This window comes from Streptococcus sp. SGI.013, from assembly GCF_050315295.1.
Taxonomy (GTDB): domain Bacteria; phylum Bacillota; class Bacilli; order Lactobacillales; family Streptococcaceae; genus Streptococcus; species Streptococcus porcorum.
Window position 1 is genome coordinate 1 of record NZ_JBNPOS010000007.1, and the last position, 57671, is coordinate 57671.

General features: G+C 37.0%; 54 protein-coding genes, 3 tRNA genes, 1 pseudogene and 1 other annotated feature (1 of these 59 running past the window's edge). Of the genes and pseudogenes, 30 read left to right on the top strand and 28 right to left on the bottom strand.

What is annotated here, in order from left to right; genetic code table 11:
* Positions 1 to 266: 266 nt before the first annotated feature.
* From ACQRDX_RS02915 to ACQRDX_RS02995, 17 genes are all read right to left on the bottom strand, one after another.
* Positions 267 to 1661, bottom strand: a complete 1395-nt coding sequence (locus ACQRDX_RS02915; protein WP_427894112.1) for an amino acid permease — start codon at positions 1659 to 1661, stop codon at positions 267 to 269.
* 135 nt (positions 1662 to 1796) lie between these two features.
* Positions 1797 to 3776, bottom strand: a complete 1980-nt coding sequence (gene ftsH / locus ACQRDX_RS02920) for an ATP-dependent zinc metalloprotease FtsH (RefSeq protein WP_427894114.1) — start codon at positions 3774 to 3776, stop codon at positions 1797 to 1799.
* 24 nt (positions 3777 to 3800) lie between these two features.
* On the bottom strand, positions 3801 to 4343 hold the full coding sequence (hpt, locus tag ACQRDX_RS02925) for a hypoxanthine phosphoribosyltransferase (protein ID WP_427894116.1): 543 nt from the start codon (positions 4341 to 4343) through the stop codon (positions 3801 to 3803).
* 5 nt (positions 4344 to 4348) lie between these two features.
* Positions 4349 to 5626, bottom strand: coding sequence for a tRNA lysidine(34) synthetase TilS (tilS, locus tag ACQRDX_RS02930; RefSeq protein ID WP_427894118.1), 1278 nt, complete (start codon positions 5624 to 5626; stop codon positions 4349 to 4351).
* Complete coding sequence (locus tag ACQRDX_RS02935) at positions 5623 to 6810, bottom strand: serine hydrolase (RefSeq protein ID WP_427894120.1); 1188 nt, start codon at positions 6808 to 6810, stop codon at positions 5623 to 5625. The genes tilS and ACQRDX_RS02935 overlap by 4 nt, the downstream gene beginning before the upstream one ends.
* 95 nt (positions 6811 to 6905) lie before the next feature.
* Positions 6906 to 7028, bottom strand: a complete 123-nt coding sequence (locus ACQRDX_RS02940) for an SP_0009 family protein (RefSeq protein WP_354367088.1) — start codon at positions 7026 to 7028, stop codon at positions 6906 to 6908.
* Position 7029: 1 nt separating this feature from the next.
* On the bottom strand, positions 7030 to 7401 hold the full coding sequence (locus ACQRDX_RS02945; protein WP_354367089.1) for an FtsB family cell division protein: 372 nt from the start codon (positions 7399 to 7401) through the stop codon (positions 7030 to 7032).
* Positions 7388 to 7660: an RNA-binding S4 domain-containing protein gene (locus ACQRDX_RS02950; RefSeq protein WP_427894123.1), complete on the bottom strand. Its 273-nt coding sequence runs from the start codon at positions 7658 to 7660 to the stop codon at positions 7388 to 7390. Before ACQRDX_RS02950 ends, ACQRDX_RS02945 begins: the two co-directional genes overlap by 14 nt.
* A gap of 31 nt (positions 7661 to 7691) precedes the next feature.
* Positions 7692 to 9206 carry an oligosaccharide flippase family protein gene (locus ACQRDX_RS02955; RefSeq protein WP_427894125.1) on the bottom strand — a complete coding sequence of 505 codons (1515 nt, stop codon included), beginning with the start codon at positions 9204 to 9206 and terminating at the stop codon, positions 7692 to 7694.
* Positions 9157 to 12663: a transcription-repair coupling factor gene (gene mfd, locus ACQRDX_RS02960; RefSeq protein ID WP_427894127.1), complete on the bottom strand. Its 3507-nt coding sequence runs from the start codon at positions 12661 to 12663 to the stop codon at positions 9157 to 9159. Before mfd ends, ACQRDX_RS02955 begins: the two co-directional genes overlap by 50 nt.
* 2 nt (positions 12664 to 12665) lie before the next feature.
* Positions 12666 to 13235 carry an aminoacyl-tRNA hydrolase gene (gene pth, locus ACQRDX_RS02965; protein WP_354367097.1) on the bottom strand — a complete coding sequence of 190 codons (570 nt, stop codon included), beginning with the start codon at positions 13233 to 13235 and terminating at the stop codon, positions 12666 to 12668.
* An 80-nt stretch (positions 13236 to 13315) separates the two neighbouring features.
* Positions 13316 to 14431, bottom strand: coding sequence for a redox-regulated ATPase YchF (gene ychF, locus ACQRDX_RS02970; RefSeq protein WP_354367099.1), 1116 nt, complete (start codon positions 14429 to 14431; stop codon positions 13316 to 13318).
* A 329-nt stretch (positions 14432 to 14760) separates the two neighbouring features.
* Positions 14761 to 14964, bottom strand: coding sequence for a DUF951 domain-containing protein (locus ACQRDX_RS02975; protein WP_354367101.1), 204 nt, complete (start codon positions 14962 to 14964; stop codon positions 14761 to 14763).
* A gap of 132 nt (positions 14965 to 15096) precedes the next feature.
* Positions 15097 to 16233 carry a DNA polymerase III subunit beta gene (gene dnaN / locus ACQRDX_RS02980; protein WP_354367103.1) on the bottom strand — a complete coding sequence of 379 codons (1137 nt, stop codon included), beginning with the start codon at positions 16231 to 16233 and terminating at the stop codon, positions 15097 to 15099.
* A gap of 141 nt (positions 16234 to 16374) precedes the next feature.
* On the bottom strand, positions 16375 to 17727 hold the full coding sequence (dnaA, locus tag ACQRDX_RS02985; protein ID WP_427894131.1) for a chromosomal replication initiator protein DnaA: 1353 nt from the start codon (positions 17725 to 17727) through the stop codon (positions 16375 to 16377).
* 199 nt (positions 17728 to 17926) lie between these two features.
* Positions 17927 to 18691, bottom strand: coding sequence for a ParB/RepB/Spo0J family partition protein (locus ACQRDX_RS02990; RefSeq protein WP_427894133.1), 765 nt, complete (start codon positions 18689 to 18691; stop codon positions 17927 to 17929).
* 142 nt (positions 18692 to 18833) lie between these two features.
* Positions 18834 to 20066, bottom strand: coding sequence for a S1C family serine protease (locus tag ACQRDX_RS02995; RefSeq protein ID WP_427894135.1), 1233 nt, complete (start codon positions 20064 to 20066; stop codon positions 18834 to 18836).
* A gap of 204 nt (positions 20067 to 20270) precedes the next feature.
* On the opposite strand from ACQRDX_RS02995, the gene rlmH reads away from it, so the two are divergent.
* Entirely contained in the window at positions 20271 to 20750 is a 480-nt protein-coding gene (gene rlmH, locus ACQRDX_RS03000; RefSeq protein ID WP_427894137.1) for a 23S rRNA (pseudouridine(1915)-N(3))-methyltransferase RlmH, read from the top strand.
* A gap of 27 nt (positions 20751 to 20777) precedes the next feature.
* Positions 20778 to 21452: a YoaK family protein gene (locus ACQRDX_RS03005; RefSeq protein ID WP_427894139.1), complete on the top strand. Its 675-nt coding sequence runs from the start codon at positions 20778 to 20780 to the stop codon at positions 21450 to 21452.
* A gap of 11 nt (positions 21453 to 21463) precedes the next feature.
* Here the strand turns inward: ACQRDX_RS03005 and ACQRDX_RS03010 are convergent.
* Positions 21464 to 21537 (bottom strand) — tRNA-Arg (locus ACQRDX_RS03010).
* A 171-nt stretch (positions 21538 to 21708) separates the two neighbouring features.
* Here ACQRDX_RS03010 and ACQRDX_RS03015 point away from each other — a divergent pair.
* The 3 genes from ACQRDX_RS03015 (at position 21709) to ACQRDX_RS03025 (ending at position 22969) form a co-directional block, all read left to right on the top strand.
* Positions 21709 to 22662 (top strand): DDE-type integrase/transposase/recombinase, encoded by a 954-nt coding sequence (locus tag ACQRDX_RS03015; RefSeq protein ID WP_427894141.1) that lies wholly within the window; start codon positions 21709 to 21711, stop codon positions 22660 to 22662.
* A gap of 156 nt (positions 22663 to 22818) precedes the next feature.
* Positions 22819 to 22890: transfer RNA gene (locus ACQRDX_RS03020), tRNA-Glu, on the top strand.
* Between the two features lie 5 nt (positions 22891 to 22895).
* A tRNA-Asn gene (locus tag ACQRDX_RS03025) sits at positions 22896 to 22969 on the top strand.
* A gap of 163 nt (positions 22970 to 23132) precedes the next feature.
* Here ACQRDX_RS03025 and ACQRDX_RS03030 read toward each other — a convergent pair.
* The 3 genes from ACQRDX_RS03030 to ACQRDX_RS03040 all read right to left on the bottom strand — a co-directional run bounded on the left by ACQRDX_RS03030 (position 23133) and on the right by ACQRDX_RS03040 (position 28319).
* Complete coding sequence (locus tag ACQRDX_RS03030; protein ID WP_427894143.1) at positions 23133 to 25706, bottom strand: YfhO family protein; 2574 nt, start codon at positions 25704 to 25706, stop codon at positions 23133 to 23135.
* Between the two features lie 50 nt (positions 25707 to 25756).
* Positions 25757 to 27376, bottom strand: coding sequence for an ATP-binding cassette domain-containing protein (locus tag ACQRDX_RS03035; RefSeq protein WP_276761379.1), 1620 nt, complete (start codon positions 27374 to 27376; stop codon positions 25757 to 25759).
* Positions 27377 to 27449: 73 nt separating this feature from the next.
* Positions 27450 to 28319, bottom strand: a complete 870-nt coding sequence (locus tag ACQRDX_RS03040; protein ID WP_354367118.1) for a YitT family protein — start codon at positions 28317 to 28319, stop codon at positions 27450 to 27452.
* Between the two features lie 114 nt (positions 28320 to 28433).
* Positions 28434 to 28658: a binding site (T-box leader), on the top strand.
* 49 nt (positions 28659 to 28707) lie between these two features.
* Here ACQRDX_RS03040 and trpS point away from each other — a divergent pair.
* The 4 genes from trpS to ACQRDX_RS03060 all read left to right on the top strand — a co-directional run bounded on the left by trpS (position 28708) and on the right by ACQRDX_RS03060 (position 33116).
* Complete coding sequence (trpS, locus tag ACQRDX_RS03045) at positions 28708 to 29730, top strand: tryptophan--tRNA ligase (protein WP_354367120.1); 1023 nt, start codon at positions 28708 to 28710, stop codon at positions 29728 to 29730.
* 114 nt (positions 29731 to 29844) lie between these two features.
* A complete protein-coding gene (gene guaB, locus ACQRDX_RS03050; protein WP_276761371.1) occupies positions 29845 to 31326 on the top strand; it encodes an IMP dehydrogenase in 1482 nt (493 codons plus the stop codon).
* A gap of 89 nt (positions 31327 to 31415) precedes the next feature.
* Positions 31416 to 32102 (top strand): helix-turn-helix domain-containing protein, encoded by a 687-nt coding sequence (locus ACQRDX_RS03055; protein WP_427894147.1) that lies wholly within the window; start codon positions 31416 to 31418, stop codon positions 32100 to 32102.
* 144 nt (positions 32103 to 32246) lie between these two features.
* Entirely contained in the window at positions 32247 to 33116 is an 870-nt protein-coding gene (locus ACQRDX_RS03060; RefSeq protein ID WP_427894149.1) for a GRP family sugar transporter, read from the top strand.
* Positions 33117 to 33132: 16 nt separating this feature from the next.
* On the opposite strand, the gene recF is transcribed toward ACQRDX_RS03060, so the two are convergent.
* The gene (gene recF / locus ACQRDX_RS03065; protein ID WP_427894151.1) at positions 33133 to 34230 is read right to left on the bottom strand and encodes a DNA replication/repair protein RecF; all 1098 of its coding nucleotides are present in this window, start codon (positions 34228 to 34230) and stop codon (positions 33133 to 33135) included.
* A 2-nt stretch (positions 34231 to 34232) separates the two neighbouring features.
* Positions 34233 to 34625 (bottom strand): S4 domain-containing protein YaaA, encoded by a 393-nt coding sequence (yaaA, locus tag ACQRDX_RS03070; protein ID WP_427894153.1) that lies wholly within the window; start codon positions 34623 to 34625, stop codon positions 34233 to 34235.
* Between the two features lie 84 nt (positions 34626 to 34709).
* On the opposite strand from yaaA, the gene yfmF reads away from it, so the two are divergent.
* The 9 genes and pseudogenes from yfmF to ACQRDX_RS03115 form a co-directional block, all read left to right on the top strand.
* Positions 34710 to 35957, top strand: a complete 1248-nt coding sequence (yfmF, locus tag ACQRDX_RS03075) for an EF-P 5-aminopentanol modification-associated protein YfmF (protein WP_427894155.1) — start codon at positions 34710 to 34712, stop codon at positions 35955 to 35957.
* Positions 35957 to 37237, top strand: a complete 1281-nt coding sequence (gene yfmH / locus ACQRDX_RS03080; protein ID WP_427894157.1) for an EF-P 5-aminopentanol modification-associated protein YfmH — start codon at positions 35957 to 35959, stop codon at positions 37235 to 37237. Before yfmF ends, yfmH begins: the two co-directional genes overlap by 1 nt.
* 73 nt (positions 37238 to 37310) lie before the next feature.
* Positions 37311 to 38165 (top strand): helix-turn-helix domain-containing protein, encoded by an 855-nt coding sequence (locus ACQRDX_RS03085; RefSeq protein ID WP_427894159.1) that lies wholly within the window; start codon positions 37311 to 37313, stop codon positions 38163 to 38165.
* Positions 38166 to 38180: 15 nt separating this feature from the next.
* Positions 38181 to 38723 (top strand): CDP-diacylglycerol--glycerol-3-phosphate 3-phosphatidyltransferase, encoded by a 543-nt coding sequence (gene pgsA / locus ACQRDX_RS03090; RefSeq protein WP_276761349.1) that lies wholly within the window; start codon positions 38181 to 38183, stop codon positions 38721 to 38723.
* A gap of 5 nt (positions 38724 to 38728) precedes the next feature.
* Positions 38729 to 39568 (top strand): energy-coupling factor ABC transporter ATP-binding protein, encoded by an 840-nt coding sequence (locus ACQRDX_RS03095; protein ID WP_427894162.1) that lies wholly within the window; start codon positions 38729 to 38731, stop codon positions 39566 to 39568.
* The gene (locus tag ACQRDX_RS03100; protein ID WP_427894164.1) at positions 39544 to 40386 is read left to right on the top strand and encodes an energy-coupling factor transporter ATPase; all 843 of its coding nucleotides are present in this window, start codon (positions 39544 to 39546) and stop codon (positions 40384 to 40386) included. Before ACQRDX_RS03095 ends, ACQRDX_RS03100 begins: the two co-directional genes overlap by 25 nt.
* Positions 40379 to 41176, top strand: coding sequence for an energy-coupling factor transporter transmembrane component T family protein (locus tag ACQRDX_RS03105; protein ID WP_427894166.1), 798 nt, complete (start codon positions 40379 to 40381; stop codon positions 41174 to 41176). Before ACQRDX_RS03100 ends, ACQRDX_RS03105 begins: the two co-directional genes overlap by 8 nt.
* A 131-nt stretch (positions 41177 to 41307) precedes the next feature.
* Positions 41308 to 41853 carry a LysM peptidoglycan-binding domain-containing protein gene (locus ACQRDX_RS03110; protein WP_427894168.1) on the top strand — a complete coding sequence of 182 codons (546 nt, stop codon included), beginning with the start codon at positions 41308 to 41310 and terminating at the stop codon, positions 41851 to 41853.
* Between the two features lie 628 nt (positions 41854 to 42481).
* Positions 42482 to 42754: pseudogene (locus ACQRDX_RS03115) on the top strand (transglycosylase SLT domain-containing protein); the annotation flags it as partial.
* Positions 42755 to 42769: 15 nt separating this feature from the next.
* On the opposite strand, the gene ACQRDX_RS03120 reads toward ACQRDX_RS03115, so the two are convergent.
* The 3 genes from ACQRDX_RS03120 to sdaAB all read right to left on the bottom strand — a co-directional run bounded on the left by ACQRDX_RS03120 (position 42770) and on the right by sdaAB (position 45113).
* Entirely contained in the window at positions 42770 to 43399 is a 630-nt protein-coding gene (locus ACQRDX_RS03120) for an HAD-IA family hydrolase (protein ID WP_427894170.1), read from the bottom strand.
* 158 nt (positions 43400 to 43557) lie between these two features.
* Entirely contained in the window at positions 43558 to 44430 is an 873-nt protein-coding gene (sdaAA, locus tag ACQRDX_RS03125) for an L-serine ammonia-lyase, iron-sulfur-dependent, subunit alpha (protein ID WP_427894172.1), read from the bottom strand.
* An 11-nt stretch (positions 44431 to 44441) separates the two neighbouring features.
* Positions 44442 to 45113: an L-serine ammonia-lyase, iron-sulfur-dependent subunit beta gene (gene sdaAB / locus ACQRDX_RS03130; protein WP_427894233.1), complete on the bottom strand. Its 672-nt coding sequence runs from the start codon at positions 45111 to 45113 to the stop codon at positions 44442 to 44444.
* 291 nt (positions 45114 to 45404) lie between these two features.
* On the opposite strand from sdaAB, the gene mnmA reads away from it, so the two are divergent.
* Positions 45405 to 46526, top strand: a complete 1122-nt coding sequence (mnmA, locus tag ACQRDX_RS03135) for a tRNA 2-thiouridine(34) synthase MnmA (RefSeq protein ID WP_427894175.1) — start codon at positions 45405 to 45407, stop codon at positions 46524 to 46526.
* 43 nt (positions 46527 to 46569) lie between these two features.
* Here the strand turns inward: mnmA and ACQRDX_RS03140 are convergent, their stop codons facing one another.
* Complete coding sequence (locus tag ACQRDX_RS03140) at positions 46570 to 46959, bottom strand: nuclear transport factor 2 family protein (RefSeq protein ID WP_427894177.1); 390 nt, start codon at positions 46957 to 46959, stop codon at positions 46570 to 46572.
* Between the two features lie 125 nt (positions 46960 to 47084).
* Between ACQRDX_RS03140 and ACQRDX_RS03145 the strand changes: the two genes are divergently transcribed.
* The 10 genes from ACQRDX_RS03145 to ACQRDX_RS03190 all read left to right on the top strand — a co-directional run bounded on the left by ACQRDX_RS03145 (position 47085) and on the right by ACQRDX_RS03190 (position 56408).
* Positions 47085 to 47411, top strand: coding sequence for a winged helix-turn-helix transcriptional regulator (locus ACQRDX_RS03145; RefSeq protein ID WP_002938209.1), 327 nt, complete (start codon positions 47085 to 47087; stop codon positions 47409 to 47411).
* A 141-nt stretch (positions 47412 to 47552) separates the two neighbouring features.
* Positions 47553 to 47984 (top strand): NUDIX hydrolase, encoded by a 432-nt coding sequence (locus ACQRDX_RS03150; RefSeq protein ID WP_427894181.1) that lies wholly within the window; start codon positions 47553 to 47555, stop codon positions 47982 to 47984.
* An 11-nt stretch (positions 47985 to 47995) separates the two neighbouring features.
* Positions 47996 to 48418, top strand: coding sequence for an NUDIX hydrolase (locus ACQRDX_RS03155; RefSeq protein ID WP_427894183.1), 423 nt, complete (start codon positions 47996 to 47998; stop codon positions 48416 to 48418).
* Positions 48415 to 50313: a tRNA uridine-5-carboxymethylaminomethyl(34) synthesis enzyme MnmG gene (mnmG, locus tag ACQRDX_RS03160; RefSeq protein ID WP_427894185.1), complete on the top strand. Its 1899-nt coding sequence runs from the start codon at positions 48415 to 48417 to the stop codon at positions 50311 to 50313. The genes ACQRDX_RS03155 and mnmG overlap by 4 nt, the downstream gene beginning before the upstream one ends.
* Positions 50314 to 50391: 78 nt before the next feature.
* Entirely contained in the window at positions 50392 to 52362 is a 1971-nt protein-coding gene (locus tag ACQRDX_RS03165; protein ID WP_427894187.1) for a DHH family phosphoesterase, read from the top strand.
* A 2-nt stretch (positions 52363 to 52364) separates the two neighbouring features.
* Positions 52365 to 52817, top strand: coding sequence for a 50S ribosomal protein L9 (gene rplI, locus ACQRDX_RS03170; protein ID WP_354367157.1), 453 nt, complete (start codon positions 52365 to 52367; stop codon positions 52815 to 52817).
* A 29-nt stretch (positions 52818 to 52846) separates the two neighbouring features.
* Positions 52847 to 54208, top strand: coding sequence for a replicative DNA helicase (gene dnaB, locus ACQRDX_RS03175; RefSeq protein ID WP_427894190.1), 1362 nt, complete (start codon positions 52847 to 52849; stop codon positions 54206 to 54208).
* A gap of 9 nt (positions 54209 to 54217) precedes the next feature.
* Positions 54218 to 54490, top strand: coding sequence for a Veg family protein (locus tag ACQRDX_RS03180; protein ID WP_427894192.1), 273 nt, complete (start codon positions 54218 to 54220; stop codon positions 54488 to 54490).
* A 313-nt stretch (positions 54491 to 54803) separates the two neighbouring features.
* Positions 54804 to 55415, top strand: coding sequence for a 30S ribosomal protein S4 (rpsD, locus tag ACQRDX_RS03185; RefSeq protein ID WP_354367163.1), 612 nt, complete (start codon positions 54804 to 54806; stop codon positions 55413 to 55415).
* 102 nt (positions 55416 to 55517) lie between these two features.
* Complete coding sequence (locus tag ACQRDX_RS03190) at positions 55518 to 56408, top strand: hypothetical protein (RefSeq protein WP_427894194.1); 891 nt, start codon at positions 55518 to 55520, stop codon at positions 56406 to 56408.
* A gap of 124 nt (positions 56409 to 56532) precedes the next feature.
* Here the strand turns inward: ACQRDX_RS03190 and ACQRDX_RS03195 are convergent, their stop codons facing one another.
* The gene (locus ACQRDX_RS03195) at positions 56533 to 57069 is read right to left on the bottom strand and encodes a TetR/AcrR family transcriptional regulator (RefSeq protein WP_427894196.1); all 537 of its coding nucleotides are present in this window, start codon (positions 57067 to 57069) and stop codon (positions 56533 to 56535) included.
* A 129-nt stretch (positions 57070 to 57198) separates the two neighbouring features.
* On the opposite strand from ACQRDX_RS03195, the gene ACQRDX_RS03200 reads away from it, so the two are divergent.
* Positions 57199 to 57671: the start of a YhgE/Pip family protein gene (locus ACQRDX_RS03200; protein WP_427894198.1), read on the top strand. The gene runs 1945 nt beyond the window's last position; only the first 473 of its 2418 coding nucleotides appear in the window; its start codon is at positions 57199 to 57201; its stop codon lies beyond the right edge, outside the window.

Here is a 57671-nt window from a genome sequence, read left to right on the forward strand (position 1 = left end):
CGTAACCCTGCACGTTTGGTTCGTCTTATTCAGTTTTCAAAGGTCTTTGTCACTCTCTCGCGACAACTATATTAGTATAGCATGGTACTTGATGGATTGTCAACACTTTTTTTCATTTTTTTATACCTCTATTGAATTTAGGAAAAGAAGAAAAAGAAGACGACAACAACTTAAGGGCATTTGATTTAAACATCAAAAAAGAGAAGACCGTCGGATCTTCTCGTGTGTTGTTTTTTTATCTAGCAAACAGTATAGTTGAATTATATCTAGGTATTTTTTACTGCTGAATTCCTATATCCGTAAACAAAGTAGATTACTATACTAATAAGCACTGTAACAATAAAAGCAATCCATGTTAAAGTTTGATACTGACTCATTAATGAAAGACAAATTATAATTGATAGGATCGGTAGAACTGGAACAAAAGGTGTTCTAAATTGTCCTGCTAGAGGCTCCCCTTGATCTTTTCTCAACTTTATAATAGCTATGGCTAACATAATAAGATAGGCTAAAGTACAAATATTTAAAAATTCTGCAATACTGGCTAATGGAAAGACCCCTGCACAAATTAATGTCGCAACTCCAACAAGCAATGTCGCATTTTTAGGAACTTTACTGTGACGAGTAACCTGACTTAGACTTTTTGGAAGTAAGCCATCTCTACTAATAGAGTAAACTGTTCTAGTCAATGCATAAGTCATTGAAATACATACTGTAACTAGAGTAAGAATAGCAACCATAGAAACATAATTAGCTGCCCAATCTAAGCCAGCGTTACGTAAAGCAAAAGCAACAGCGTCTGCAACATTGAGTTTAGTATAATGGACAATCCCTGTTAGGATAAGAGTCACTAAGATATATAAGACCGTAACAATTGACAAGGATAAAACAATACCTCTTGGGACATTTTTTTGTGGTTCCTTCACTTCATCAACTGCCATTGAAATGGATTCAAAACCTAAAAAAGCAAAAAACATCAGTGAAGCCCCAGCCATAATACCTGTTTTTCCTCCATAAATTTGACCGAAACCAAAAGGAGCAAAATCAGACCAATTGTCTGGTTTAATAAAAAATATACCACCTATGATAAATACTGCAAGGGCAGAGAACTTCAGAATAACCAATGCACTATTAAAGCGTAAGACACTCTTTGAGTTCAAAAGGACGAGTCCAGTGACCAAAATAATGACTAAAACCGGAAGCAAGTCAATATACTGTCCTTTACTTGGATTAAAAGTCCCATTTAAAGCTGTGGGTAGAACAATATTATAATTAGCAAGAAGTCCTTTAAAGTAACCTCCCCACCCAGCTGCAACTCCAGAAACAGCTGTCAAAAATTCCATGATAATCAGCCATCCAGCAAGCCAAGCCGGAAATTCACCTAAAGTTGCATAAATATAGCTATATGCTCCTCCATTTGCCGGTATACGTGAGGCAAATTCTGCATAAAACAAAGCAGAAATTCCAACAGCAATCGCAGAAATAATAATAGAAACAGTTAACGCTGGACCAGCATAAGTTGCGGCACCAATACCTGTTATGGTGAAAATCCCTGTTCCTACCATTGAGCCTAAACCAAGAAAAATCAAGTCGTAAACACGAAGATGTCTTATCATCTCTGTCTTATCGCGACCTGGATTTTTTTTTCTAAAAATATTCAATTTTCTTATCTCCTACATTATGGTAACAATCTATTCTATCACAGCTACATAATCTTGTAAATTATATTGAATAAAAATAAAAAGAGACAAACCGCAATGACTACGGTTTGTCTAATATGCCAAATATTTTAAATGTTAATCATTTTCAGAATTGCTTTCTGTCATCTTTTCTTTAATTTCATCATAAGATAAAGCATGTGCTTCTTCTGCATCATCTTCTGTTTGTTCTGGCATTTTTCCTGTTTCATAGATAGATTTGATTTGAGCTGCATCTAGTGTCTCATGCTCAAGAAGGGCTTCTGCAATTAATTTATGAGTCTCGCGATTATTATTAATGATATCTGCTGCTTTATTACGTGCTTCATTTAAAAGATCACGGACTTCCTCATCAATAAGGAGTGCAGTCTGAGCAGAATAAGATTTTTCTGGTGAAACTTGTCCAGTAAAGACTGAATGATTACCTTCATATTGAACTGGTCCCAGTTTCTCACTCATACCATACTCTGTCACCATAGCACGCGCCATCTGCGTTGCTTGCTCAAAGTCATTTGAAGCACCTGTTGTCTGAACATTAAAGATAATCTCCTCAGCAACTCGTCCTCCCATAAGGCCTGCCAATTGCTCTTTCATATCATCTTTTGAAAGAAGATTTTGATCTTCCTTAGGAAGTGCAATCATGTAGCCACCTGCACGACCACGTGGTACAATCGTCACTTTATGAACTTCACGGGCATTAGATAGTACAAGTCCAACAATGGTATGTCCTGCTTCATGATAGGCAACAATTTGACGTTCTCGTTCCGAAATTGTCTTATCTTTCTTAGAAGGGCCAGCAATCACGCGATCTTCTGCCTCATCAATATCACTGGCATCAATAACTTTTTTATTACGACGCGCTGCAACTAATGCCGCTTCGTTTAAGACATTCTCAAGATCAGCTCCAACAAAACCTGGTGTTTGTTGTGCCACAACTTTTAGATTCACATCATCAGCTAACGGTTTATTCTTAGCATGCACGCGTAAAATAGCTTCACGTCCCTTAACATCTGGACGACCAACTAAGACTTTACGGTCAAAACGTCCCGGACGAAGAAGGGCTGGATCTAAAACATCTGAGCGGTTTGTCGCAGCAATAACAATGATACTTTCATTGCCTTCAAAACCGTCCATCTCGATAAGGAGTTGGTTTAGAGTTTGTTCACGCTCATCGTTTCCGCCTCCCATACCGGCACCACGACGACGACCGACAGCATCAATCTCATCGATAAAGATAATAGCACGCTCTGCTTTTTTGGCATCTTCAAAAAGTGAACGCACGCGACTAGCTCCAACCCCTACGAACATCTCAACAAAGTCTGAACCAGAGATACTAAAGAAAGGAACGCCTGCTTCACCTGCAACTGCTTTAGCAAGTAAAGTTTTACCTGTTCCTGGAGGGCCTTCTAAAAGGACACCTGCTGGAATACGTGCACCTAGAGCTTTATATTTTTTAGGATCGCGTAAAAAGTCAACAACCTCTACCAGTTCTTGTTTTTCTTCCTCGGCACCTGCTACATCAGAGAAACGGACCTTAACATCTCCCTTATTGGCTGCGCGAGCTTTATTTCGTCCAAAGCTCATAGCACCACGTGCACCGCCACCCCCTTGATTCATCATCATGATAAGGAGGAACATGACAACAATCATAGGAACAAAACTAGCTAAAAAGGAAATCCAAGCGCGATTAGAACTTTCTTGTTTAACAGTTACCTTAGCACTGCTGCTCTCAGCTAAGTCTTCAATCTTTTTGATGGAAGAATCACTTGGTAAAACAACCGTCGTAAAGTTTTTTACTTTAGTATCGCTTGTACTAAAAAGTTTGATATCACTGGAGCTGGAGACTGTTCTAGCTTCTTTATACTCCCCACTAACTTCTATAATACTGCCATTAGGTTGATAGGTGAGTGATTTGATATCACCTGCTTTCAACTCTTTGACTAGAGTTGAATAACTGATTCTCTGACTTTGTACACTACTTCCTCTAAAATAATACTGAAATGCTGTAATAACAGAAATAATCACAACAATATAGAGGAATGAATTTTTGACAAAGCCATTATTTTTATTATTTTTCATATTAATGACTACGTTTCCTTACTTTTATTTTTTGTAAACCTCTTCTTTAAGTACACCGACATAAGGAAGGTTACGATAGTTTTCTGCATAATCCAAACCGAATCCTACAATAAACTCGTTTGGAACGTCATAACAAACATAATCTGCATCAATTTCTACAACACGACCTTCCGGCTTGTCAAATAAGGTAGCAATTTTCACTGATTTAGCTTGGCGATATTTAAACATATCACGAAGATATTTCAATGTACGTCCGGTATCAATAATATCTTCAATGAAGACAACATCACGTCCTTCAACATTGGTATCAACATCCTTTAAGATCTTAACCTCTCCACTACTTGTTGTCCCTCCGTGATAACTAGATACCACCATAAAGTCAATTTCAACATGCGCATCGATATGTTTCATCAACTCTGCCATAAAAGGTACAGACCCTTTTAAAACCCCTACAAGAAGTGGATTTTTTCCAGCATAATCTTCTGTTAGTTTTTGACCTAATTCTTTGGTCTTTGCAATAATGTCCTCTTCTGAATATAGAACCTTTTTGATATCTTGTTCTAGCATACTGTTCACCAATTTTCTAATTTTTGAATATATAATTTACCCTTCATTATATCATCTTTGCTTGCTTTTCTCAAATAAGTTTTATCGGGTAACAAGATAGCCATCAGCTCATGATCTTGCTCTAAAAAAAGAGCCCTTTGTCTATCTTCCAAAGCAACCTTATCATCAATAAACAATCGTCTGACCTTTTTGGACACTCCTCCTTGCAAAATTTTGTCACCTGCCTTTCTCTCCCTAATAAAAATTGGTGTTGTAGAAGGCAGTAAAATCACACTATCCACTTGCGATAGCGGGAGCCCGTAAGAATAAAGATAAGAACCAATCTGAACACTATTTTTATAGTCTAACAAAACTGGAAGTTTGATGCTATCGGTCTGTGGACTGATTTTTTTTATTTCGAAGTGACTATAATTTTTGATGAAGTAGTAATCTTGCTTGATGGGGAGATAATAATTCTTATCACTTCGTAGCATAGTCAGTAAATCATAAAATTGTGCTTTCGTTAACTGCAAGTCTGGAATAGCCTCTAGATAAGTTTGAAAAAGGTAATACTGGATAGGGTAGGTTTGTTTTTGGAACCATTCTATCTCCTCTATCGTATGACTAGCTAATAAGGAATCTAACGCTTCAGTCAATAAACTAACTTCATGGGAAAGATTGAGTAATTGCTGTTTCAATTTAGGATTTTCTTTCTCAAGTGTTGGTAGATAAAGATTTCGAATGCGATTTCTTAAATAGTCCAAAGTGGCATTACTGCTGTCATAAAAATGAGGTAAGTTAGCTAGTTCTGATTTTGAGATCGATAAAAAGGGTCTGATGAGTTCACCATTTGCAAATGGCTGAACCCGCTTCATACCTTTTAAATGTCTCAGACGACTCCCCCGTAAAATACGCATAAAAACAGTTTCTGCTTGATCATCCTGATGATGAGCCGTCACTAAGGCTGTATAACCTTCAGTTTCCATAATTTGCTTAAAAAATTGATACCGCTGATCTCTAGCCTGACTTTCTGAAAATCTCCCTTCAAAGTGAGCTGTATAAAAGGGTAAACCTAACTCTTTTGCTAGCTGTGACAATTCAATTTCTTCTCTGTCTGATTCTGGTCGTTGTTTATGATTGAAATGTGCCAAGCCTAAACGAATCTCTAAATCATCTCTATAACGATATAAAAAATCCAAGAGATTCATTGAATCTATCCCACCTGATAAGGCAATTAAAACCTTATCATGATGGTTAAATTCTTTTTTCTCTTGAACTTCTTTTAAAACTTTTTTATCTATCATTTTAATATATTATAAATATCATTTGCAATACGTGTTATCTCATCATACGAAGATTCATTCGTAAAAATGGATAAGACAAAGGGAGAATCACTATAAACGACTGCAACATCGTGTTTATAATCATAAGCATCTCCAATCTTATGGGCCACACGATCTGAAATATCCTTTGCAATACGCTGGTTATCAAACTCAGTATGAGACAAATAATCCATAATCTTGCCATCTTGATAATAAAGAGCTTCCATCATCTTACCGGCCATCTTAGCAGATACTTCTCGTTTTGACATATCCCAAGTTTCCCCTGCGACAGCAGCAATTACTTTAGTATAAGTAGAATCAAACTGCTGGGTTACATAATAAGCTAGCATATTACTGGCAACATTATCAGACTCTTGTGCCACAGCTTTTTCCAAATCATCAATACTATAATCTTGATTATTAGCAGTATGAGGGAGGACTGTGCTTCCTTCAGGTTTATAAGCAGATGAAAAAGTATTAACGGCATCAATATACTGATATTGCTGTGTGGGCTGTAACTCCCCATTAGTAATTTGTCTTTGGGTATAGTATAAGATAGGAAGCTTACTGATGCTAGCTGAATACATTTTTTTATCAGCATTTATCTCTGCCACCTCATCTGTCTGAAGTTGCTTGACATAGATCGAAAGATTAGACTGATTGTACTTTTTATTTAAAAGGAGTTGTACTGCCTCCATCCGATGATCAGTTTGGCTTAAATCTGTTATTGGTACCCATACTTTATCACTTATTTTTGCATAAATACCATATTGAGTTTGGACTTTTTCAGTAATGGAAACCTTCTGATAAGCTTTATCAATCCCAGATCGTTTCTTCACACCAGTTGTATAAGGGGCTTCATAATAACTTGCATCTGCTTTAACCCAGTAAACTTCTGGAGTTTCCTCTGCTAGCAACGAAGAGCTATCTACAATATTTAGTTTACTAGCTAGGATATAACTCCCATCTGACAGTTTAAAAATCGGTTGCGCATTTTGATTATAAGTCAACATCACTATATCCAAAACTGTTTTTGAAGGGAGATAGCCTTTTTCCTGTGTCAGGTCCTGATCTTTATAAGTCACTATTAAGTGAGTGCTGATAGGTTTAGCAGGAATTTTGTCAAAAGAAAAAAATGGATTTTCTAAACTTTTCACCAAGGGCATCATTTCTTCTAGGGTAAAAGTATTCTTTTTTGAACTAGTATCCCCTACAAAAGGCCACACACTAAAGTATAGTGATAAAACAATGGCTACCCAACTCATTGTTGTCGCTCAATATCAGACTCTTCTAAATGTAGAGCTTGATTTTTTTGTTTTAACTCTTCTAACTTATCGTCTGAGTAGGATAAAAATAAGGTTACTTTTTCTAGTAAATTTTCCATATTACTTCGGTAATAAATCCGGTTCGGGATAAATTGTTTCTCCTGTCTTTGAAAAATAGTATTTGGCACGCGCATATTTAGCAACATAGTCTTCATCACTAAGTTTTTTAGCAAAATCTTGCTTGACTTTACTTTCGTTTTTCAACTGTTTAAATTCTGTCTGCAATTTTGTGATTTCAGCTTCTTTTTTTTGCAATGCACTATAATTCTGAACCAAATTAAAAATCGGAAGAATGAAAAGTAGGATGACACAAATCAAAACCCACCCCATAAAACGATTTTTTTGTCGTGTTTCCTCTTCCTCAAAACGCTGTCTGGTATTTTCATCGTTAATATAGTCATTATTTAACTGAACAACACTAGGCTTCTTCATCTGCTTCAATCCTTGTTTCACTAATGATATCGTACATTTTTAAAGCATCTTCTTTTTTAGTGCTATCTTTCATTTCTAAGACTCGTACAGTCAAAAGTTTATTGCCAAAACGGATTTCAACTTCATCGTTGACTTTTAAATCTGTAGAGCTTTTTGCTAACACCCCGTTCACCTTAATACGTCCTTTGTCTGCTACTTCTTTAGCGACAGGACGACGTTTTATGATACGCGATACTTTTAAATATTTATCTAATCTCATCTCGTCACCTCAAATTCTTTTTCATATTTTATCACTTTTTTTTTGAAATTGGTAGAAAAGCCCATAAGTCCTCTTCAAAAACCTGCCAAGCTTTACAATAATACAAGAAAAAACTTGCTCCACCCAGCCCTGATATCATAACATTCAATAATAGACCAAAACGATTTTCACTAGGTAATAACTGATTAGACATTTTTACCACAAGTACCATCATGACTAAGCCTAACCAAAATTTGTAGTTATAATGCCAATCCTGACTAAGCTCTGCTTTTTTCAAAAATAAAAATAAAAGAATAATAAACGGTAAAATCGTTGCTAAGGAAGCTCCTACTGGTCCTAATAAGTAGGTGAGAGGATAAGTGAGTCCTATTTTCAATGCTAAGCCCATCACTAAATACCAAATGGCCTGACGGCTTCTCCCCTCAATGAAATACTTCTGGTGGAAAAATTGTAACAAACTGGTCCAGAATATTAAGCTGGTATAGATTGCTAGAGCTTTGTCACCTAAATGATCTTCAAAAAGGACTTGATTTATTGGAGTTAAAAGGCTCAAAAAGCCACAGGTTAGGGTCAAACTCAAGTAAACGATCACATCATAGAATGACTGACTTTCTTTAACGTATCGTTTTTTATCTTTTTGATAAGTCTTTGTCAGACGAGGGAGTTGCGAGGTGAATAAAGCTGTGGCAAAAACCAATCCAAACTGAATTAAAGGCTGTCCACGATCATAAATCCCTTTAACTGTCTCAGCATCTAAAGCTGAGAGACCTGAATTTTTCAATGCACTTTTCACACTAAAAGCATCAACTAATTGAAATAATAAGAGATAAATTGAAAAAAGAAGGAAATTAAAACTTTCCAAGCCTAAAGTTCCTAAAAAGGACCAATCCCAATTCCATTGCCCAAAATAATCCCTTAATTTATACGGACTTACCGCAAGTAAATAACCTAGTACCACCAAGCTAGCTAAACTATTTCCTAAAGAAGCTAGAGTAGCTGTTTGATAGATATCAAGCCCTTTAGTAAGGTAAAAAATAGCCGATAAGATAATCACACAAACTCGAACAAATTGCTCTAATACCTGACTAACAGCTGTTAACCTCATCTCTTGTTGTGCTTGAGCTAAGCCACGGTAAAAAGAAATAAAGGGAAGAAAAAGCCAGTTTATCCCAATCAACTGGAGAGCCAAAGCTAGAGAAGGAGCTTCCATCAGCTTAGCCAAAAAAGGTCCCATACCGAAAAAAAGGAGACTAGCCAGAACAGAAAAGAGAATTTCTACGAAAAAGAAACTAGATAAACTTATTTTTTTTCGACTATGGTATAAACTTGAGACTAAATTCGGAAGCCCAACTAATCCTAAGGTCGAAATAATCGCTAAAATAGGATAAAGTTGTTGATAAGCATAGAAACCACGATCGCCAACTAAATTTTGATAAGGAATACGGTATAAGGCTGCAAGTACCTTAGAGATGAGACCGCTTATAACAATAAATAAACTAGCTTTTATCTTCACTGAACTGTGCTTTTCTTGCTTTAATTTCTCCAAATTTTTCTCCAAACTTGACTAATTCCTCTAAAATCTCATAATCTTTTTGACGTCTGATATCAAAGATTACCTCAATTTTTCCTTGATGTTCACTAATACGAGCTTTCAAATCTGTCGCTGATAAAGCCTCAAAATAGTCTTGAGTTAAAAAGATTGTCTGCGAACGTTTTTCAAATCGAACATATAACTGTCCTTCTTTTTTCTCCACCATCTCAACAAAAACTTGATCCAGATAAGCCTTAACAAGACCGATTTCAATTAAATAGGCCACTTGATCTGGGTACTCTCCAAAGCGATCTATTAACTCATCTTGCAACTCTTCATAATCTTGGCGTGTCTCAATGGAGCGAATACGTTTATAAATTTCAATTTTTTGACGTTCATCATCCACATATTCTCTTGGAATATAAGCATCAATTTGTAATAACAACTCTGCATTCCCTTTTTGGCGAACCTGAGATTTCCCTTGTTTTTTAGCAATAGCCTCTTCTAGCAATTGTGAATACATTTCAAAACCAACGGAATCAATAAAGCCACTTTGAGCACTCCCTAAGATATTACCCGCACCACGAATAGACAAGTCCCTCATAGCAATTTTAAAACCACTGCCAAGCTCTGTAAACCCTTTAATAGCTTCCAAGCGTTTTTCAGAAACTTCTGTTAGTACCTTGTCTGGACGATACATCAAATAAGCATAAGCAATCCGATTGCTCCGTCCAACACGTCCTCTCAGCTGATACAAAGTCGATAAGCCCATGTGATCAGCATCTTCAATAAAGAGAGTATTCACATTGGAAATATCGACTCCCGTCTCAATAATAGTTGTTGCCACCAAGACGTCATACACACCATTGATAAAATCCAATAGGGTATTTTCTAGCTGAATTTCTCCCATTTGGCCATGAACAAAGCCAATCTCTGCCTCAGGTAGCAGATCCTTTAATTCTGCCACCTTTTGCTCAATGGTCTCCACCTTATTATAAACATAAAAGACTTGCCCCCCACGCTCCATCTCACGTAAAACAGCTTCTCTCACCATCCCAAGATTCGTCTCTAGAACATAAGTCTGAACGGGATAACGATTGGTAGGAGGAGTTTCAATAACAGATAAGTCACGAATCCCTAACATCGACATATGTAAGGTACGAGGAATAGGTGTTGCAGTCAATGTCAACACATCAACCTTCGTTTTTAACTCTTTTAGACGCTCCTTATGTTTAACACCAAAGCGCTGCTCCTCGTCAATAATAATTAAACCCAAATCAGCAAAAACAACATCTTTTGACAATAAACGATGTGTCCCAATAAGAATATCTACACGCCCTTTTTTAGTTTTTTCAAGCGTCTCATCTTGTTCCTTTTTTGTCTTAAAACGACTCATGACATCAACTTCAACAGCGTAATCTTCAAATCGTTTTTTAAAGTTTTCATAATGCTGTTGAGCAAGAACTGTTGTAGGGACCAAAACAGCTACCTGCTTACCATCATTAACCGCCTTAAACGCAGCTCGCATCGCCACCTCAGTCTTACCAAACCCAACATCTCCTACCAAGAGACGGTCCATTGGACGAGCTTTTTCCATATCTTTTTTGATTTCTGCTATACTGCGGATTTGGTCATCAGTTTCCACAAAGGCAAAATCCTGATCAAAACGCTCTTGCTCTTCATCGTCTTGTGAAAAAGCAAAACCTTTTTGTTGGTGACGCTCAGCATAAAGTTTAAGCAGATCATCTGCAATATCCTCAACCTGTTTAGCTACTTTTTGCTTTGTTTTTTGGAAACGTCCATCATTTAGCTTATTAACCTTAGGTACTTTACCATCACTTGCTACATAGCGAGAAAGAGTTTCAATCTGCTCAACAGGCAGAGAAATGCGATCAGAGTTTTGATATTGAATGGTTACATAATCACGATGAATTCCTGAAACTTCAAGTGTCTCAATCCCTAAAAATTGCCCAATACCATGCACTTGATGGACTACATAATCCCCTTTAGAAAGCTCATTGTAATCTTTCAAGCGCTCTGCATTACTGATAGATTGGCGACGAAGCTTACGCTTGACTTTACGGTGAAAAATCTCCTTTTCAGTAATCAAGACAAGACGCCCGTCGGCAAAATGAAACCCATTTGACAGGTGACCAACAAAAAGCTGAATTTGACCTTCTTGAAGTTGATCTGCCTGTGTGATCAAAACTTCAAATCCGTACTCTTCAAACAGCTTTTTCAACCGTTCCAAAGACTGCTCAGAATCCACCTGAAACAAAACTGTAGAGCCATTTTTTTTGTATCTCTTCGCTTCATCAACTAACAAAGGGATTTGGTTAAAAAATTCCTGCATGGCATACTGTGTCAGGTGGTGTACCGCATCAAATTTTAAATTCCCCAAGCCCTTATGGAAAGTTGAAAAGAAAGTGGCTGGCTGATAGGAACGCCAATTGTGATAAGGATTTGCAAAATAAGAAAGACGAGAGACTGCTTTTCCTTGTTGTAAATCTTCCGTTAAAAGATTAGCCACTTCAAGCTCAAATTTAGCTTGTTTATCCACCAGTTTTTGAAAATCATCAAAGACTAAACAACTCCCTTTAGGTAAGTAATCCAATAAAGTCCATTCTTTTTCATAAAAAACAGATAAAAACCGTCCTAAATCCTTATGCCGATAACCAGCCTCTAATGTTGAAATAAGCTCCCTTAAATAAAGCTCCTGCTCACTATTTGCCGTCTGAATAGCCTGATTTAAAAACTCTAAACCACGCTGCCAATCAGCCTCCGTTAAGACCTGTGGGTCAATAGGCGAGAGAGAAATGCTGTCTAAACTTTCAAGAGACTTTTGAGAGGAAATATCAAAAGTCCGAATACCGTCAATCTCATCACCAAAAAATTCAATCCGATAAGCTTGATCTTTTGAGAGTTCATAAATATCTAAAATATCCCCTCGTCTGCTAAACTCTCCTGGACTAAGAACTTGTTTGACCGAACTATAGCCATTTCGCAATAAAAATTTAGTCAGTTTCTCTAAATCTTTTTCTTCACCTACTTGTAGTTGTAAATGGTAGGTAGAATAAGTTTCAGGGGAAGGCAGTAATACTCGCATCCCAACAAAACTGGTCACCAAAATTCCATCTTTATCTCCAAGTAAAAAATCCAATGCGCGTAAACGGGACTGACTTTTATCAAATGAAGAAAAAATAAATTCAGCTGCTGCCATATCATCGGCAAAAAAATCATACAAAAAGATGTCATCCAAGACCGCAGATAAATTTGCCAACAACTGCTCTGCTTCATTTTGGCTCGATAAAACAACAACAATCTTACCGCCATTTTTTTGAAAGGCAGAAGCAATCGCTAGAGCACGACTACTTCCTGATAAGCCCATCACTAAGTGGCGCTCGTTTTGTGCAAACCCTTTTTGCCAAGCTTGAATTTTTTTATCCTTGGAAAATAAATCAATAATATTCATAACTACCCATTATACTTCTGCATTGTTGCCGCAAAATCACCTGTTGACAGATAAAAATCAAGGGCCGATTCTACTCGATCCAAAGTCGCCAAAATACTAGCATAATCCTCTTGGTCAAAAGTACTTAAGACATGACTAACCACCGATTGCCCTGATTTGGGACGTCCAATACCAATTTTAATACGGTCAAATTCTTGGGTCCCAAGATGTTTGATAATAGACTTGATGCCATTATGTCCACCTGCTGAACCTTTTTGACGAAAGCGAATTTTACCAACAGCCATATCCAGATCATCATAGATGATAATCATATCTTCAATGGCAATATTAAAATAACTTGATAAAGCTTTCACTGCAATACCACTTTCATTCATAAAAGTGACTGGTTTCACTAGGTAAATCTTCTCACCATTAAAAAAACCACTCGCAACCTCTGCTTTAAAAATTTTATCCAAGCTAAAAGATAAGTTTAAAGTTTTAGCAACTTGATCTACCAGCATAAAGCCAACATTGTGTTTCGTTTCATGATATTTAGCACCTGGGTTTCCCAGACCAACAATCAATTTGACCATTCTTCTCCTCTTTCTATATTGTATCTGTTTTTAACTCTAGACCAAAAAGGCTGGAAAATACTTTCCAACCAATTTTCATCTTACACATTAAAGCGGAATTCCATGATATCTCCATCCTGAACAACGTATTCCTTTCCTTCTTCACGAAGTCGTCCAGCTTCTTTAACCGCTTTTTCACTGCCATACTTGATTAAATCATCATAAGACATCGTTACCGCACGAATAAAGCCACGCTCAAAATCAGAGTGAATAATACCAGCTGCTTGTGGTGCCTTGATACCGCGTTTAAAGGTCCAAGCACGGACTTCTTTTTCTCCTGCTGTAAAGTAGGTACCGAGTCCAAGGAGATGATAGGCTGCACGTGTCAATTTATCTACGCCAGATTCTGCTAAACCGATTGCTTCTAGAAATTCTTGTTTATCTTCTTCATCTAACTCTGAGATTTCTTCTTCAGCACGCGCAGAAATGACCACTACTTCTGCATTTTCTGTTGCTGCAAAGTCACGAATTTGTTGAACATAGTCGATATCATCTGGCGAAGCTACTTTATCTTCATCGACGTTTGCAACATAGAGGACTGGTTTAGTCGTCAAGAGGAAAAGCCCCTTTACAACTTTTTCTTCTTCTGGAGTGAAGTCGATTGTTCGTGCTGACTTCCCATCTTCAAGAACTGGCTTAATTTTTTGAAGAACATTAAACTCTTCAACAGATTCCTTATCTTTTTGCGTACGAGCCATTTTTTCTACACGCGCATAGCGTTTATTGACAGAATCAAGATCGGCTAAAATCAACTCAAGATTGATAGTATCAATATCTGCCAAAGGATCTACAAAAGCATCCTCACGACCTTGCTCTCGCATGACATTTTCATCGTCAAAAGCACGAACTACATGGACAATCGCATCAACCTCGCGGATATTAGCCAAGAATTTATTTCCAAGTCCTTCACCTTTTGAAGCACCTTTTACGATACCAGCAATATCAGTAAATTCAAAAGTCGTTGGCACTGTCTTTTTAGGAGTGATGAGCTCTGTCAATTTCTGCAAACGCTCATCAGGTACTTCTACCATGCCGACGTTTGGATCAATAGTAGCAAATGGATAGTTGGCAGCTTCTGCACCTGCCTTTGTAATTGCATTAAATAGGGTTGACTTACCAACGTTTGGTAAACCTACGATTCCTGCTGTTAAAGCCATATTTTCTTACTCTCCAATTAAAAATTCAATCATGACTATTATAGCAGAAAAGTAGATAAAAATCCTGCCAAATGACAGGACTCTGAAAATTATTTTATCCCCATTGCAAAATCCAAACTCTGAGAAGCTAAATGATCATATAGAGGATAGACAGAAAAATTTCTCTATTTTCAACTGGTTGCTTGTATGCTTCGTTCAAGTATTCAAAAGCATCATTTTCCACTTGGAGACAAGATTATAGAAAATATAAAATTGCTTCTACCAACTCAACTTGGGACAGGTTACTAGCTATGCATAAAGCTCGAATTTGTCGAGCTAACCGCTTACAACTAGACTTCGCTTGGCAGAACCTTCTTCATCTTCCTCTCAAAATCATATCGACTCATCATCACCACATGGTCACAATTGGTACAGCGAATTTTGATATCCGCTCCTAGACGGATAACCTCCCATTTATTAGCCTTCTTACCAGTTGATTTGATCACACAGGCATGGGGCTTTTTCATCTCAACAAAGGATCCCACTTGGTACATACTCCACTCCTTATCTCTTTTTTGTCATTATATCAAAAAAATACCCAGTCAGAAAGCTGGGCATTTAGGAGATTTATGAAAAAGAAAAGTTTTAGGATGCTCATAGTATAAAGTATGAGACTTAAACTTATCTTAATTCGTACGGACTGGTGTAATCAATTGAATAAAGTTTTCGCTATCATCTCCTGGCGTTAAGGTAAAAGGACGAACTGGTGAAACAAATTGGACACGGACCGTATCACTCTTTAAAGCCTTGAGAGCTTCAATCAAGTAAGTTGGATTAAAGCTAATAAAGAGATCTTCTCCAACAAGATGCTCGGTATCAATTTCTTCGTTTACCTTTCCAACTTCTGGTGAGTTAACATGGGCGCTAACAAGCCCTGAGTTAATCTCTAACTTGACGGTACCATTTTGAGTCGCATTTGAAATTAAGTAAGCACGTTCCATCGCTTGACGAAGAGCTTGAGTTTTAAAAATAATCTCTGTTTCAAATTGATTCATCAAAAGACGATCAGTATCTGGATAATTCCCTTCAAGAAGACGAGTGTAAAAACTAATATTTTCACTTCTAAACAACATTTGATTATTTGATAAAAATACCTCGACACTTTCAATATCATCCGTAAAAACAGCAGAAAATTCACGAAGAGATTTACTTGGAATGACAACATCAAAATCATCTGTCATTTTATCTAAAGTTAATTTGCGCTGGCTCATACGATGCGAGTCTGTTGCAACTGCTTTAAATTCTTTATTTTGGCTTAAGACAAGATGAACCCCTGTCAAAATAGGACGACTTTCTTGGGTACTAGCAGCAAAAGCCGTTTCTGAAATTAAACTTTTTAATAATTTTGTTTCTAAAACCAAAGGTTTGGAAGCAGCAACTTCTTGAATACGAGGATAATGTTCAACATCTTTTCCTTTTAGAGTAATTTCTGATTTACCACTTGTTAAAACAATTTGTTGTTGTTCTATTTCTTTAAAATCAATATTAACATCTGGCAAACTTGAAACAATGTTAATGAAAAAACTTGCCTCTAATAAGATACTTCCGACAGAGGTGATTAATAGGCCTGCATTTTGATTAGAGGTAGAAATAAAGTTTTCAATAGAAATTTGTCCATTTGATCCTGTTAAGGTAATCCCATTAGGGTTTACTTCAATTTTGATTGTAGATAAGATAGGAATTGCATTTTTGCTACTAATGGCACGTTTGGTCGCATTTAAGGCTTGAAGAAATAGATTTTTATTGATAGAAAATTGAATCATGTGGAAATCCTTTATAAATTAGTATAGTAATAGTAGTAATAGTAGGTCTTGTGGAAACTGTGGAAAAATAAGAAAAGGAAAGGCCACTTCTAGCTTAGAAGTTGTGCACAGGTTGTGGATAAGTGTGAATAACTGTCCACATCAGAGAATTTTATTTTGCAAATTTTCAATTTCTAAACGCAGACCATCATCTTTTTCAATCATGTTTTTGATTTTATTATAAGCATGAAGAACTGTAGAATGGTCTCTTCCTCCGAAAGCTTTACCGATCTTGGGAAGGCTACTATCTGTTAGTTCTCGAGCTAAAAACATAGCTACTTGTCTAGCTAAAACGATATCTTGATTTCGCTTAGTTGCTTTGATTTCACGGACGGTAACGCTATAAAATTTTCCGACTTCTTCTTGAATAGTTTCGATAGATATGGAGCTGGTCTGAGCTCGATCATTTTTTCGAGCTCGAATCGCTTCTGAAACGGTATCAATGGAGATTAGATCCAACTGTTTCACATTTGCAACTAAATTAATATCTTTGAGCGCGCCTTCCAATTCTCGGACATTGGAGTGAAATTGTGTCGCTAAATATTTAATCGTCTCAATTGGGAATTCGTAAGGGTATTCTTTAACTTTATCAATTAAAATGGCAACCCTTGTTTCAAAATCTGGAGGGGTAATATCAATAGTTAACCCCCAACTAAAGCGCGTGATGATACGATCTTGTAAGTCTTTTAGTTCATCAGGTGTACGATCACTGGTTAGAACAATCTGCTTGTTGGCTTTATGTAGAGCATCAAAAGTATGGAAGAACTCCTCTTGGGTTCCTGAGAGATTGCGCCTTGCCAGGAATTGGATATCATCGATGAGTAAAAGGTCTAATGTTCGAAATTTTTCTTGGAAGCCTTTCCCCTCATTTTGTCGCATATGTCTCGTGAATTCATTCAAAAAGTCTTCAGCAGTGATGTATTTTAAGCGCGTGTTGGGATTATTTTCTAAGATCGTGTTCCCAATAGCATTGAGTAGATGGGTTTTTCCTAAACCAGGTCCACCATAGATAAATAGTGGATTGTAGGTTCCACCTGGGTCTTGTGCGACTGCGATGGAGGCACTTAAAGCCCATTCATTTCCTTTTCCTCGAATAAAATTATCAAAAGTGTATTGGCTTTTGAGATTAGATTCGACATCAGCTACGGCTGGTTTAGCAAGATTTGCAGAAGGAAGCGCCTCATCTTTTTTTGTTTCTGGAAGTTCATTTTTTAGGACATAGTGGTCAGTGATTTTTAAATCGAAAACTTCAAAACCAGCCGTTAATATAATGTCACTTAGATTTTTTTCAAGGAAGAGCCTCCTATCACTATCTGGAATGACAATAATGGCTATTTGATCTTCAATACTATGAAGATTAATATCTGTTAAATAGTACTCAAAAGCACCACGTGTTAATCTGCTTTCGGCTAATTCAAGAACCCTATTCCAAAAAATGCGTTCATTTTCTGTCATAGTAAACTCCTGTGAAGAATTGTTGATAACTTATTGTATCATAAAGCCAGATAGTTTTCCACAAGTATTTCAATAAAATCCACAGTGTTAAAAAAAGTTATCCACAAAATGTGGATAACGTAAAAACATTGTTATTACAGTAAACTTTTGAATGAATACCTGTGTATAAGTTTGTCAGTGATTTTTTCTTACGCACAAGTTATTTTAACTTGTTAATAATTCTGTTGAATTCTTCGAAGTTATGGTAGGATAATATAATTTTTCCCTTCTGATTACTTTTGGCTTTAATCTGTACGGTTAATCCAAGTTCTTTTTTTAATTCTTCTTCCCAGTGATTGAGATGCGGGTCAGTATTTTTATTTTTGGGAGTTGTATTTTTTTGTTTTTTTAGCTGTTTTTCTAAGTCTCTAACACTCCACCCTTGTTTTTGAATTTGTTCAAATAGCTCAGCCTGCTGTTTAGGGTCAAGTTTAATGAGAAGACGTGCATGCCCAGGGCTAATGCTTTTATTTTCCAAAGCTTTTTGGATAGCTGGGGGGAGCTTCATTAAACGTAAGCTATTTGAAATATAAGGACGTGATTTCCCCATTTGTTTAGCAATGTCATCATGGGTTAGACCAGAATTTTTTAGTTGCAAATAGGCTTTCGCCTCTTCGATGGGATTTAAATTAGATCGTTGCAGATTTTCGACGATAGCTTGTTGTTGACTTTCCTGAGCTGTAATATTTTTGATGATAGCTGGAATATAAGTTAAGCCAGCTAATGCAGAAGCTCGTAATCGACGTTCTCCAGCAATTAATTCAAATCCATAAATTTCAGATTTTCTAACAATTATTGGCTGGATAATGCCATTTTCTTTGATTGAGTCAGCAAGTTCTTCAAGTTCAATAGCATCAAATTCTCTTCTTGGTTGATAGGGATTCGGGAGAATATCTGTTATCAGAATAGACTGAAATTCCTCCATATTTAAGTTCTCCTTATAGTCATTTATATCTGCAAAAATAGAGTGGTTTATCCTATTGATCAAATGAGGTAAACCACTCCAGGTCAATATAGTCTGTGCTTGTTAGGCGATAGACTATTGTTAAAATGTACCGGTCTAATGTTTAGTTACTGCTGTTTGTTGTTTGTAAATCTTTTGTTGATTTTTCCAGTTGAATTTTGGCTGTCTTTTTCTCTTGTCCTCTATAGTAAGTAATCTCTAGTTCATCACCAATGTTATGCTTATATAGAATACTTTGAAGATCACTTATACTAGTTACTTCTTCCCCGTCAATAGAAACAATAACATCATTTGCTTCTAATTTCCCACTAGCAGGCATATTGTCTTGAGTATTAACTACTACAACACCAGTAGTAATTTCTCCTGGAAGAGATAATTTTTCAAGATAAGTTGTTGATAGTTGACTGAGATCTAACATGGTAATTCCTAAAGCTGGACGCTCTACACTACCATTTTGCTCCAGTTGATTAATAATAGAGACGACATCGTTAGAAGGAATAGCAAAGCCCATCCCTTCTACAGAAACACTATCTGTTAGGGAACCGCTCGCAGAGATTTTACTAGAGTTTATCCCAATGACCTGTCCCTTAATATTGATGAGAGGGCCACCTGAATTACCAGGGTTGATGGCAGCATCTGTTTGAATGGCATTGGTTGAAATCGTTTCTCCGTCTTCGTTTTGAGAAGTAACAGTACGGCTTAGACTAGAAACAATCCCTTCGGTAACAGAATTGGCATACTCACTTCCTAGAGGACTTCCAATAGCAATAGCTGGTTCTCCAACATTCAGTTTATCAGAGTCAGCAAACTCTGCAGTACTTGTGACCTTATCTGAGCTGATTTTAACAACTGCTAGATCTGAGTAGGTGTCAGCTCCTACTAGTTGGCCCACTACTTTGCTACCGTCAGACAGCATGATTTCGATTTTTTCAGCTCCGCTAATAACATGGTTATTGGTTACAATATAGGCTTCATTGCCTGATTTTTTATAAATGACTCCGGACCCCTCGCTTGAAATATCAGCTTCTTGTTGATCACTATTAGATTTGGAATTTTCCTGTCCAAAAATTTGACTATATAGAGAGTCAAGTTCACTCGTGTTGGTATTTGTTTGATAGCTAATCACTGAGACGACAGCATTCTGTACTTTTTTTACGGCTTTAGTTGTAGAGGTTTCAGTATTATAGGTCACCTTACTAGTTGTGACTTGATTAGCAAGACTACTAGATTGTGTACCATTTAAAATAGCTACCGCTAAGAATGCGCCACATCCCCCAGCAGCAACTAAACTGAGTAAAAATTTTCCTTGTCCTTTTTTTAAAGGGTTCAATTTCATGAGATATCCTCCACTATTTTTAAGTAAGCATACGCCCTAAAACTTAAGGGAAACTTAAATTGTTCACAAAAAGTTATCCACAAGTTGTGGATAAGAAAGATTATCTCAAAAAAACACGGAAATATCAAGGTTTTAGAGGGACAATTTAGATTTTTTTTGTGGATAACCTGTTAAAGTTAATGTGGATATGTTACAATAAAACGTATGAAAGTAAAACTTATCACAGTAGGACGTTTAAAAGAAAAATATTTAAAATTAGGAATAGCAGAGTATGCCAAACGTTTGAGTCGCTTCACTAAACTAGAGCAGATTGAGCTACTAGATGAAAAAATATCAGATACAGCTTCCGATGCAGAAAAGCAACAGATATTAAGTAAAGAGGGTGCTCGTATCCTAGATAAAATTGGAGAACGAGATTATATTATTGTTTTAGCTATTGAAGGAAAAGAGCTCGATTCAAAAGAGTTGAGTCAAAAGTTGTTAGCTGCGACAGTTCAAGGGTATTCTACGTTAACTTTTATTATAGGGGGGAGTTTAGGATTGGATCAAAGAGTGAAAGATTGTGCCCATTTGCAAGTGAGTTTTGGGCGGATGACCCTCCCTCATCAGTTGATGAAGCTAGTGTTAATTGAACAAATTTATCGTTCCTTTATGATTCAACAAGGCAGTCCTTATCATAAATAGTTGCAAATTTAGACAAAAGGAAATAATATGAATTCGACTAATAAGCATCGAATGTTTGAAGGGATAAGGGTGGCGACCCTAGTCACATTTATCAGCGGTTTTGTTAATAGTTTCACTTTTGCAACACAAGAAGGAAGATTTGCGGGAGTGCAAACTGGTAATTTGATTTATATGATGATTCGTTTAGCTGAAGGAAAGTACGCTGAAAGTTTTAGTTATATCTTACCTATTTTATTTTTTATTTTAGGACAATCTTTTGTGTATTTTGGAAGACGTTGGGCACAAAAAAAAGGATATCATTGGCATTTTTTAGGGAGTTTTTTTCTATTGATTTTGATGCTATTGATTGCCTTTATCAGTCCTATTGTCTCTTCAAATGTTACTTTGGCAGGCTTGGCGTTTTTTGCCTCCATTCAGCTTGATACTTTTAAAAAAATTAGGGGAGTGGCTTATGCTAATGTTATGATGACAGGGAATATGAAAAATGTTGCCTGGATGTTAACAAAAGCCCTTGCAGAAAAAGACCATCAATTGTTAAAGAAATCATTATATACCGTTTGGATTTTGTTTAGTTTTATGATTGGTGTTTTTTTAGCCAAGGTGACTAGTGATTATTGGCAAGAGTATGCCCTGTATTTGGTTATTTTACCATTAGTGTTAATCAACTGGTTACTGGCAACAGAAAAACCCCATCAAAATTGATGAGGTTTTTTTGATTCCAGCAGGATTCGAACCTGCGACCGTTCGCTTAGAAGGCGAATGCTCTATCCAGCTGAGCTATGGAACCACTTTATCAACTCCTCCATTCTATCAAAAATAAGGAGTTTTTGTCAATAAGAAAATATAATGAGAAAAAGTATAAGTGTAGCGTTACAATAGATGTGAGACTTCTAGAAGTCAAAAAGAAGATTCCCTGATATGATAAGAGTACCACCACTCACCAAAAAGGAATCTTCTCATGACTAGTATATCACAAAATATTCGCTATGTACCACATACTCTAGAAACACGTTACCACGCTGTTAAAACCTACCAAAATGGTGCCTCTGTCGCCTTCATCTGTCGACGATACAAAGTTTCAAAAGCCTCTCTTATGCGCTGGAATAAGCGTTTTGATGGAACCAAAGAATCGCTGAAAAATCGATCCCATCGCCCTCTAACACCGCACCCAAAGGCCCATACCGAGCAAGAGCTAACATGGATTAAAAACTGCATCAAAAGAAATCCAAACGCAACACTCATCGAAATCTTCTACAAGCTCAAAACCAACAAGGGATATCACAGGCACCCTTGCTCACTCTTTCGAATCTTGAGAAAACTGGACTTCTTCAAATCCCCTAAAACAAAGCAAAAACCTTATGTACCGAAACCATATGACACTCCAACTAAACTAGGTATCAAGTGGCAAATGGATGTCAAATACGTACCAACTCACTGCTACACAGGTAAACTTCCTGATAAGTTCTACCAATATACTGTTATTGATGAAGCCAGTCGTGAACGCTTTATATTCCCTTTAAAAGAGCAGTCGTCCTACTCAACCGTTCAATTTCTCAAAATGGCGATTAAACACTTTGGATACAAACCCAAAATCCTCCAAACGGATAATGGCTTTGAGTTCACTCATTTCAAAGAGACCAAACAAGTTCACCCATTAGACTTACTTTGTCAGGAACTTGGCATTGAGCACAAGCTGATTCGTCCTCGAACACCCAGACATAATGGCAAGGTTGAACGCAGTCATCGAAATGACAATCGACGTTTCTACCAGCACTTGATCTTCTATTCCTATGACGATCTGATCAAGCAGATGAAAACCTATCTTTATCGTTCTAATAGACTCCCTATGCAGACTTTAAACTGGAAATCTCCTATCGATATCAGAAAAGCTTTACTAGGAGCTAGTTCCTAATAAAGCTTAGCAAATGGATGACTTCAAAATAACCTTTTTGGTCTCACATCATTGACAAAGGTACAAAAATATAATGAGAAAAAGTATAAGAGGCTACTAGACAAAAACAAATGTTATGGTATAATAGCTTATAAGTTATTTGTTATCCCTAAAATTGGTCCGTTGGTCAAGGGGTTAAGACACCGCCTTTTCACGGCGGTAACACGGGTTCGAATCCCGTACGGACTATAATTTCCGGCATAGCTCAGTTGGTAGTAGCGCATGACTGTTAATCATGATGTCGCAGGTTCGAGTCCTGCTGCCGGAGTGATAAGACATCAAAGAAACCTTAACCTTAGTAATAAGGTTTTTTTGATTAAGGGAATTGGTTTCTCCTACCATCTAAAAGTTAATAAAAGAAAAAAATCGGACATTATTTCAAGTAATATCCGATTTTTTAGTAGCTATCAGTTAGCAAGAAGAGAGTTTTATTATATTTTAATTTTTTTTATTGGTCTATAAAAGTAAGCATAGCTTAAGTAAAGGCTAAGTCCAGCTAGTGAGCACAGTAGTCCGATATTAAAACCATCTGGAATAAAAATTAATGTTACCTCCCCTTTACCTTTAGTGATATCAACTGCCATAAATCCTTTTTGAGCTTTTCTAATAGGTATCTCTTTATTATTTTGATAGGCCTTCCAACCTTTGTCATAAGGAAGAGTTAAAAATAACGAGGTGTCTTTATTACTATCATACTTGATGACAACTTTATTGCCTTTTTCTTGTACTGAAACAGGTGCTGTAGATAGTTTTTCGATAGCTTCGGTATAATAATCTAAATTTAAAGCATAGAAGTTTGGAGGATTAAAACTTACCTCCTTATTTCCTGAAAATTGGAAGGTGACAGCTAATGTTTGTACTTCTTTGTTATAGCCAATATTAAAAAATGAGTAGGCATTGTCAGTGACCATATTAGTCGTTTTATGATTAACAGTGATTTGGACATTATTTTGATCATCATTTTCAAAAGTGATATTAGGCATGCTAACATATATTTGGCTATTTTGGGGTGTAGCTAGGAGATAGGTTATTTGAGTTTTTCCATTAACCTCCTTAACGGTTACTTTTTGTCCAAGTTGTGTATTTTGGCTGATTGGTGAATAGGATAGACGTGTAAAATAATTGTAGTTTAGTCCCGTTAGATTATTAAGGAGATTGGTTTGATTATCTAAGGTATTAATAGTGAAATCGATATCTTTATACACGCTGTTGGTCAAGATGGCAAGCTGTGTTGAAAAGCGATTTTCATAAAGGCTCATCTCATCGACTGTTTTGACTTGCTCAAAGCCATATTTATCTGGATTTGCTTGAGATAGATTATACTTAATACCAAAGAGACTGTCAGCAATAAGCGTGTTATTTTGATAGCGTAAATTTAAATTAGTTCCATCTGATCGAAAACCTAAGCGATCTAGTTGGCTACTTGAGGCGCGATTACGAATAGATGAAAATTGAGAAATGCCATTATAAGCAAATTTCATACTATCATTTCCTGTTTGTGGTAAAAGTCGTTCCATTCTGAAAAAGGTTGATGTGTTTTCGTTTGCAAAGTTGACAAGACTGTCAATGGCAGTGAGGTTTTTAGTATAGCCTTCTCTAGAGGGAAAGTTCCATTCAGTTGATAAACCTTTGACGTAATAGAAACTATTTAAACTGACTTCTAAAATCATGAAGAAAGAGAGAAATAATTTAAACCACTGACTGTCAATGTAATTTTTAATTAGACTAAATAAAATGATAAAGTAGGCCAATAGGAGGCTACCTGTTAGCATAAAGTTGACAGATGTTAGAAATGGATAGTGGTCTGAGTAAAAGAAGGTAAGTCCAAATCCTATCGCTAAAAATAAAAAACTAGGGGTTATCAGTTTCAGTGTCCATTGACTTGTTCTTGACAAGGTTTCTGCGGACATGTAAATCAAAATAAAAGAGAAAACCCAAGCATAGCGGTGAAGGAACATATTTGGTGCGTGCATTCCTTGCCAAAAGAGATCAAGAGGTTCTAAGTAAAAGCTGGCAATAAGAATAATCAGTAATATTCCATAAGATAATTTGACAGACCATTTAATAGATGGAAGGAAAAAGAAAATCAGACTTAGAGTCAGTGGAATAAGACCGACCGCTATCATAGGTAGAGCATGGAATTGAGTGGTATCGTAAGCACCAACCATATTTTTAGCAAAAATATCTAGCCACCAAGCATCTTCAGAAAGCCAGTTTGTAAAGGTATCAAAGGTTTCCCCGTGGGTTTTTAAATCAAGATAAGTAGGAAGTAGCATAACCATACTTGACAAGGTTGACAAGATGGAAACAATAGAGAAATCTAAGAATCTCTTGATACGATGTTTGAAATCCCAAGAGGACTGCACAAAGAACCATAGGAGCAAAAATAGAGCTGTCATAAATCCAAAATAGTAATTTTGGATAAACAGTATGGTCAAAGCAGCGTAGTAAAGTAAGGTTCCTTCCTTGTTAATCAGACGATGTAATCCTAGTAGAATAAGCGGAATCAGAATAAAGACATCCAACCACTTGTTCAGTTCGAGCTGACTGGTTAAAAAGCTCATTAAAGCAAGGGATGTAGAGAGAACTAGAGTAAACGATCGTTCTAGTTTATTGTAAACTTTGTGTAAACTAAAGTAACTAGAGAGTCCAATGAGCCCAAATTTTAGAAGAGTAAAGAGATAAACAGCGTCAGGCATTGAGGATTTATCAAAAAAATAGGTCAAGGGAGAAAAGAAACTCCCCAAATAATAACTCATGAGAGCATAAAAATTTAATCCTAGTCCACTTGTAAAACTGTAAAATAGACTATCTTTTCCATGTAAAATATCTCTAAGAGCAGTGTCAAAGATGACATATTGATGAAAACCATCACTAGCTAATATAGTTGTCTCACTTCCCCAGGTGATATCAAAAGATAAGAGGACTGCAAACATAATGAGGCTTGGAAAAAGAAAACTTATTAAATAGAAAATGATATTACGGTACTTTGTAAAAAAAGTCATGTGGTCTCCTTATGGTTATCAGTGTAAAAATAAAAAGCGTTGGACGCTTTTTATTTCCAAAGTTCCTGAACTTTAGCCTGAACTTCAGCATTTTCTAAGAATTCATCATAGGTTTCATCAATACGGTCAATCACGCCATTTTTTGAAATAACAATGATATGATTAGCTAGGGTTTGAATGAATTCATGGTCATGACTGGCAAAGATAATTGACTCTTTGAAGGCTTTTAGACCGTCGTTAAGACTTGAAATAGATTCCAAATCTAAGTGATTGGTCGGATCATCAAGCACAAGTACATTTGATTTTAGAAGCATGAGTTTTGATAACATCACGCGCACTTTTTCTCCTCCTGACAAGACGTTGACAGACTTGTTAACCTCATCACCAGAAAAGAGCATACGACCTAAGAAGCCACGGAGGAAAGTGTTGTCGTCTTCTTCTTTACTTGCAAATTGACGCAACCAGTCCAGGATAGACTCCCCGCTTGCAAAGTCTCGACTATTATCTTTAGGTAGGTATGACTGGCTAGTGGTGACACCCCATTTGATGGTTCCTTCATATTCGATATCCCCCATAAGCGCACGAATAAGAGCTGTGGTTTGGATATCGTTTTGTCCAATAAGGGCAGTCTTGTCTCCTGGACGTAGGATGAAGCTAATATTATCTAAGATGACTTCTCCATCGATAGTGACTTTCAGATTTTCAACAGTGAGGAGGTCATTTCCCATCTCGCGTTCTGCTTTAAAGTTAATAAAAGGATACTTACGGCTAGAAGGAATAATTTCTTCTAATTCAATTTTATCCAGCATTTTTTTACGAGAAGTTGCTTGTTTAGATTTAGAAGCATTAGCAGAGAAACGTGCAACAAATTCTTGTAACTCTTTGATCTTTTCTTCTGCTTTTGCATTTCGGTCTGCTTGAAGTTTTGCTGCAAGTTCGCTAGATTGTTTCCAGAAATCATAGTTTCCGACAAAGATTTTAATTTTTCCAAAATCAAGGTCAGCCATATGGGTACAAACTTTGTTGAGGAAATGACGGTCGTGTGAAACAACGATAACTGTATTTTCAAAGTCGATTAAGAAATCTTCTAACCAATTGATAGACTGAATATCAAGACCGTTAGTAGGCTCGTCAAGTAAGAGAACATCAGGTTTACCAAAAAGTGCTTTAGCTAAAAGGACTTTAACCTTATCTCCGTTTGTTAACTCACTCATATTTTGGTAGTGGAGATCTTCGGAGATGTTTAGATTTTGTAAAAGCTGCGCAGCCTCGCTTTCTGCCTCCCAGCCACCGAGTTCAGCAAAAATTCCTTCTAATTCAGCTGCACGAACACCATCTTCTTCAGAGAAATCAGGTTTCATGTAAATGTCGTCTTTTTCCTTCATGACTCTGTAAAGCTCATCATTTCCCATAATAACGACATCAATAGCTCGTTCATCCTCATAGTCAAAGTGATTTTGACGTAAGACAGATAAGCGCTCGTTAGGTCCAAGTGAGACATGACCAGTTGTGGGTTCAATATCACCTGCTAAAATTTTAAGAAAAGTTGACTTCCCTGCACCGTTAGCACCAATAAGGCCATAGGTGTTTCCTGCTGTAAATTTGATGTTGACATCATCAAAAAGTTTACGGTCGCTAAAACGTAGCGATACGTCTGATACTGTAAGCAATGTGAATACCTCATTTATATATAGTCACTCTCATTTTACAGGAAAAAAGCCCCTTTTTCAAGCTATTGGGGTTTTACATAGGAGGGATAAGGTCATCTTCCTTGAGTTGGTGTTGTTTAGTGAGGCTAAATCCGCGTCCCATGACCTGTGTTGCAGGGACAACGATAATAAAGGCGGTCTCATCAAGTTTAAGAATTTCTTTTTGTAGTTTTGGAAATTCAAGACTAGAGATAGTTGTCATGAGCATGAGTCTCTCTTGTCCTGTATAGCCTCCTAAAATAGGAATTTCCGTTACGCCTCGATCAAGATCAGTCGTAATATGGTTTTTGATTTTCTGGTGTTGTTGAGAGACAATCATGACATTTTTAGAAGATTGGAATCCAGAAGTAACAATATCAACCACATAACTAATCGTTAAAAGAGAGAGAATAGAATACAGAACAGTATCTATATCAAAGGCAACTAGACCAGTTGCAACCACCAAACCATCAACAATCGTCATCACCACTCCTAAGGATAAGGGACTATATTTATGGATGATTTGAGTGGGGATAGCTGTACCTCCTGTAGAGGAATTTCCTAAAAAAACCAGTCCCAATCCCACGCCTAATATAACTCCACCAAATAAGGCAGCAAGAAGGGGCTGATGCGTAAGAGTTGGTAACTTTTCTGTTAATTTAATGAAAATAGGGTAAATCCAAGCACCATAAAGTGTTTTTAATAAAGTAGTGCGTCCTAAAAAAATATAACAAAGGATCAGTAAGGGGATATTAGCTAGGAGTGCAAAATTACCAGGATTCCACCCAAATAGTTTATTCATACTAATGGCGAGCCCACCGATTCCACCTGATACAATATTGTTATCCATTAGCATAGTATTTAGTCCAGTAGCGGCTATTAGACAACCTATCGTGACAAGACTTAGATCTTTTAGTTTAGGCATATTGTTTCTCCTATCAAACATTTTTAACAAAACTATTATGAAGCATGAAGCTATTGCGGTCAAGTTAGAAATAAAATGGAGAGATATTTGACAAAAATCTGTAAATAGCGTAGAATGAATTTTAATCAGAAAAGTAGGTTTAATCAGCTTTCAGAGAGCTGGCGGTTGTTGTGAGCCAGTAGTTTGGTTGTTCTGAAATGGACTGGTAAAAAAGATGAAGAGAAACCATAATCTTCAGGTAGGCACCCCTTATCGTGCAATCCTTTTTTGAGGAATAGAGATAGTAGTTGAGCTACTAACTGAGGTGGTACCGTGTTATCAAGAAATAACGCCCTCACACAATTTTTTGTGTGGGGATTTTTTGTGTTATAAATGAAAAGGAGAAAAAATGACGAAACCCATTATCTTAACAGGTGATCGACCAACAGGAAAGTTACACATTGGCCACTATGTTGGCTCTTTGAAAAATCGTGTTTTGCTACAAAATCAAGACAAATATGACATGTTTGTTTTTCTCGCTGACCAACAAGCCCTCACAGACTATGCTAAAACACCAGACAAGGTCATTGAGTCAATTGGTAATGTTGCACTTGATTATCTTGCGGCAGGTCTTGATCCAGATAAAGTGACTATTTTTATTCAAAGCCAGATTCCAGAGTTGGCAGAGCTAACGATGTATTATATGAATTTGGTATCTTTAGCGCGTCTAGAGCGCAACCCAACGGTTAAGACAGAAATTGCTCAAAAAGGTTTTGGTGAATCAATTCCCACAGGATTTTTAGTTTATCCCATTTCTCAAGCAGCAGATATTACAGCTTTTAAGGCAAATTTTGTGCCTGTAGGGACAGACCAAAAACCTATGATTGAGCAAACGCGTGAGATTGTGCGTAGCTTTAATCATACTTATCAAACAGATGTTTTAGTGGAGCCAGAAGGAATTTTTCCTGAAAATGAAGCTGCAGGTCGCCTACCTGGTTTAGATGGAAATGCTAAGATGTCTAAATCTTTGAATAATGGTATTTATCTTGCTGACGATGCAGATACAGTAAGAAAAAAAGTGATGAGTATGTACACTGACCCAGACCATATCAGAGTAGAAGATCCAGGTAAGATTGAGGGGAATATGGTCTTTCATTACTTAGATGTTTTTGGCAGAGCAGAAGACCAAGATGAGATCGCTGCTATGAAGGAGCACTATCAAAGAGGTGGTTTAGGTGATGTGAAAACCAAGCGTTATCTTTTAGAGATTATGGAACGTGAGTTAGCCCCTATTCGTGAACGCCGTTTAGAATTTGCTAAAGATATGGGAGAGGTTTACCGTATGCTTGAAAAGGGGAGTCAAAAAGCTAGAGAAACAGCCTCTCAAACCTTGTCAGACGTCAAAGCAGCTATGGGGATTAACTATTTTTAAAATGATTTCTGAGCTGATATAGTAATAATGATTGACAAATCGTGTTAGAGTGTTATCATAGTAACAATAAAAAATAGGCGTTAAACGCTAAACTAAAGAAAAGAGGATTTTTTAATGTCAAATTGGGACACTAAATTTTTGAAAAAAGGTTACACCTTTGATGATGTATTACTTATTCCAGCTGAAAGCCATGTTCTTCCAAATGAAGTTGACATGTCAACAAAACTAGCTCCAAATTTGACACTGAATATTCCGATTATTACAGCAGCTATGGATACTGTGACAGACAGTAAGATGGCAATTGCCATTGCGCGTGCAGGTGGGCTTGGAGTTATCCATAAAAATATGTCTATTGCAGACCAAGCTGAAGAAGTTCGTAAAGTTAAACGTTCAGAAAATGGTGTCATTATTGATCCATTCTTCTTAACGCCAAATAGTAAAGTATCTGAAGCTGAAGAATTGATGGAGCGTTACCGTATTAGTGGTGTTCCTATTGTTGAGACAATGGATAATCGTAAATTAGTAGGTATCATCACAAACCGTGACATGCGCTTTATCTCAGACTACAATAGTTTGATTTCAGAGCATATGACCAGTGAAAATCTAGTGACAGCGCCTGTTGGGACAGATCTTGCGACAGCAGAGCGAATCTTGCACCAACACCGTATTGAAAAACTACCTTTAGTGGATGATAATGGTCGTCTTTCAGGTTTGATTACAATCAAAGATATTGAAAAAGTTATCGAATTTCCAAATGCGGCTAAAGATGAATTTGGTCGTCTCTTGGTGGCGGCTGCCGTAGGCGTGACATCTGACACATTTGATCGTGCAGAGGCCCTCTTTAATGCAGGTGCCGATGCTATTGTCATTGATACAGCACACGGTCACTCTGCGGGTGTTCTCCGTAAAATCGCTGAGATTCGTGCTACCTTCCCAGATAAAACTCTGATTGCTGGGAATATTGCAACTGCTGAGGGTGCTCGTGCCCTCTATGAAGCGGGTGTTGACGTGGTTAAAGTAGGGATTGGTCCTGGCTCAATTTGTACAACACGTGTCGTGGCTGGTGTCGGTGTTCCTCAAGTGACGGCTATCTATGATGCGGCAGCAGTTGCGCGTGAATATGGGAAAACGATCATTGCTGATGGTGGGATTAAATATTCAGGAGATATTGTTAAAGCTTTGGCAGCTGGTGGAAATGCTGTTATGTTAGGTTCAATGTTTGCTGGTACAGATGAAGCACCAGGTGAAACAGAGATTTTCCAAGGTCGTAAATACAAGTCTTATCGTGGAATGGGCTCTATTGCAGCTATGAAAAAAGGCTCAAGCGATCGTTATTTCCAAGGTGCGGTGAATGAAGCCAATAAACTTGTTCCAGAAGGTATTGAAGGGCGTGTTGCTTATAAAGGTGCGGTATCTGATATTGTCTTCCAGTTGATTGGAGGTATTCGCTCAGGTATGGGTTACACAGGTGCTGCTAATCTTTCTGCTCTTCATGAACATGCTCAGTTTGTTGAGATGAGTGGGGCAGGTCTGATTGAAAGTCATCCACATGATGTACAAATTACCAACGAAGCTCCAAACTATTCCTTACACTAAGAGAGAAACTGTTACAGAGAAAGATCTGTAACAGTTTTTTTTTTGTAAACAAAGTTGCGTTTTCGGAACTCAATTGATAAAATAGAGATATGACAAATTATGGACAAGAATTTAAAGTTCTTAGAGAACTAAAAGGTTATTCGTTAACACAGGTGGCTAAGGGTGCTGATTTATCAAAATCTACACTTTCGCGTTTTGAAAATGGGGAAACTCAATTAGCTATTGACAAGTTTATTGCTGCTTTAGCAGCTATGGATTTGAGTTTGACTGATTTTGAGCAACGTTCAGTGGGGAAAGGTACTATTTTATTGTTTGATGCTAGTAAGAGCTCAGATGAAGATAGAAAAGATGAGGAGTCAGTTAATCAGGATTTGTTGGACCTGCAAACAGCATATGAGAAGAAAGATTTGATGCAGCTTCTTACTTTACATGAATGTTTTTCTGAAAGTGACGCTGATGAGAGGATTTTAAAAATACTAGCAAAATTATTCCTCTCTAAACTCAGCTTACACCTTTTATTGGCTGATGATGACCAAGCTTTTCTAGTCACTTATTTTTCTCAACATAAGGTGGATGGCGCTTTATTGTCAACTTTTTTTGAGCTTCTTGATGAAGTTTTACTGCTTGAAATTCTTGAAAGCCTCAATTATTCGGAGTTATCAGATCAACTGGGAATAGCCAAGTGGGTGGTCAAAGCTTTAAATGGATTTTTGGCTCAAGGTGATCTTTCAAATGCTGAAAAATTTGGAGTCATTTTAGAAGATTTATTGGGTTAAGAGATAAAAAAGAGATGATTTGTTTAAATGGGCAAGTTGAACAATTCATCTCTTTATTTTTGAGTAGTCATTTGATGAGACTTGCCAAAAAAATTAAAATAAGATAAACTATTACAGCTACTAATAATGAAGGGAGAAAAATAGATGGAGGGGATTTTATACGCCCTAATACCGATGTTAGCTTGGGGAAGTATTGGTTTTGCAAGTAATAAAATTGGGGGAACAGCTAACCAGCAAACATTTGGGATGACACTTGGAGCTTTATTTTTTGCTAGTATCGTGTTTGTTGTTGTTCGTCCGACAATGGACTGGACACTACTTTTATTTGGGATATTGGGAGGAATGCTATGGTCTTTGGGACAAAATGGACAATTTCATGCAATGAAATACATGGGCGTGTCTGTTGCTAACCCATTATCAAGTGGAGCTCAGTTATTATTTGGAAGCCTCATTGGCGTTTTTATTTTTGGGGAGTGGACCCGTCCGATACAATTTATTTTAGGTTTTATTGCGCTAGCTTTTTTACTATCAGGTATTTACTTTTCAAGTAAACGCGATGAGGAAATTAGTCAAACAGAAGGTCAGTTGACAGAGTTTTCAAAAGGCATTAGGGCTCTGACTTATTCAACGATTGGCTACCTTTCTTATGCTATTTTATTTAACAATATTATGAAATTTGATGCCTTATCAGTTGTTTTTCCAATGTCAATTGGGATGGTCCTTGGCGCAATGTTGTTGATGCGTTTTCAAATTAGTTTTGCACCAGTTGTTTTAAAAAATTCTTTTGTCGGAATTCTGTGGGGAATTGGGAATATTTTTATGTTACTTGCAGCAAAAACAGCAGGATTAGCAATTGCTTTTAGTTTTTCACAATTAGGAATGATTATTTCAATCATAGGTGGTATTTTATTTTTAGGTGAGACAAAAACAAAAAAAGAAGTCAAATGGACGATTATAGGTATCCTTTGCTTTGTTATTGGAGCTGTCTTACTGGGTGTTGTCAAAGCACAATAAAAAAAAGCTTGAGATTTCAAGCTTTTTTTTCTGTCAATTCCCCTTTTGTTACTGTAAAGATTTTTAAGTTACTTGGTAAATGGTGTAAATGTTCTAAACTTGTTGTGGTGATAAAGGTTTGAACGTTTTTTTGGATGTTTTTAAGAAGTTTTAATTGACGAGTGTTGTCAAGTTCACTCATAACATCGTCAAGTAAAAGAATAGGGGACTCTCCTGTTCCTTCTTTTATAATATCAATTTCAGCCATTTTGAGTGATAAAATAAGGCTACGATGTTGACCTTGACTACAAAAACTGGCATTGATGTCATTAATAAAAAAATCGATATCATCCCGATGAGGTCCGATTGAGGTATTTTTTTTGAAAATATCTCGTTGATGTTGTTTCTGCAAAGCTTGTAAGAATAGATTTTCTAGCTGATCAGTGTCTGAGAATGTAAAAGAGGGGAGGTAATTTATTTTTAGATTCTCAGTTTGGCTTGATAAGGAGTATTGATGTTCTCGAGCATAATGCTGAATAGTCGTGATAAACTCTAGTCGGTGTTTCATGACACGGCTTCCATAGTAGGATAATTGTTGATCAAGTACTGCAAGGAAGTCCTTGTCAACGTTGTCAACTGATTTTAAATAACTATTTCTTTGTTTGAGAACATGGTTATATTGGGCTAAATCTGATAGATATAGTGGTTTGATTTGTCCTAAATCAATATCCATAAATTTTCTTCTTAAGGCAGGTGAACCTTTTATTAGTTGCAGATCTTCAGGAGCAAAAAGAACAACCGTCATATTTCCGATGTAATCAGACAGTTTATTTTGTTTTAAGTGATTGACTTTAGTCACTCGCCCTTTTTGTGTTAGGGTAACTTCTAGAGGAATCTCTCCAGATTGCTTGGTCACGGTCCCAGAGACTGTCAGTTGTTTTTCCTGAAAGTGAATAAGTTCTTTATCTTGCCTTGTTCGATGACTACGTGTTAAGGATAAAAAGTAAATGGCTTCAAGTATGTTGGTTTTTCCTTGGGCATTTTTTCCGAGAAAAATATTTAGGTCAGGTGAGAAGTCTGTTTGACAATGCTTATAGTTACGAAAGTTGTTTAGAGTGATTGATGAAATCCACATAATTATATTCCAGGAAAGCGTATAGGTTTTTTCTGTTGAGTTTGGGCTGGATTTTTTCGAGATGATGTTATTTTTTTCTTAATTGCTTTCTTTTTATTTTCTTGATTGAGCTTTTTCACCAAGGCAGCGACGCGTGCTTTTTCATCCAATTCTTCTTGATGTTTAGCTTTTTCCTCAAGACTAGGTTCAATTAGGAGAATTTCAATGTCCAACTCAGGAATAGTAATACAATCGTTTAGGCGTAATTTTTTACCACGGCGTGTTTCTAAAGCCCCATTAAAATAAACATCATTTTCTGATAAGAAAGCCTTTATAGCCCCTCCACTTGGAATAATGCTAAGTTCTTTGAGAAGTGCTTGTAGAGTAATAAATTCATTAAATAATTTATATTGCATAACGATACCTCTTTCTAAATCTAAGTCATTATAGCATAAAAATGGTATAATGAAAGACAATAACTCTGGATAAAAGGAAGAAAAATGAAAATAGCAGAAGGTGTTTATTTACACTTTATAAAGAGTAATAAATTTAAGACAAATCATATAAAAGTCAGATTTACAGGGAAAAGAGATAAAAGAACTCTAGCACGTAGAGCTCTAGTCGCTCAAATGTTAGAATCTGTTAATTCTATTTATAGTACACAGCAGGCTTTTAGACAAGAATTAGCACGACTTTATGGGGCTAGTTTTTCGACTTCCATCTCTACTAGAGGTCTCAGCCATATGGTAGATATTAATATTAGCTTTGTCAAAGAATCTTTTTTGATGTCGGGAGATAGTATATTAGACAGCCTTCTCTCGTTTCTTGAAGCAGCTTTATTTCATCCTCTGGTATCGGTTGCTCAATACAAACCTAAGCAATTTGATATTGAAAAACAAAACTTGATAAATAGTTTGGTGGCTGATTTAGAAGATCCTTATTATGCTTCAGATCTTGCCGTAAGGGAACTTTATTTTGGTGATACTGTTTTAAAGTATTCTAAATATGGAAACCCAGAATTGATAAAAAAAGAGGACAGTTATACTGTTTTTCAAGAATTTCAACGCATGTTACAACAAGACAGGATTGATATTTTTGTATTGGGAGAGGTGGAGGATTATCGTGTGATTCAAAAAGTGAATCATTTTCCTCTAGAAGATAGAAAAAGTAGTCCTCAATTTTCAGTCGAACATCAGTTTACTAATATAACACGAGAAAAAATAGAGCGTCGAGACACACATCAAACCATTCTCAATCTAGCCTATCATCTACCGGTAACATATGGATCCGATGATTATTTTGCTTTATTATTAGTAAACGGTCTTTTAGGAGGATATGCTCACTCTAAGTTATTTACTAATGTTAGAGAAAAAGCAGGCTTAGCTTATACAATCGCTAGTCAATATGATGTGTCAACGCAATACTTAAAAATTTATGCGGGAATAGACAGAGAAAACCGTCAACGGACATTGCGATTGATTAATCAACAATTAAGCTCTATTCGTTTAGGAAAATTTTCAAAGCGTGAGATTGAGCAAACTAAAAAGATGTTGGTTAACCAAGCACGTATCGCAGAAGATTATCCAGATAGTTTGATGGAACTTAGATATAATAAGGAAATTTATGGTGAGCAAGCTCTAGAGTTAGAAGAGTGGCTTCAAAAAATAAATACAGTTGGTAAGAAAGATATGATGAGAGTTGCACAGCAATTAAAATTACAAGCTCTTTATATTTTGGAGGGACAGTAATGACAAGGGGGTTAGAAACTTATACTTATCCAAAGTTAGAGGAAACTGTCTATTACAAACAATTAAAAAATGGGTTATCTTTATATTTGATACCACGAAAAGACTATCATGAATCCTATGCGATGTTGACAAGTTTCAGTGGCTCTCTTGACACAAAGTTGACAGGAACAAAAGTCCCCTTTCCAGAAGGTGTTGCTCACTTTCTAGAGCATAAATTATTTGAAATGCCAGGAGGGCGTGATGTCTTACAGGATTTTACAAATCTTGGTGCCGATGTTAATGCTTTTACAACTTTTGATCGGACAAGCTATTATTTTTCGACCAGTCAAAACTTATTAGCTTGTTTAGATTTGCTCCAAGATTTTGTTCAGATCCCCTATTTTGATGAGGAGTCTATTGTTAGAGAGCAAGGGATTATCACGCAAGAGATTGAAATGTATCAAGATGATGTTGATTATCGTCTTTATTTAGGGATTTTAAAAAATCTTTATCCTCGCACAGCTTTATCCGAGGATATTGCAGGAAGTGTGAATAGCATTAAGGCTATCAATAAGGAGGTCTTGGAATCTTTTTATACCAAGTATTATCATCCCTCTAATTTAAGTTTGGTCGTGGTAGGAAATTTCGATGTCAAGGAAGTTTACAAATCTGTCAACGAAAAACAGGAGAGTCTGAAAATTAGAAAGAAGAAGGCGCCATCACGTCCAGAAATCGAGTACTATCCTGTTGTCTCATCTTCGTCATTTGACATGGATATTGTTCAAGCAAAATTAGCTGTCGGGTTTAGATGTCGTACAGTGATTGATCCTAATTATGTGATCACTTACCGTTTGTCAATAAGGATTTTGTTTGCCTTGTTGTTTGGTATGACTTCTACACGCTATCAATCTCTTTATGAGGGAGGGAAAGTGGATCATTCCTTTGACTTTGAGGTAGAAATTGGAAAAGATTATCAGTTTGTTGTGGTGACGATGGATACGCAGCAACCTATTGTGATGTCTAATCGCATTCGACAAGCAGTACGTCAGTTTGCATCGGATCCAGATGTTAATCCAGAACATTTTGATATTGTAAGAAAAGAGATATATGGCGAATTTTTAAGAGACTTAAATTATACTGAAAATACAGTCAATCAATTTATGACGTATTTATCTCATCAGCAAAATTATTTTGACGTTCCAAATATTCTAGAAGAATTAGATTATCGGACGTTTATGAGTTATTGTCGAGCCTTTATTGATAATATAGATACATCAGATTTTGTTATTTTTCCTAAATAATAAGTCAGAAAAACTTGTAAAAATTTGTTATAATATTCTCTACATAAACGTATAGATAAAGAGGGAAAAAGTAGTGAAGCGTATAGGTGATGTTTTACGTGAAACACGAGTTAAACAAGGTTTAACACTTGAGGATATTTATAAAAAGACAAGAGTGCCTCAAGCTTATTTATTAGCGATGGAGCTAAATAATTTTGAAGCTCTCCCCAAAGATGAAGAAGAGCAGGCTTTAAGTCGTTATGCTGAAATATTAAATCTAGATTTTGATTACTTGATGCAGATTGAGAGAGAATATCAAGCAGAGCGTTCATCTTTAATGTTAGGTGATGAGACAGCTCTCACCTTGGCTGAAGCTACAAAACAGACAGAGCGACATTTTAAGGAAAGAAGTAGTCGGACAGGAAGTAAGAACCAGAATCCGTCGTATTATCCTCTCATTATTTTAGGGACCATCGCATCGTTGATTTTGGTCTTTGTTCTCTATATGATTTTACAACAAGTGACGTCAATCGATTCATCTGACTCTAGTTCATCGTTTAGCAGTTCTCAAGTTGTGACTTCAGGGACTTCTTCGCAGCAGACTAGCTCGAGCACAGAGTCCCCGACTCCTACTTTGAGTGTTGAAGGAGGGGGAGATACTCTAACAGTGACAGCGAAAAATATGTCCCAACCTATAACAATCGAGGTCAGTCTTGATGGTGCTTCAGAAGCATGGTTTAGTGTCACTAATGCAGATATTGATGAAGCTGGTATTATTTTAGGGGAGGGGTATTCTTCTCACACCGTAACGCTTCAAGACGGTGTTTCAAATGCCGTCATTAGTCTAGGATCTGCCAATGGCATTTCTGTAAAAATTGGTGGCCAAGCTGTAGATTTATCCGGTTTATCAGCAACTGATGCTAGTTACATTACCTTAAATATTGAATAAAAGAAAGTTATTAAGATGATAAAAAAAGAAAACATTCCTAACTTATTGACTCTTATTAGGATTATTATGATTCCTATTTTTTTGATAGTGAGTTCTTTACCTAATAGTTTATTTTGGCATGTTGTAGCAGCTGTTTTATTTGCTGTGGCCTCTTTGACAGACTATTTAGATGGTTATTTGGCACGGAAATGGAAGGTCGTGACCAATTTTGGAAAATTTGCAGATCCATTGGCGGATAAGATGTTGGTGATGAGCGCATTTATCATGTTGGTTGGTCTTGGTATGGCTCCAGCCTGGGTTGCAGCTTTGATCATTTGTCGAGAATTGGCTGTTACAGGTTTGCGACTGTTATTGGTTGAAACTGGTGGTGAGGTACTAGCGGCTGCTATGCCAGGTAAGATAAAAACTGCGACACAAATGCTGGCGGTGATTTTACTGTTTTGTCATTTTAACTTGCTTGGACAAATTATGCTCTATATTTCTTTATTTTTTACTCTTTATTCAGGTTATGATTACTTTAAAGGAGCAAGTTTCCTTTTTAAAGACACCTTTAAATAACGCTTATGAAAAGTATAGAAGTTGAAAACCTAAAATTTAAATATGATAGCCATCAAGACCGCTATACACTAGATGGTGTAACATTTTCAGTTGAAAAAGGAGAATGGTTATCAATTATTGGCCACAACGGGAGTGGTAAGTCCACAACGGTTCGATTAATTGATGGTCTGCTCCCTGCTGAATCAGGGGTCATTAAGATCATGGGACAAGAATTGACAGAAAATAATGTTTGGGATTTACGTCGTAGAATTGGTATGGTTTTTCAAAATCCAGACAATCAATTTGTAGGGGCTACTGTTGAGGATGACATTGCATTTGGATTGGAAAATCAAGGTGTGGCTTATGAGGAGATGCGCCAGCGTGTCAATCAAGCTTTGGAATTGGTTGGAATGACAGAATTTAGGACACGAGAACCAGCACGCCTATCTGGTGGACAAAAACAACGTGTTGCCATAGCAGGAGTTGTTGCTATGCAACCAGATATTATTATCTTAGACGAAGCAACCAGTATGTTAGATCCTAAGGGCCGCTTAGAATTGATTGAGACTATTAAGTCTATTCATCAATCGTCAGGTGTAACCGTTATTTCTATTACGCATGATTTAGATGAGGTGGCTCTTAGCGATCGAGTTTTGGTGATGAAAAAAGGTCAAGTAGCTTTTTCTAGCACGCCTAGGGAGCTTTTTTCAAAAGGCGAAGAGTTGTTAGATTTAGGGTTAGACCTTCCCTTTACGGTAAAATTGAGTTTAGCGCTTGAACAACAGTTTTCTGGGTTTAAACCAGAGGCTTATCAAACAGAAGAAGAATTGGAACAGAGTTTATGGGAATTTATCTCCAAAATGTGAGTTATACTTACCAGCAGGGTACCCCATTTGAAGGTCCTGCTCTTTTTGATATTAACCTTGCAATTAAGGATGGGAGTTTTACTGCTTTTATCGGCCATACTGGAAGTGGAAAATCAACCATTATGCAACTTCTAAACGGCCTACTTATCCCAACAAAGGGATCTGTGATAGTCAATGAACGTACTATTACACCGACCTCTAAAAATAAGGACATCAAATCACTGAGAAAGGAAGTTGGTCTTGTTTTTCAATTTCCTGAGAGTCAAGTTTTTGAAGAAACAGTTTTAAAAGATGTGGCATTTGGTCCACAAAATTTTGGGGTATCACAAGAACAAGCAGAGCAGATAGCGCGTGAAAAATTGAACTTGGTAGGTATTCCAGAGTCATTGTTTGATAAAAATCCATTTGATTTATCAGGTGGACAAATGAGACGTGTTGCGATTGCAGGTATTTTAGCCATGGAACCTAGTGTCTTGGTTTTGGATGAGCCAACTGCAGGTTTAGATCCAAGTGGACGTTTGGAGTTGATGTCTTTATTTAAAGAGTTACATCAATCAGGGATGACCTTGGTTTTGGTAACACATTTAATGGATGACGTTGCAGACTATGCTGATGAAGTATATGTTTTAGAAAAGGGATGTGTCATTTTATCAGGTTCTCCTCAGCAAGTTTTTCAAGATGTGACCTTATTAGAAGAAAAACAACTTGGTGTCCCTAAAATCACTAAATTTGCTCAAAAATTGGCGCTTAAGGGCTGTCAATTTGAGCGTTTACCAATTACGTTAGAGGAGTTTATTAAGGAGGTGGGACATGGATAAGTTGATCTTAGGACGTTATATTCCAGGTCAGTCTTTTATTCATCGTCTAGACCCTAGGACTAAACTTCTAGCCATGTTTATTTTTATTGGTATCATATTTTGGGCTAATAATGTCATAACAAATGTTATTATGCTTGTTTTTACTTTATTTGCTGTTTTACTTTCTCAAATTCCTTTTCGCTTCTTTATTGGCGGTTTAAAGCCCATGATAGGCTTGATTTTGTTTACGACTATCTTTCAGATGTTATTTACTCAAGGTGGAGCTGTTATTTGGTCCTTTGCTTTTCTAAAAATTACAGATTATAGTCTAAGTCAGGCTGGCTTGATTTTTATGCGGTTTGTTTTGATTATTTTCTTTTCAACCTTATTAACCTTAACAACCATGCCATTGAGCTTAGCTGATGCAGTAGAATCTCTTTTAAAGCCATTAGAGCGGTTTAAAGTGCCAGTACATGAAATAGGCTTGATGTTGTCATTGAGTTTACGCTTTGTGCCGACTCTTATGGATGATACGACAAGAATTATGAATGCTCAGCGGGCAAGAGGGGTTGATTTTGGTGAAGGTAACTTGATAGAGAGGGTAAAGTCTGTTATTCCTATTTTAATCCCTTTATTTGCTTCGTCTTTTAAAAGAGCTGATGCTTTAGCAACAGCAATGGAAGCACGAGGTTATCAAGGTGGAGATGGTCGTAGTAAGTTTCGTCAACTGAAGTGGCAAGGGAAAGACAGTATAAGCTTAATGATTTTGATTGGTTTGGGAATTCTTTTGTTCTTTCTTAAATCACCTTAAAACCGTCTTGTTTAAAGACGGTTTTTTATCTGTCTTCAATACAGTTGTAACATTTTTAACTAAAGCACAAAACTAAAGTAATAAAGAAAGGATATCATATAGAACATCAAGAAAAAATAAAGGAGTCTATTATGACTATCAAATCAGTACTAAATCAAAAGAAAAATTCTATCAAACTAGGAGTAGCTACTTTGGCAACAGCAGCTGGAATTTTTGCACCAGCCTTGGTTAATGCAGATAGCTATACAGTGCAATCAGGTGATACACTATCTTCTATTGCAGCCACTCATCAAACGAGTGTGGATAGTTTGGTTTCTTTAAACCAGTTGACTGATGCTAATACCTTATCTGTTGGGCAAGTTTTGGAGTTATCATCTACTGCTAGCACAGCAACAACTAATAGTAGCTCCACTTCTAGCACAACAGAAATTGCAACAACAAGCAGTTTGAGTGCAGCTGATGCGGAAGCAAAAGAGTGGATTGCACAAAAAGAATCTAGTGGCAGTTATACAGCGCAAAATGGTCAGTATTATGGTCGTTACCAATTAACCATCTCATATTTGAATGGTGATTTGTCACCTGAAAATCAAGAAAAAGTAGCAGATAATTATGTTACTTCTCGTTATGGTTCATGGTCAGCAGCTAAGTCATTCTGGCTAGCTAATGGTTGGTATTAATAGTATAAATTCATCAGTTTTTTCTGATGAATTTTTTTATCTATTATGAAAACGTTTTTTTGTAAAAACTAAATTTTTTTGTAACATTTTTAACACAAGATCAAAATGCAGGTAACATTTAAAAGCTATGATGGATAACGGAAAAGAAAAAGGTAGGATAAAAAATATGCGTCGTAAAGAATTACATTTGGCTAAAGTAAAAAGAATGAAACTACTAGCTATTATAGCTAGTCTATTACTTACTTGTTTAGTGGCAGTTTTAACAGTTCTTGGACAAGAAAAAGTTTCTTCTAAGTCAGAAAAAAATTTATCAGTAACTTCCACTAGTAGTTTAAATAAAAAATTATTGGTTGAAAGTGCAAGTTCTCAGAAAGAGAGTACTTCTGTACCTGTATCTGTACCTGTATCTGTATCGGAATCAGAGGTAGATATGGCTGATGTCACAATGTCAGATGATACTAATACTTTGGTGACCTCTACAGAAGCAACGCAGAGCGCATCAGTTACTCAGGCTACAGATACTGCTCCAGTCTATGTAGAGCAGGTGGCTTATTCCAATAGTGCAGAACAGTCCGTTACTCCACAAACGACAGTTGCTTATAGTCAAGCCTCAGCTCCAGTCCAGCAAACAGGTTATGTGCTTAGTAATGGAAATACAGCGGGTACAGTTGGCAGTCAGGCAGCAGCACAGATGGCAGCAGCAACAGGCGTTCCACAATCAACTTGGGAATATATTATTGCGCGTGAATCAAATGGTAATGCAACTGCATCAAATGCGTCGGGTGCTTCTGGTCTCTTTCAGACTATGCCAGGATGGGGCTCGACAGCTACTGTGCAAGATCAAGTTAACGCAGCTCTAAATGCTTATAATGCTCAAGGTTTATCTGCCTGGGGTATGTAAAAAAGCCTTTGAAACTTATATAGTTTCAAGGGCTTTTTTGATATCAGAAGGTTGTTTAATGACAGCATTTGCTTGTGCTAAATCTTTAGATTGTCCAAATCCCCAAGTTACGGCAATGGTCTTGATGCCTATTGTTTTTCCACCAATAATGTCAAATTTGGTATCGCCAATAATACAAGTTTCATGCAATGTCAGATGATAATCATTTATAACCCGTTTGATAACATCAGCTTTGATAAAAGCGGTTGGTGTAGAGCCATAGATAGCTGTAAAGTATTTGTCAAGTTTAAAATGTTTCATCATAAGAGTGGCCATTTCTTGATTTTTACTTGTTGTGATAAAGAGTTGATAGCCAGACCTCACTAATTCTTCCAAAGCCTGCACGATTCCCTCATAGACAGTAGCATCATAAACACCTGTTTCTTGATAATAGTGTCTATAGGTTTGAATGGCACGTTGGATAAACTCAGGATTTGGATTAATTGTTTTAAAAGTGGTTTCAAGAGGAGGTCCTATGAAACTCTGAATGGTTTGATTATTTGGTACAGGCAGTCCAAGCTCCTTAAAGGTTTTGATAAAACAGTGTCGAATGCCTGGGCTACTGTCTAATAGAGTGCCATCAAGGTCAAATAGTATTGTTTTCATTGTTTCCTCCTGTAAAGACAGTGTAAAGATGATTGTCAATATGTAAACTTTTGGGCATGAGATTAAATCCTAATAGAAATGATTTCTATTAGATGGTTTATAAAAAATAAGGATGTTAAACGCAGTTTGTTTTAGTCTATTTAATCAAGTCAAAGAAATTATTTTCCAAAAATTTCTTTGGCATAATGTTTTCCAGTAGGTGTAGCGGCAAGACCTCCTTCAGCTGTTTCACGAAAAGCAGTAGGAAGACTAGAGCCAACATGATACATCGCATCAATTACCTCGTCAACTGGTATTTTTGATTCAATTCCAGCTAAAGCCATGTCAGCAGCGACAAATGCAAAGGAACTACCTAAAGCATTACGCTTGACACAAGGGACTTCGACAAGCCCAGCAACAGGATCACAAATCAATCCTAAAAGGTTTTTTATCACAAAAGCTACAGCTTGACTTGCTTGGTAAGCAGACCCACCAGCTGTTAAGACAAGGGCAGCAGCACTCATGGCAGCGGCAGACCCAACCTCAGCTTGACAGCCACCTTCTGCACCAGAGATAGAGGCGTTGTTGGCAATGACAAGACCAAAAGCACCTGCTGAGAATAGAAAATCAAGCTGTTCTTTTTGGTTAAGTTGGAGTTTTTGGGTAGCCGTTGATAGGACTGCTGGTAGGCAACCAGCACTACCTGCTGTAGGTGTTGCGCATACCAGTCCCATTTTGGCATTTAATTCATTAACGGCCATGGCATTTCGAACAGTCATCAATATTGTGGTATCGGATAAGGTAGGTCCTTGTTGGATGTAACGATCCATCTTTAGAGCATCTCCTCCAGTGAGCCCACTGATAGACTGACGATTATCTAGCCCTTTTTGAACAGAGTCAAGCATGACATCAAGGTTTTTAGACATTAAAGAAATAATTTCTTCTTTGTGGCGACCAGAGAGTTCCATTTCAGTGGCAATCATTAAGTCAGCAACACTACCATTATGGTAATCATCTGCTTGTTGGACCAATTCTTTTATGGAATAAAACATAGCAATCCTTTCTAATCAAAGTAAGTGACATTATGTAAATGAGGGATATTTTGGATATCTAACATCGCTTTTTCACAATCTCTAGAATCCACTTCAATAATCATAATGGCTTTCTCGCCAGCTTTTTCACGTGTCACGTTCATTTGGGCAATATTGATGTGTTGTGAGGATAGGATGTCGGTGACTTTAGCAATCATTCCAGGAACATCTTGATGGACAATAATCAAGGTTGGTGTATTCATCTTTAAAGAAACAGAAAAACCATTAAGTTCAGTGACTTGAATATTCCCTCCACCGATAGAAACTCCAGTAATACTCATGCTCTTATTTTCCTTTTTGACCGTAATTTTAGCTGTATTGGGGTGAGGAGTATTACTTTCTTTGTTGAGTTTCCAATAGACTTTAATGCCTTTTTGATGAGCAATCTCAAGGCTTTTAGGAATCCTAGGGTCATCTGTTTCCATTCCTAGAATCCCTGCAACTAAAGCCAAGTCAGTCCCGTGTCCTCTATAAGTTTTGGCAAAGGAATGATAGAGTTCAAACTCAACTTCCTCTGGAATATCGTGAAAAATTGAGGCGACGACTCTTCCTATGCGCACTGCTCCTGCTGTATGACTTGATGATGGTCCAATCATGATAGGGCCAATAATATCAAAAACGGATTGAAATTTTAGTGCTTTCATCATTTGATCTCCTTTTTTAACGCAGTTTTATTATAACAAATTATTGAAGAGAATAAAAAATGGCATCGTTTAACGCTTGCATTCCAGATACATCGTGATATAATGTTTAGGCGCAAGTTTTGCGTTTCAAAATCGACCTTCAAATCGAATTTTGATGACTTAGATCATACTGCTAAGTTAACATTGAACCTGAGCGAAAAGGTCAAGCTTAACATTTTAGAGACGGAAAATCTTAAATGTTTTTGGTATTGATTTTAAGCTGAGGTATCTTATATTGATGGGAGAAGAATAATGAGTGATCACTCTAAAACACGTGTTGTTGTTGGTATGAGTGGAGGTGTTGACTCATCTGTTACGGCTCTTCTTTTAAAAGAGCAAGGTTATGATGTTGTTGGCGTTTTCATGAAAAACTGGGATGACACAGATGAATTTGGGGTCTGTACCGCCACAGAAGATTATAAAGATGTGGCAGCTGTGGCAGACCAAATTGGTATTCCTTACTACTCTGTCAACTTTGAAAAAGAGTATTGGGATCGTGTATTTGAGTATTTTCTGGCAGAGTATCGGGCGGGGCGCACGCCAAATCCTGATGTCATGTGTAATAAGGAAATCAAATTCAAGGCTTTCTTGGATTATGCTATGAATTTAGGAGCAGACTATGTTGCGACTGGTCATTACGCTCAGGTGTCACGTGATGAAGATGGTATCGTTCATATGCTACGTGGAGCAGATAATGGTAAGGATCAGACCTATTTCCTTAGCCAATTATCACAAGAACAATTGCAGAAAACTATGTTCCCTTTGGGACATTTGCAAAAATCTGAAGTTCGTGAGATTGCTGAGAAGGCTGGTTTAGCAACAGCTAAAAAGAAAGATTCAACAGGAATCTGTTTTATTGGTGAAAAAAACTTTAAAGAGTTCCTCAGTCAGTATCTACCTGCTCAAAAAGGTCGTATGATGACGGTTGATGGTCGTGATATGGGAGAACATGCAGGCTTGATGTATTACACCATTGGACAACGTGGAGGGCTTGGTATCGGTGGACAAATCGGTGGGGACAATACTCCATGGTTTGTTGTCGGAAAAGACCTATCCCAAAATATTCTCTATGTCGGCCAAGGTTTCTATCATGAATCTCTTATGTCAACCTCTTTACAAGCAAGTCAAGTCCACTTTACACGCGATATGCCTGAAGAATTCACGTTGGAATGTACATCTAAGTTTCGTTATCGTCAACCAGATAGTCAAGTGACTGTCAAGGTGAAAGGGGACAAGGCAGAAGTCATCTTTGCAGAGCCACAACGAGCAATCACACCAGGACAAGCCGTAGTTTTCTACGACGGACAAGAATGTCTAGGCGGTGGCATGATTGACATGGCCTATAAAGATGGAGAGGCTTGTCAGTATATTTAATCAAAAATAAAAAGCTTAGCACCCTCGTGCTAAGCTTTTTATCTTATCCCCAGAAAGCATTTTCAGCTTTTTGGTCGGCTGAGAAGAGCCAAACTTCTTTGATTTTACCATCTTCCATACGGAAAAGATCGATACCATTCATGTTTAGTTCTTCACCATCTGTTCGAGTACCGAGGAATGTTACGTTAGCGGCAACGAGAGTATCATTATCGGACACCCAGTTTGTCACTACTTTGAAAGTTCCATTTGTTTTTTCGGCGAAAGTTGCTAGATGTGCTCCGAGTACTTCTTTACCAATTTTAGCACCAGATATTGAATGATTTCCGGGTTGATGCCAGATAATGTCATCTGCCATAGTTTCAAAAAGAGCTGCAAAATCACCAGCGATGAGAGCATTGTTATAGGCATTAAAAATTTCCAAGTTTGTTGACATTTGATGTCCTCCAATTTTTTTGATATAGTACAATTATAGTGGAAGTAGTCAATTATGCAAGTAGGTACTTTTTCATTTGTTGGTATCAAAAGTGATACTATTGTGATAAATAAAGGAGAAGTTTTTTGAAAAAAGTTAGTGAATACGGTATTTGTCCTTTTGCAACAACACAAAAAGTCTTGACTGGTAAGTGGGGATTGGTGATTATCTATCAACTCAGTACAGGAACGAAACGCTTCAATGAATTACAGCGACTGATTCCAGGTATTACTCAAACCATGTTAACAAGGCACCTTAGACAATTGGAGGAGGATCGCATTATTAGTCGTACGGTCTATGCAGAAGTCCCCCCTCGTGTAGAGTATAGCTTGACTGAAATGGGCGAAAAATTTCGTTCGGTGCTGGATGCTGTTGAGGCTTGGGGCTTAGAATATATTGAAACGTTAACGTAACACCAGATTTGAAATTCTACAAATCTTTTGATAGAATAAGGGTAACAATCATCATGATGGTCAAAGCTCATGGGAATTGTAGGCTTTTTTGTCCTACAATTTTCGAGAGTTTTGGCTATTTTTTGCGATTGGGGAGAGAAGATGGATTTCAGAACGAGACATGACAATCAAATCTTCGGTGTTCGGGCGACGGGCTTGGTGGTACAAGATGAGAAACTTTATCTTGTTAAGTCACCTGAGGGGAAATATTACACCTTAGGTGGAGCTATTCAGCTTGGCGAAACAACCGAAGAGGCTGTGCAACGGGAAATGAAAGAAGAAATCGGAATTGATGTGGAGGTTGGACCACTAGCTTTCATCGTTGAAAATCAGTTCACCTTGCAGGAGAAATCCTATCATCAGATTGAATTTCTCTATATAGTTACCCCACTGTCTAATCCAACTCCCAATCTGGAAGAAGGAAATTCTATTCGTCAGTGTGAATGGGTTACTTTTGCGGACTTAGAGAAACTGGATCTCAATCCAGCCTTTCTTAAGACCGAGTTAGCTAACTGGGACGGACAACTAAAGTAGCGGAGGAAACCATGCCGGTTAAATTGATTGCCCATGTCTTGCTGACTGTTGCAGACAGTCACTTGATTATTCAGCGTTCGCAGATTAAGCGTGGAGAGCCAAATGTATTTCCGCAGTATTGGGATATTCCGGGTGGTCGTGTTGAGGAGAATGAGTTACCCCGTGATGCTACAGTGAGAGAGTGTTTTGAAGAAACAGGTATTTCGATAGAAAAGGAAAATCTGACCATTATCCATGAAGATAGTCAGTTTGATGAAGAAAAACAGACGGTGTTTACAAGGCTGGTCTATGAAGTAACACTTCCTGAACAGCCCAATACCATTCTTCTTGATCCAGAAGAGCATACTGATTTTCTATGGTTTACCAGTAGCGATGAAAACAAGAAAAATTTAGTTCCATATCTCGAAGAAATTTTAGAAAAGAGGAAAATATGACATATACATTTACTGAAGATTATGATGTTATTGTAATTGGTGCAGGACATGCAGGAGTTGAAGCTAGCCTAGCTGCTAGTCGAATGGGGTGTAAGACTCTATTAGCAACGATTAATATTGATATGTTGGCTTTTATGCCTTGTAATCCTTCGATTGGAGGATCAGCTAAAGGGATTGTTGTCCGTGAAATCGATGCCTTGGGTGGAGAGATGGGCAAAAATATCGATAAAACTTACATTCAGATGAAAATGTTAAATACTGGCAAAGGTCCAGCAGTTCGTGCGCTTCGTGCTCAAGCTGATAAGGCACTTTATGCTCTTAGTATGAAACGTACAGTTGAAAATCAAGAGAACCTAACCCTTCGTCAAACGATGGTAGATGAAATTTTAGTGGAAGATGGTAAAGCTATTGGGATTAGAACAGCAACAAACCAATATTTTTCAGCTAAAGCAGTTGTTGTAACGACAGGAACGGCTCTTCGAGGAGAAATTATTTTAGGAGACTTGAAATATGCTTCAGGTCCTAATAACAGTTTAGCGTCTGTGACATTGGCTGACAATCTTCGTGACTTAGGCTTTGAAATTGGGCGTTTCAAAACAGGGACACCTCCAAGGATTAAAGCTAGCTCGATTGATTACAGTGTTACAGAAATTCAACCAGGAGATGAAACACCAAATCATTTTTCATTTTTATCAAAAGACGAAGATTATGTTACAGACCAAGTGCCTTGCTGGTTGACTTACACCAATCAAAATAGTCATGATATCATCAATAATAATTTGCACCGTGCTCCCATGTTTTCAGGAATCGTAAAAGGGGTTGGCCCACGTTATTGTCCATCTATTGAAGACAAGATTGTTCGATTTGCAGATAAGGAACGACACCAACTCTTTTTAGAGCCAGAAGGACGGGATACTGAAGAAATTTATGTCCAAGGACTCTCCACGAGTTTACCAGAAGACGTACAAAAGGAGTTGCTCCACTCTATTAAAGGCTTGGAAAAAGCTGAAATGATGCGTACCGGATATGCAATAGAATATGATATCATTCTACCTCATCAGCTGCGTGCAACTTTAGAGACTAAGCTAGTGTCTGGTCTTTTTACAGCAGGACAAACCAATGGCACATCAGGTTATGAAGAGGCAGCAGGTCAAGGTTTGATTGCTGGGATTAATGCAGCCTTGAAAGTTCAAGGTAAACCAGAGTTAATTTTAAAACGTAGTGATGCTTACATTGGTGTGATGATTGATGATTTGGTGACAAAAGGGACACTGGAGCCTTACCGCCTCTTAACTAGTCGAGCAGAGTATCGCTTGATTCTTCGCCATGATAATGCAGATATGCGCCTTACCCCTATTGGTCGTCAGGTTGGTCTGGTTGATGATCAGCGTTGGACACACTTTGAAATTAAGAAGAACCAATTTGATAATGAGCTTAATCGCCTAGAATCTATAAAATTAAAACCTGTCGCAGCAACTAATAAAAAAGTGGAAGAAATGGGCTTTAAACCCCTAGCAGATGCTGTAACAGCTAAAGAATTTATGCGACGTCCAGAAGTGAAATACCAAGATGTGGTTTCTTTTGTTGGCCCCGCAGCTGAGGATTTAGATGCGAAGCTCATTGAACTGATTGAGACAGAAATTAAATATGAGGGCTATATCAATAAGGCCTTAGATCAGGTTGAAAAGATGAAGCGTATGGAAGAAAAGCGTATTCCAAGTAACATTGATTGGGATGCAATTGACTCGATTGCAACAGAAGCGCGTCAGAAGTTTAAGAAAATCAATCCTGAGACCATTGGTCAAGCCAGTCGAATTTCTGGGGTCAATCCAGCAGATATTTCTATCTTGATGGTTTATTTAGAAGGGAATAATAAAGCGCGTCGGAAGAATTGATAGATCTCACTTAACATGCAATTGTAATCTATTTTAAGGCAATTTTATGTTATAATTGCTAGTTAAGAGGTTAGATAAATGAAAAAGATTCGTTTTGACACCATTCAGTTGATCATGATTGGTATGATTTTGTTTGGTATCGTAGCAATTTTTAGCTTGATAATATCTTCAAAGATAGGTCTTCTTTTTGTTGTTTTTTTAGCCCTAGCAACATTAATTTATTTGCTTTACTATCAAAAAATAACATATGAGTGGAATGAAATTGAGCAAATAGAACGCCTTAATGATGAGACAGAGGTTAGTTTAAAAAACTTATTAGATACCATGCCTGTTGGCGTCATTAAATTCCATCCAGAGACTTATGCAGTGGAGTGGTTTAATCCCTATGCTCAGCTCATATTTTCTGATGATGACGGTAAATTTAATAGTCAAAGCATTAGCCGCTTGATTAAAAGTAAACGTGCCAATGCCAGTAATCAGCGCATTAGAGTTGGAAAAAATTACTATCTGACGAATTTAGATGAGTCATCTGGTTTATTTTATTTTTTTGATAGCACTGTTGATGCTAAGGTTAGCACTCAGTTAAGGTTTGCAAGACCAGTTATTGGGATTATTTCTATAGATAATTACGATGATTTGACTGAAGAATTATCAGATGCGGAAGTTTCTCAAATCAATAGTTTCATTGCCAATTTTATTTCAAGCTTTTCTAAATCAAAGGATATTTTTTATAGACGGGTTAATATGGACCGATTCTATTTTTTCACGTCTTACGGTGTCTTAGATGATTTAATTAATGGAAAATTTGCCCTAATAGAGCAATTTAGAAATGCTTCGCAAGAGCAAAATCTTCCTTTAACCCTGAGTATAGGGGTTTCTTATGGCGATCATCAACACGATACGATTGGCAGAGTAGCTTTGGAAAATCTCAATATGGCCCTAGTTAGAGGCGGGGATCAAGCTGTTGTCAAAGAAGTTGGAGAGCACAAAGAGTTACTTTACTTTGGTGGTGGTACTGTGTCAACGGTTAAACGCTCTCGAACTCGAACTCGAGCGATGATGACTGCAATTTCTGATCGTATCAGATCCGTGGATTCTGTTTTTATTGTTGGTCATAGAAATTTAGATATGGATGCTTTAGGATCTGCTGTGGGGATGGATTTTTTTGCTTCTAATATCATTGACAAAGTTTACACTGTTTATAATCCAAACGAATTAACTTCAGATATTAGAAAAGCCTTAGGACGTTTGATGGCCGATGCCAAAAGTCATCTTATAACAGTGGAAGATGCCATGAGTAAGGTAACCAAAGAATCCTTACTCATTATGGTTGATCATTCTAAAATCCAATTAACACTCTCAGAGGAATTTTACAGGAAATTCACGCAGGTTATTGTGGTGGACCACCATAGACGCGATAAAGACTTTCCAAGTCAGGCTGTATTGACGTTTATAGAAAGTGGTGCTAGTAGTGCCAGTGAGTTAGTGACGGAGTTAATCCAATTTCAAAATGCACATACCAACAAGCTTAGTAAGGTACAGGCTAGCGTTTTGATGGCAGGAATTATGCTTGACACGAAGAATTTTACGACACGTGTCACTAGTCGCACCTTTGATGTCGCCAGTTATCTTAGGGCTAATGGCAGTGATAGTGTGGAAATTCAAAATATCTCGGCTGTTGACTTTGAAGAATACCGTTCAATTAATGAATTAATTTTACAAGGAGAGCGTATCGTTCCTAATATTATTGTTGCAAGTGGTCATGATGATAAAGTTTACACTAATGTCATTGCTAGCAAAGCAGCAGACACGATGCTAGAGATGTCAGGAATAGAAGCTAGTTTTGTCCTGACACGTAATAATAGAGGGCAAGTCGCCATTTCAGCTCGAAGTCGAAGTAAAATCAATGTCCAAAGGATTATGGAAGATCTTGGTGGCGGCGGTCACTTTAATTTAGCTGCCTGTCAGATTGACGGCGAGACGATTGAGCAAGTTCGAGAGATATTAGTAACAAAGATAAGATCAGATTATCAATATAAGGAGTCATAAAAATGAAAGTTATTTTTTTACAAGATGTTAAAGGTAAAGGAAAAAAAGGAGAAGTAAAAGAAGTTCCAACAGGATATGCTCAAAATTTCCTTATTAAGAAAAATCTTGCCAAAGAGGCAACCAGTCAAGCAATTGGAGAATTGCGTGGTAAACAAAAGTCTCAAGAGAAAGCAGAAGCAGAGTTGCTAGCAGAAGCTAAAGAAATCAAAGCCTTGTTGGAAAAAGAGGAAACCCTAGTTCAGTTTACAGAAAAAGTTGGTCCTGATGGTAGAACCTTTGGGTCTATTACCGCTAAGAAAATTGCTGAAGAATTGGCTAAGCAATTTGGGATTAAGCTTGATAAGCGTCATATTAAGGTTGAACAACCTATTCGTGCTATTGGATTAATTGATGTTCCGGTGAAAATCCATAAAGAGGTTGAAGGGGTTATCAATATACGTGTCAACCAAGCGTAAACTTATGAAATGATTAGGAGGTGACAAGCTTGTCTGAACAGACACTTGATGTCCGTATTCCGCCTCAAGATTTACTGGCAGAGCAGTCTGTTTTGGGGTCTATATTTATATCACCTGATAAGTTAATTACGGTACGAGAATACATTGAGCCTAAGGATTTTTATAAGTACGCACATAGGATCATCTTTGAAGCGATGATTACTCTAAGCGAACGTGATGATGCGATTGATGCTTTGACAATTCGAACAATTTTAAGTAATCAAGATGATTTACAGAATATTGGAGGTATGACTTATCTTTTAGAGATTGTCAATAGCGTGCCTACAAGTGCCAATGCAGAATATTATGCTAAGATTGTTGCAGAAAAAGCAATGTTGCGCAACATCATTAGTAAGTTGACAGAATCTGTCAACCAAGCTTATGATGCGACAACACCCTCAGAGGATATTATATCAGGGGCAGAGAAATCTCTGATTGATATCAATGAGAAAAGCAATAAGAGTGGCTTTAGTAAAATCTCAGAAGTGTTAGCCATCAACTATGAAAATTTAGAAATTCGAGCTCAACAAACATCTGATGTCACTGGATTACCGACAGGATTCAGAGATTTAGATAAGATTACAACAGGTTTACACCCTGATCAGTTGATTATTCTAGCGGCACGTCCAGCTGTCGGTAAGACTGCTTTTGTGTTGAATATCGCTCAAAATGTTGGGACTAAAATGAGACAACCTGTGGCTATATTTTCTTTGGAAATGGGAAAAGAAAGTCTGGTTGATCGTATGTTGGCATCTGAAGGTCTTGTTGACGCTCATCACTTACGAACAGGGCAGTTAACAGAGGAGGAGTGGCAAAGTTTGACCATTGCACAGGGGAACTTGGCAGAAGCTCCGATCTATATCGATGATACTCCAGGGATAAAGATTACTGAAATCCGTGCTAGAGCGCGTAAATTAGAAAAAGAAGTGGGTGGTCTAGGTTTAATTGTCATTGATTATTTACAACTGATTACTGGGACAAAGCCAGAAAATCGTCAACAAGAAGTTTCTGATATCTCCCGACAACTTAAAATTTTGGCCAAAGAATTACGTGTTCCTGTGATTGCGCTGAGCCAATTGTCACGTGGAGTGGAGCAACGCCAAGATAAGCGACCAGTTTTATCAGATATTCGAGAATCAGGGTCAATTGAACAAGATGCCGATATCGTAGCTTTTTTATATCGTGATGATTATTATGATCGTAGTGATAAAGATGATCCAGATCATGTGGTAGATAATACAATTGAAGTTATTTTGGAAAAAAACCGTGCTGGTGCCCGAGGAACAGTCAAATTAATGTTCCAAAAAGAATATAACAAGTTTTCTAGCATTGCACAATTTGAAGAAAGATAGGAGAAAAAGATGAGTGATGCATTTTCAGATGTTGCTAAGATGAAGAAAATAAAGGAAGATATAAAAAACCATGAGGGACAAGAGGTTGAGTTGACCCTAGAAAATGGCCGTAAGCGTGAAAAGACCAAGGTTGGTCGCTTAATTGAAGTTTATCCTTCTTTATTTATTGTAGAGTATCGAGATGAAGCTGCCATTCCTGGTGCTATTGATAATACTTATGTAGAGTCATATACATATTCAGATATTTTAACAGAAAAAACACTAATTAGATATTTTGATTAAAAAAACAGTCCACTGGACTGTTTTTTCATGTACCAAAGGCTGAAAAAGTTATGCTGATGGAGCTTAATATAAAGGAAAATCAGCCTAATTTTAAAAAACTACTCTAAATTAGAGGAGATAGAACTTTACAAATATCTCGGTATATGATAGAATGTAATTTGTGTGAAATAACAGCAGGAAGATATGAAGCTCGTCAACAGGAAGTCAGCTAGAAAAGTAACCTTTGCTGTTTAGGCGAAGATTTCCTGCACGAATCAGGATCTTCTAAGACGTTATTTCCTACAAATTATATTATTTTTAGGAGGACATTTTTATGTCACGTTATACAGGACCATCATGGAAACAAGCCCGTCGTTTAGGTTTGTCTCTTACAGGTACAGGTAAAGAACTTGCTCGTCGTAACTACGTTCCAGGTCAACATGGACCAAACAACCGTTCAAAACTTTCAGAATACGGTTTGCAATTAGCTGAGAAGCAAAAATTACGTTTCACTTACGGTATGGGTGAAAAACAATTCCGTAACTTATTCGTACAAGCTTCAAAAGTTAAAGGTGGAACTCTTGGTTTCAACTTTATGACTCTTTTAGAGCGTCGTTTGGACAACGTTGTTTACCGTCTTGGTCTTGCAACTACTCGTCGTCAAGCTCGTCAATTTGTTAACCATGGTCACATCCTTGTAGATGGTAAACGTGTTGATATTCCATCATATCGTGTTGAAGTTGGTCAAGTGATTTCAGTTCGTGAAAAATCAGCTAAAGTACCAGCAATTCTTGAAGCAGTTGAAGCAACACTTGGACGTCCAGCATTTGTATCATTTGATGCTGAAAAACTTGAAGGATCTCTTACTCGTCTTCCAGAACGTGATGAAATCCACCCAGAAATCAACGAAGCACTTGTCGTTGAATTCTACAACAAAATGCTTTAATTTTAAGATATATCTTACAAAAAGCCTACAACAGTGGGCTTTTTGCTTTGTCTTACAAGAACTTATAAGTCTACTGGGTTAAAGCTAGTAAAAGTTGAGATTGTGAAAACCTACGAATTATATGAGGATGAAAGAAATGTGAAGGAAGATGCTATGTTGTTAAAAGATAGGATTCAAAAGATAGCGAAGTATCTGTTTATTACAGTGTGTGTTGTATATTCAGTGATTTTTCTTGGTACGATTGCTAGTTTGTTTTATGCTTATGATAGTACCTTAAGTGTTCCCTATGAAATCAGTTCTAAAAGAGTTCCTGTTATTTATAAAAAGGCAGGTTTTAAAGGGGAAATTAGTCACTTGGAGAATCAATCCAATCTACATAATCAAAGAATGAGTTATACTTATACAGAAAAGGTTGGACAGAGTAAAATGACCTACCATTTCGTTATTGGAATTGACAAGAATAAGAAAGAGCCAACCTATACTTATAATGAAATTGTTGATTTATATACAGGACATTACTCAGACTCGTATGAGCGAGATAGCCAACTTTTTAGCGAGTTTTTTGATGTTGCCTTATTTAAAAATGAGAAAATGGATTTGTACCGACGCTCTCTTGAACAGTCGTTAGAAGCCTCAGGCTTAGAAAATGTTAAAGTAGAGATTGACGAATGGTCTGGTGAGGCCTTCTCAGCCAATGTTTCTGATCTCAACCAAGAATTAAAAAAAGATCTACAAGAGGCGAATAAAAATGGTGCAGCACCTGTTTTGGGGATTAATACCTTAGACCCCTTTAAATATTTTAGTATGGGTTCTACCACCCTGCATATTTCAACTGATTCTGATATTTCTTATTTTGAAGATCATGCTAAAAAAATTGAACATTCTCAACTAAAAGCAGGATATTATGTTGTTTCTGAAAATCAGTCATCCTATTATTCCAATTATTATGTTAGTAAAAACTTAGAGTGGGAAAATATAACATTTCAAGATTAGTAGAAGCGATAATATGATAAAAAAGCATCTTTCGGATGCTTTTTTACTGGAGTAAATTTAATATGTGTGCGATTAGAATGACCTAAATTTCCTTTATTTAGGCATACTAAAACTAGTGAATTTGTTATTTACCAAGGAGTTGAAGTAAGAGTTTGGTGATTTCTTGAGGGGATTCTTTTTTTCCTCGAGCAATCCATTTTTGGCAGACCCCAAATATAGCGTGACTAAAGTAGATACCGCTATATAGTTCTTCTAATTCAGAGCGCTCTTCTGTTGAGAAACGATAACGTAGGTCTCTGGTGAGGAGGATTTGCAATTTGTGTCGTATAAATGTTTTGATTTCACGTGTTCCATTGTGAGAGAGAAGGGCAGCTAATAATTCTTCTCTGTTTAAGTAATCAAAAACCTCTAACATAATAGCTTCTTTATCTAAATCGTGCTTATCAAAGATATATTCAATGTTAGCAAATACAGTCTGTTGGTATTGCTCAATCATCTCATACTTGTCTCTATAATGCGTGTAGAAGCTTGAGCGACTAATTTTTGCTGTTTGCACTAATTTAGTGGTGGTAATGTTATCAAAGCTTTGCTGTTTGAGTAAATTGGCCATAGCCTTTTCTAAGGCTTTTTTTGTGCGTTGTTTTCTGTTCTCTTCGGTCATCTTTTCTCCTTGTAGACAGTTTTATACACTATGTCTAAAAATAAAGTTTTTATATTGTAATATCATAATGAAATCGTATAATATGATTATATCAAAAAATTAGACAATATGTCTAAAAAGGGAGAAATTATGCTAGAAGAATGGAGAGCAATTCTAAAAAAACCGATGCTATGGGTGACGATGCTCGGTTTAGCATTGATACCAGCTTTATATAATATTATTTTTCTAAGTTCGATGTGGGATCCTTATGGAAAAGTGAGTCAGTTACCTGTTGCAGTTGTAAACCAAGATAAGGTAGCCACTTATCAAGGGAAAAAATTGAGCATTGGTGATGATATGGTAGATAATATGTCTAAAAATAAGGCTTTGGACTATCATTTTGTCAGCGCATCAAAGGCAGAAAAAGGTTTGCAAGAAGGAACCTACTTTATGGTGGTTACTCTTCCCAAAGATCTCTCTCAAAATGCAGCTAGTTTATTAACTGATCATCCTGAAAAAATGACCATTTCTTATCAAACATCAAAAGGACACAGTTTTGTGGCAAGTAAGATGGCTGAAACAGCGATGAGCAAATTAAAAGACAGTGTTGCTAAAAATATCAG

Excerpts from the sequence above, each read along its gene's own strand:
- ACQRDX_RS02935 (WP_427894120.1), bottom strand. The coding sequence starts at position 6,810 with ATGCCCTTGGTGAAAAGTTTAGAAAATCCATTTTTTTCTTTTGACAAA.
- ACQRDX_RS03195 (WP_427894196.1), bottom strand. The coding sequence starts at position 57,069 with ATGACCGAAGAGAACAGAAAACAACGCACAAAAAAAGCCTTAGAAAAG.
- rpsD (WP_354367163.1), top strand. The coding sequence starts at position 54,804 with ATGTCACGTTATACAGGACCATCATGGAAACAAGCCCGTCGTTTAGGT.
- sdaAB (WP_427894233.1), bottom strand. The coding sequence starts at position 45,113 with ATGAAAGCACTAAAATTTCAATCCGTTTTTGATATTATTGGCCCTATC.
- ACQRDX_RS02995 (WP_427894135.1), bottom strand. The coding sequence starts at position 20,066 with ATGAAATTGAACCCTTTAAAAAAAGGACAAGGAAAATTTTTACTCAGT.
- ACQRDX_RS03165 (WP_427894187.1), top strand. The coding sequence starts at position 50,392 with ATGAAAAAGATTCGTTTTGACACCATTCAGTTGATCATGATTGGTATG.
- trpS (WP_354367120.1), top strand. The coding sequence starts at position 28,708 with ATGACGAAACCCATTATCTTAACAGGTGATCGACCAACAGGAAAGTTA.
- ACQRDX_RS03180 (WP_427894192.1), top strand. The coding sequence starts at position 54,218 with ATGAGTGATGCATTTTCAGATGTTGCTAAGATGAAGAAAATAAAGGAA.
- yfmF (WP_427894155.1), top strand. The coding sequence starts at position 34,710 with ATGAAAATAGCAGAAGGTGTTTATTTACACTTTATAAAGAGTAATAAA.
- ACQRDX_RS03105 (WP_427894166.1), top strand. The coding sequence starts at position 40,379 with ATGGATAAGTTGATCTTAGGACGTTATATTCCAGGTCAGTCTTTTATT.
- ACQRDX_RS03095 (WP_427894162.1), top strand. The coding sequence starts at position 38,729 with ATGAAAAGTATAGAAGTTGAAAACCTAAAATTTAAATATGATAGCCAT.
- ACQRDX_RS03055 (WP_427894147.1), top strand. The coding sequence starts at position 31,416 with ATGACAAATTATGGACAAGAATTTAAAGTTCTTAGAGAACTAAAAGGT.
- ACQRDX_RS03040 (WP_354367118.1), bottom strand. The coding sequence starts at position 28,319 with ATGCCTAAACTAAAAGATCTAAGTCTTGTCACGATAGGTTGTCTAATA.
- rplI (WP_354367157.1), top strand. The coding sequence starts at position 52,365 with ATGAAAGTTATTTTTTTACAAGATGTTAAAGGTAAAGGAAAAAAAGGA.
- ACQRDX_RS03060 (WP_427894149.1), top strand. The coding sequence starts at position 32,247 with ATGGAGGGGATTTTATACGCCCTAATACCGATGTTAGCTTGGGGAAGT.
- mnmA (WP_427894175.1), top strand. The coding sequence starts at position 45,405 with ATGAGTGATCACTCTAAAACACGTGTTGTTGTTGGTATGAGTGGAGGT.
- ACQRDX_RS03110 (WP_427894168.1), top strand. The coding sequence starts at position 41,308 with ATGACTATCAAATCAGTACTAAATCAAAAGAAAAATTCTATCAAACTA.
- rlmH (WP_427894137.1), top strand. The coding sequence starts at position 20,271 with ATGAAAGTAAAACTTATCACAGTAGGACGTTTAAAAGAAAAATATTTA.
- pgsA (WP_276761349.1), top strand. The coding sequence starts at position 38,181 with ATGATAAAAAAAGAAAACATTCCTAACTTATTGACTCTTATTAGGATT.
- hpt (WP_427894116.1), bottom strand. The coding sequence starts at position 4,343 with ATGCTAGAACAAGATATCAAAAAGGTTCTATATTCAGAAGAGGACATT.
- ACQRDX_RS03030 (WP_427894143.1), bottom strand. The coding sequence starts at position 25,706 with ATGACTTTTTTTACAAAGTACCGTAATATCATTTTCTATTTAATAAGT.
- ACQRDX_RS02975 (WP_354367101.1), bottom strand. The coding sequence starts at position 14,964 with ATGTACCAAGTGGGATCCTTTGTTGAGATGAAAAAGCCCCATGCCTGT.
- tilS (WP_427894118.1), bottom strand. The coding sequence starts at position 5,626 with ATGATAGATAAAAAAGTTTTAAAAGAAGTTCAAGAGAAAAAAGAATTT.
- dnaA (WP_427894131.1), bottom strand. The coding sequence starts at position 17,727 with ATGACAGAAAATGAACGCATTTTTTGGAATAGGGTTCTTGAATTAGCC.
- ACQRDX_RS03005 (WP_427894139.1), top strand. The coding sequence starts at position 20,778 with ATGAATTCGACTAATAAGCATCGAATGTTTGAAGGGATAAGGGTGGCG.
- ACQRDX_RS03015 (WP_427894141.1), top strand. The coding sequence starts at position 21,709 with ATGACTAGTATATCACAAAATATTCGCTATGTACCACATACTCTAGAA.
- dnaN (WP_354367103.1), bottom strand. The coding sequence starts at position 16,233 with ATGATTCAATTTTCTATCAATAAAAATCTATTTCTTCAAGCCTTAAAT.
- ACQRDX_RS03120 (WP_427894170.1), bottom strand. The coding sequence starts at position 43,399 with ATGAAAACAATACTATTTGACCTTGATGGCACTCTATTAGACAGTAGC.
- ACQRDX_RS02940 (WP_354367088.1), bottom strand. The coding sequence starts at position 7,028 with ATGGAAAATTTACTAGAAAAAGTAACCTTATTTTTATCCTACTCAGAC.
- ACQRDX_RS02945 (WP_354367089.1), bottom strand. The coding sequence starts at position 7,401 with ATGAAGAAGCCTAGTGTTGTTCAGTTAAATAATGACTATATTAACGAT.
- ftsH (WP_427894114.1), bottom strand. The coding sequence starts at position 3,776 with ATGAAAAATAATAAAAATAATGGCTTTGTCAAAAATTCATTCCTCTAT.
- pth (WP_354367097.1), bottom strand. The coding sequence starts at position 13,235 with ATGGTCAAATTGATTGTTGGTCTGGGAAACCCAGGTGCTAAATATCAT.
- ychF (WP_354367099.1), bottom strand. The coding sequence starts at position 14,431 with ATGGCTTTAACAGCAGGAATCGTAGGTTTACCAAACGTTGGTAAGTCA.
- ACQRDX_RS02950 (WP_427894123.1), bottom strand. The coding sequence starts at position 7,660 with ATGAGATTAGATAAATATTTAAAAGTATCGCGTATCATAAAACGTCGT.
- recF (WP_427894151.1), bottom strand. The coding sequence starts at position 34,230 with ATGTGGATTTCATCAATCACTCTAAACAACTTTCGTAACTATAAGCAT.
- guaB (WP_276761371.1), top strand. The coding sequence starts at position 29,845 with ATGTCAAATTGGGACACTAAATTTTTGAAAAAAGGTTACACCTTTGAT.
- yaaA (WP_427894153.1), bottom strand. The coding sequence starts at position 34,625 with ATGCAATATAAATTATTTAATGAATTTATTACTCTACAAGCACTTCTC.
- ACQRDX_RS03155 (WP_427894183.1), top strand. The coding sequence starts at position 47,996 with ATGCCGGTTAAATTGATTGCCCATGTCTTGCTGACTGTTGCAGACAGT.
- ACQRDX_RS03140 (WP_427894177.1), bottom strand. The coding sequence starts at position 46,959 with ATGTCAACAAACTTGGAAATTTTTAATGCCTATAACAATGCTCTCATC.
- ACQRDX_RS02990 (WP_427894133.1), bottom strand. The coding sequence starts at position 18,691 with ATGGAGGAATTTCAGTCTATTCTGATAACAGATATTCTCCCGAATCCC.
- ACQRDX_RS03100 (WP_427894164.1), top strand. The coding sequence starts at position 39,544 with ATGGGAATTTATCTCCAAAATGTGAGTTATACTTACCAGCAGGGTACC.
- mfd (WP_427894127.1), bottom strand. The coding sequence starts at position 12,663 with ATGAATATTATTGATTTATTTTCCAAGGATAAAAAAATTCAAGCTTGG.
- sdaAA (WP_427894172.1), bottom strand. The coding sequence starts at position 44,430 with ATGTTTTATTCCATAAAAGAATTGGTCCAACAAGCAGATGATTACCAT.
- mnmG (WP_427894185.1), top strand. The coding sequence starts at position 48,415 with ATGACATATACATTTACTGAAGATTATGATGTTATTGTAATTGGTGCA.
- yfmH (WP_427894157.1), top strand. The coding sequence starts at position 35,957 with ATGACAAGGGGGTTAGAAACTTATACTTATCCAAAGTTAGAGGAAACT.
- ACQRDX_RS03150 (WP_427894181.1), top strand. The coding sequence starts at position 47,553 with ATGGATTTCAGAACGAGACATGACAATCAAATCTTCGGTGTTCGGGCG.